The following is a 56,364-nucleotide window of genomic DNA, read 5'->3' as shown; positions in this document are numbered from 1 at the left end:
CCATTTCGGCGGGCCTGGATTATCCCGGCGTTGGCCCCGAGCACTCGCTGTGGAAAGACGTCGGCCGGGTCAACTACGTGGCTGCGAACGACAAAGAAGTGCTGGAAGCGTTCCGCGAGCTGACCCACATGGAGGGCATCATGCCCGCGCTGGAATCGGCCCATGCGTTGGCCCATGCCAAGGTGCTGGCGCCCACCATGCGCCCAGACCAGCATATCGTGGTGAATCTCTCGGGTCGCGGTGATAAAGACATCATGACCGTGGCGAAAATCGACGGCATCGAGTTTTAAGGGCGAGCATGAATCGTATTGACCAGCGTTTTGCAGAGTTGAAACAGCAGGGCCGTAAAGCCCTCATTCCCTACATCACCGCAGGCGACCCTGCACCGCAATACACCGTGGGCTTCATGCATGCCCTGGTGGAAGCAGGGGCCGATGTGATCGAGCTGGGCGTGCCGTTTTCCGACCCCATGGCCGATGGGCCAGTGATTCAGAAAGCCTGCGAGCGGGCGCTCAAACAGGGCACTCGCTTGGTGGACCTGCTGGAGATGGTGGCCGAGTTTCGTCAAACCGATACCACGACCCCCATCGTCTTGATGGGGTATCTGAATCCCATCGAGCGCATCGGTTATGACGTGTTTGCTGACAAAGCGGCAAGCGTCGGTGTGGATGGCGTCCTGGTGGTGGATATGCCGCCCGAAGAGGCCGACGAGTTCGGCCCGCTGTTGAAAGCACGTGACTTGGCGGCGATTTTCTTGGTTGCGCCTACCACTTCCCATGCCCGTGCCGCTACAATATGCGCCCACGGTGAGGGCTACCTTTATTATGTTTCGCTGAAAGGCGTCACCGGTGCGGCTACGTTGAACGCTGAAGACGTGGCCGAGCACCTTGCACCATTGCGCGATATGACCGATCTACCGCTTTGCGTCGGGTTTGGTATTCGCGATGGTGTGACGGCTGCCGAAGTGGCAAAAGTCGCCGACGGCGTCATCGTAGGCAGTGCATTGGTAAACCGTATTGCCGATAGCGTCGATGCGCCTGAAACGATTGCCGGGCAATTGAAAAGCGTGCTAGCAGACATGCGCACCGCCATGGACGCCTAAGCGCGTTCCTCATCGTCTACACTGAATCGATTGACGACACTCATCAGGCTTGGCGTGGCCAAGCCTTGACGTACACGGAAGCCTTTTTGATATGAGCTGGTTAGACAAGATCGTGCCCTCCATGGGGCGTATCCAGCGTAAAGACCGTCGTGCCAGCGTGCCCGACGGCCTCTGGCGTAAATGTCCCAAGTGTGAAGCGGTTCTCTACCTACCTGAGCTAGAGAAGCATCACAGCGTCTGCCCCAAGTGTGAGCACCACCTACGCTTGACGGCACGCAAACGCTTGGACTGGTTCCTGGATAAACAGGGGCGCGAAGAGATCGCGGCAGAGATCGAGCCGAACGACCGCCTGAAATTCCGCGATTCCAAGAAGTACAAAGACCGTCTGACCGCTGCGCAAAAAGAGACCGGCGAGAAAGATGCGCTGGTCGCGATGCGCGGCGAGCTGGAAGGTTTGCCGATCGTTGCCGTGGCATTCGAGTTCACTTTCATGGGCGGCTCCATGGGTGCCGTAGTGGGCGAGAAATTCGTTCGCGCGGCGACCATCGCCCTCGAAGAGGGCATTCCACTGGTCTGCTTTGCCGCATCGGGCGGTGCACGGATGCAAGAAGCGTTGTTCTCGCTGATGCAGATGGCAAAAACGTCGGCAGCCCTCGAGAAGCTCAAGCAGGCGGGCGTTCCCTATATTTCGGTATTGACCGATCCTGTATTTGGCGGCGTATCGGCCTCTTTGGCGATGCTGGGCGACTTGAACATCGCCGAGCCGAATGCACTGATCGGTTTTGCGGGCCCCCGAGTGATCGAACAGACCGTACGAGAGACGTTGCCGGAAGGCTTCCAGCGCAGCGAATTCTTGCTGGAGCACGGTACGGTCGACATGATCGTTCACCGCCACGACATGCGCGCACGGGTAGGCGGCGTACTGCGTAAGCTCACGCATCAAAGCGCTCGCCCGGTAAACGATGAATCGTCAGACGCCGAGGTGGTAGAGCCGGTCGTGAATGAAGAGCAGTTGGCCGATGCCGCTGAAGCACCTGCCAAAAGCACGGGTAATGCAGAGGCGCGTCCTGCATCGAGCGATGACGCGTCACGCAATGCCTAATACGTTAGCGGAGTGGCTTGATTACCTGGAATCCCTGCATCCCGTTGGGATCGATATGGGGCTTGAGCGGGTGTCGCTGGTCGCCGAACGTATGGGGCTGTTGGATTGCCCCATCGCCAAGCGAACCATCACCGTGGCAGGCACCAACGGCAAGGGGTCGACGCTGGCCATGATCGATGCGCTGGCACGTGGACACGGCTTGCGTACGGGTACTTATACCTCTCCCCATCTATTACGTTACAACGAGCGCGTGACCGTCGACGGTCGTGAAGCCAGCGATAAACGCTTGGTCGAGGGTTTTCAGCAGGTTGAAGCCGCGCGTCTTCAAGCGCCTGCCGTCAGCCTGACCTATTTCGAAGCTGGCACGCTTTGCGCGCTATGGTGTTTGGCACAGGCCGATTTGGACTTGGCCGTGCTGGAAGTTGGCTTGGGTGGACGTTTGGATGCGGTGAACATCATCGATGCAGACGTGGCAATCGTTACGACCATTGCGCTGGATCACGCCAACTTTCTCGGCACGGATATCGAGCAAATTGGCCGCGAAAAGGCCGGGATCTTTCGGCCGCTCAAACCCGCAGTGCTGGGTAGTCAGTCTCTGCCCGCAAGCGTGCTCGACTCGGCGATTGCCATCGCTGCTCAAAGCTACGTATTAGGGGCGGCGTTTAGCCATAGCGCAGGTGACGTTGCTGGGGCGCCCTGGTGTTGGCACGGTTTGGCCACCGATGGTGGGACGCTTTCGTTGGACGGTCTGCCGGATCCTGGGCTTCCGATCGACAATGCAGCCACGGCACTGCAGGCGTTGACACTGGCGGGGGTCACGCTGCACGTCGATACCGTACGCAAAGCGCTCCGGACGGTCACGCTGTCTGGGCGGATGCAGTGGGTAGGGCAGTGGTGTTTGGATGTGGGCCATAATCCTCACGCCGCTCAGTACGTTGCTCGCCGCTTACCGTCACCCCCTAAGCGCGGCCGCCAGTGGGCCCTGATTGGCATGCTGAACGATAAGGATGCCGACGGGGTCATCCAAGCGCTGTTACCCCGAGTGACCGATTGGGTGTGTGTGACTCTTGCCGGGGAGCGTGGCCGCACGGCGGCGGAGTTAGCCGAACGTATTACGTCGCTGGGCGGACACGTGTATGATTGCGCCGACTCCCCCGCGGCGGGAGCTGCCAAGCTTGCCAAGCAGCTCGCCCCAGAAGACCGCGTGCTAGCCACTGGCTCTTTCTTCACGGTGGCTGAGTTATTGGCCATGCCGCTGCCGCAAGCCATGCTGTCAGCGCGTTAAGCTCGATGGAGAGGGATATGAAATACGGTAAAACGGAACGCATTAGTGGCATCGTGATACTGCTGGCGCTACTGGCGATTGTCGTCCCTTGGTTGATGAGTGACCCTGCCCCTCGGGAAGAGCGCCCTCAGCCGACCTTCGTCATCGAGCAGCCCGTGGACGTCGCTCGCCAAGAGGTACCCGCACCACAAATGCCCGAATCCATCGCGACGCCCGCTCCCTCCGAACCCGTTGAAACGGATGAAGCGCTCGAAGAGCCCATTGACGAGATGCCTCGTGCACCGCAAACCGATCAAGTCGTTCGCGCCGAAACCTCGTCGACGAATCCGGGGACGTCCGAACCGGCGTCCTCTTCATCAGCGCCAGAACCAGCCTCTCCACCGCAAGAGGATCCGATCGCCGCTTTGGTGGCTGCCAACGAGAGCCGAAATAGCAGCAACGGTAACACCCGTAGCGCTTCTTCGGGCCCGGCTGCCCAGCAGCAGGGTGAGTGGGCCGTTCAGGTGGGTAGTTTTGGTGATACCGCGAACGCGCAACGTATTAGTGATCAGCTCAGTGGGGAAGGCTTTCGTGTCTTTCAGCGCGCGCGTGACAATAACCTGACCACGGTTCTCGTTGGTCCTTACGCCACCTCCGAAGATGGTGAAGAAGCCATGGCGCTCATCAAGCAGCGAATCAATGTTCAAGGTTTGCTCGTGCGAGTAAGAGATTGACCATGGCTTTGACTTGGATCGATGCTCTGTTTCTAGCGGTTCTTGCGCTATCCATGCTGGCGGGGTTCGTGCGTGGCTTCGTACGTGAATCGTTGGGTTTGGCGGCCTGGGTAGTGGCGCTGATGGTGGCGCGCGTGCTGGCTGAGCCGGTGGCCGAGCTAATGAGCGGCTTTATCGATAGTTTCGATGCCCGTTTAGTGTTGGCGTTCGTGCTGGTGATTTTTGCCGTCATCCTATTATGTGGCATCGTCATCCGCGTGGTGCACGCGGCCGTCGAGTGGGTAGGCATGGGCCTACTGAATCGTTTTGCAGGGGCCGCGTTCGGTGTCGCCCGAGGGGCAGTGATTCTGCTGGTGGCCACCGTGTTGATCACGTTGACGCCCCTGGCAGAGTTACAGGCGTGGCAGCAGGCTTCGTTGAGGCCCACGTTCGTCGAGCTGCGCGATTGGGCGGTCAGTCAGCTCGACCAGTGGGAGCGCGAACTGCCCACGCCTCCCGAGTCGCTGCGCGATATTTCGCTACCCGAGCTGCGTCGCCCGCAGCCAACGCTCCCGTCAACCGGATCGGCGGACGAAGACTCGGGCGCGCTGTAAAGGGTGTTTGAATTCTCTTCACTGGTGCCCTGGGCGGTGCCAGTGTTTATCCGTTAGATGAACGTCGGGCTTGCGTCCGTAAGCCATGGTATCAAAGCGAGGTAACAGGAATGTGCGGTATAGTGGGCCTTCTGGCCAAGCAGGCGGTAAATCAGGGAATCTACGATGCCCTGACCGTACTTCAGCATCGGGGCCAGGACGCTGCCGGCATGATGACTTGGAGCGAGGGACGCTTCTTACTGCGCAAGAGTAACGGCTTAGTTCGTGACGTTTTCCATACCCGCCACATGGCACGCCTAAAGGGTAATCTGGGCATTGGTCACGTCCGTTATCCCACGGCTGGCTCTTCTAGCGAGGCCGAATCGCAGCCTTTCTACGTTAACTCCCCCTACGGTATCGCGCTTGCGCACAACGGTAACCTGACCAACTCCGAGCAGTTGAAGCAGGAGCTGTTTTCGACCGATCTTCGCCACATCAACACCAGCTCCGACTCCGAGGTGCTGCTGAACGTGTTTGCCCATGAGCTGGGCAAACAGGGCTTGCATCTAGAAGCAGAAGACATTTTCGATGCCGTCCGTAGAGTGCACCGGCGCTGCAAAGGCGGCTACGCGGCGGTCGCGATCATCAATGGCTTTGGCATGGTGGCGTTTCGCGACCCCCACGGCATTCGTCCGGTCGTCTTCGGTACCCGTCAAAATGCCGATGGCCAGGAGGTGATGATTGCCTCTGAATCCGTGGCGTTGGACGTTGGCGGCTTCGAGCTCGAGCGCGATCTGGCTCCTGGTGAGGCGATTTTCGTCGATATGCAAGGCCAGGTGCACACTCAGGTTTGCGCGGATCGCCCTCAGCTTCGCTCGTGCATTTTCGAACACGTCTACCTCGCGCGCCCCGACTCGATTCTGGACGGCGCCTACGTGTATGGCACACGCATGCAGATGGGGCGCAAGCTGGGCGACCGCATTCTGAACGAATGGCCGGACCACGATATCGACGTGGTCATCCCGATTCCCGATACCTCGCGGACCTCGGCACTCGAAATGGCGCAGCATCTCGGCGTGACCTACCGCGAAGGTTTCATGAAAAACCGCTATATTGGCCGTACCTTCATCATGCCGGGGCAGACCCAGCGCAAGAAGTCGGTGCGCCAAAAATTGAACGCGATCGATGTAGAGTTCAAAGGCAAGAACGTACTGCTGGTTGACGACTCCATCGTTCGGGGCACCACCTGTAAACAGATCATTCAGATGGCTCGCGATGCCGGGGCCCGCAAGGTCTACTTTGCCTCGGCAGCGCCGCCCGTGCGCTACCCCAACGTCTATGGGATCGATATGCCGGCGGCCACCGAGCTCATCGCCCACGGGCGTACCGAGGACGAAGTCGGCCAGTTGATTGGTGCGGACCGCATTTTCTATCAAGATCTGGAAGATTTGAAAGACGCCTGCCGTGAAGTGAATCCTGATATGGAAGCCTTCGACTGCTCGGTGTTCGATGGTAACTACGTGACCGGCGACATCGACGATGCCTATCTGGCCGTTTTGGAGGCGAGCCGGAATGATGCGGCGAAAGATCAGAGCGCGGGTGACCACGCGCTGGTCGATATGCATAATCAAGACGATGATCTGGACGATTGAGCGTGATGCTCTGCGGTGACGAGGTCATCGTAGGCATTCGGTTTGGTTGATGTGCACACGATGTGTGCAGCGTTACGATACAGCGGTTGGAATAAGGGGCTCTGCCATGCACGACGATAGCCACCAAGATGAGTGGTCGCTCGAAACGCTCGCTATTCGCGCGGGGCATCACCGTACGTTCGAGCAAGAACACGCTGAGCCGATATTCCCGACGTCGAGCTTCGTGTATGAGAGCGCGGCCGAGGCAGCACGCAAGTTTGGTGGCAAAGAGCCCGGTAATGTGTATTCGCGCTTCACCAATCCGACCGTTCACACCTTCGAGCGCCGGTTAGCGGCGCTCGAGGGCGGCGAGCGCTGTGTGGCCACCAGCTCGGGAATGTCGGCGATTCTCTCGACGGCGTTGGCGCTGCTATCGGCGGGGGATGAAATCGTTGCATCCCGCTCGCTGTTTGGCTCAACGGTCAGTCTGTTCGATAAATATTTGGGCAAGTTCGGTATCACCACCCGCTATGTCGAGCTGTCCAATTTGGCCGCTTGGGAAGCGGCGATCAGCCCCGCGACCAAGCTGATGTTTGCCGAAACGCCCTCCAATCCACTTTCCGAAGTGGCCGATATTCCGGCCCTGGCAGCGCTTGCCAAGCGCAGCGGTGCGCTGTTGGCTATCGATAACTGCTTTTTGACGCCCGCGTTGCAAAAGCCCATCGCGCTAGGCGCCGATTTGGTCATTCACTCCGCGACCAAGTACTTGGACGGACAAGGCCGCGCAGTCGGTGGTGCGGTCGTGGGGAAGCATGACGTATTGGAAGAGATCTTTGGCGTCGTGCGCACCTGCGGGCCGTGCATGAGCCCGTTCAACGCGTGGATATTCACAAAGGGATTGGAAACACTCTCGCTGCGCATGAAGGCACACTGCGACAATGCCCTGACGCTGGCGCGTTGGCTCGACCAGCACCCGGCGGTGAATCGCGTTTATTACAGCGGTTTGGAAGCCCACCCGCAGCATGCGCTGGCGAAACAGCAGCAGCAAGGTTTTGGTGCAGTGCTCGGCTTTGAAGTGAAGGGAGGGCAAGAGGGGGCGTGGCAGGTCATCGATGCCACGCGTATGCTCTCCATCACGGGTAATCTGGGGGATGTGAAAACCACTATCACTCACCCAGCGACCACGACCCATGGCCGTCTCTCCGAGGCACAAAAAGAGGCCGCTGGCATCGCGCCTGGGCTGATCCGTGTCGCGGTAGGGCTAGAAAGCCAAGAGGACATACAGCGCGATTTGGCGCGTGGCTTGGATGCGCTAGTAGCTCGCTAAGTCCATGACCTCGTAAGCTCACAAAAAACCCACCGTTAGGTGGGTTTTTTTGTTGCTCTAACGATCGTTGCGCGCAGGCTTATGAGGCATTGCGGTGCGGCAAGTCAGATTGCGCGATTTGGCTGTCGCGGTCGTTGGAGGCATGCGCTTCCGAGCTGGGCTCAGCCACGCGATTCTTGGCAGCGTCACCGTTCACGAGCGTCAAGTCTGCAGGCGTCATGTTAACGCTCTCGACACTGTAATTAGCCGAAGAGCTGGCGTGGACGATTTCGTTAAGCTCTGCGGAGCCTTGCTCGGCGAACGCGGCGGTGGACGACAATGCAACGGCGATGGCGGAAATAAGGGTCAATTTTTTCATCTGTCATACTCTCTATGGATAATAAAGTCGTTTTGGTCGCTGTGACGTTGTGCGTCAGGACGTGCACTAATAATAAGCGCACTAAACAAATAGTAAAATTGATTAAAATTGCAGGATTTGTTCGAATTTTTAAACTTTCGTCTAACGTGTTCGGTTGGGGTATGTCGCTGGCTGCGCATGACTAGAGGGCGAGATCATTAGCGGCGTAAGCAATGGTTTTTACGAACGAAGTATTCTGCTTTTTTCAGCAGAGTTTTTAGCGGTGAAACGGTATGCTCTTAACACATAAGATAAGAGCGACATGCGAGCAGTTTTACACGGGGAATCAAGGATGTTGCGGAACACGCGCAGCGGTTGGGGTGTCATTAGTATTCTTTTTCACTGGTTGAGCGCCCTGGCGATCGTAGGGTTGTTCATTTTAGGGTGGTGGATGACGGGATTGGGTTACTACGATCCCTGGTATAACCAAGCTCCCTGGATTCATCGTTCGATAGGTATTTTGCTACTTCTGGCTACCGCTGGACGGCTGGTATGGCGCTGTATACAGCCGACCCCTGCAGCAGAAGGGAATCGCCTCGAGCGAATGGCTGCGCACCTTGGCCATATAGCGCTCTACGTGCTGTTATTACTGGTGTTGACTAGCGGCTATTTGATTTCCACCGCTAACGGCCGTGGAATCAGTGTGTTTGGTTGGTTTGAAGTACCTGCGGTGCTGTATGACTTGCCCAACCAAGCAAGTCTGGCGGGAGACGTACATTGGTACAGCGCGCTGGCATTAATGGTGTTGGCTGGCGGCCACGCCCTGATAGCGTTGATACATCACTACCGCTATCGCCATGCAACGCTAAAACGAATGATGAGCCCGCGCTACAGCAAGACGAATTTGTGATGGGATGACCATTTTTTTGAACGCTGTTGGAGTTCTAACGTGGCTCCGATAGTGCCCACAAGGAAAGAGAGGAGATGGACGTTATGATGAAGAAAAGCGTAATGGCAGCAGCGGTAGCGGCAGCAGCACTGGTTCCACTGAGCCAAGCGCAGGCCGCCGATTATCAAATTGACACCGAAGGCCAGCACGCCTTTGTACAATTTAAAATCAACCACCTGGGTTTCTCCTACATTCTGGGTAGTTTTGAAGAGTTCGATGGTCAGTTCTCCTATGACGCCGACGATCTAGCATCCTCCTCCGTCGAGATGGAAGTGCAGGTAAACAGCCTGAACAGTAACCATGCCGAACGCGACCGCCATATTCTAAGCGGTGACTTCCTCAACGCCAGCGAATATCCCACGGCGACCTTCACATCGACCGGCTTCGAACCCACCGGTGACAACGAGGGTGTCGTCACCGGTGAGCTGACACTGCACGGCGAGACGCAAGAGATCGAAATGCCGGTCACGCTGATGGGAGAAGGTGAAGACCCCTGGGGTAACTACCGCGCAGGCTTCGAGGGTAGCACCATGCTGACCCTGGGCGATTTCGGCATCGACATGAGCGATTTCCCGGAAGCCATGCATGACGTCGAACTTTATGTAACGTTCGAAGGTATTCGCCAGTAAGCGATACCGTTCAAGAACGCCGCCACCCTTGCGGGTGGTGGCGTTTTTTGCGTTTAGCCTTTCCATTTTCTGACATTTAGGAGTCCGTTTTTGGCAGCAGTGATGCAACAACGCGAGTTGGCGATAACCCTATGGCGGCAGACCTGGCCAATGGCCATTGGGGTGCTGGCGCTATTGGGTTTTCAGCTTGTGGATAGTGCGTTCATCGCACGCCTGGGCACTGCGCCGCTGGCGGCGCAATCGTTTACCTTTCCGCTTTCGTTTCTGATCATTGGTATTCAGGTGGGCATGGGCATTGCCATTGCCGCGCTGATCTCTAGAGCATTGGGTGCTGAGCAACAGGCGAGAGCCAAGCGGCTCTCCTGCCTAGTGCTGATGGCTGGAGGGGGCGTGATTGCGCTACTTGCTCTGATACTGTGGTGGCTGGAAGTGCCGCTGTTTCGAATGCTGGGGGCAGATGACACGGCATTGAGCTACATTCGGGCCTACTGGGGGCCTCAGCTTTTGGCGGCTTGGTTAGGAGCCGTGCTTTATTTCATGTACAGCGTCTTTCGCGCCCATGGCGATACCCGTATGCCTGGGAAAATGATGGTCATCAGTAGTCTCATCAATCTAGCACTGGACCCACTGTTCATTTTTGGGGTGGGCCGTTGGGAAGGCTGGGGACTACCAGGAGCAGCGTGGGCGACCGCCGTGGCGTTTTCGGTTGGGCTGCTGCTGACGGGACGCAAATTGCATCGACGCCAGTGGGCCACGACCGACGCCATTGGCACGGAGGCGGCACACTCCTGGCGGCCTTTCATTGGCATTGCGGCGCCGGCCATGGTCAGCCAGTTGATGCCACCTTTGGCCGCCATGCTGGCCATTGCCGCGGTAGCGGGCCTAGGGGATACCCAAGTGGCGGCATGGGGGCTGGCGAGCCGTCTGGAAACGCTGTCGCTGATGGTCATACTGGCCATGACGATGTCGCTGCCTCCTTGGTTGGGGCGCTGCTACGGTGCGGGCGACTGGGGGCAAATCCAGCGGCTGCTGCGTTTGGCGTTGAAAGTGGCCGTAGTGTGGCAATTGAGCCTGGGCACACTGCTCGCGCTGGCATCGCCATGGGTAGCGATGGCCCTAGCGGGAACGCCCGAGGTACAAAACGAGCTGGCGCTACTGATTCGTTTTCTGCTGCCCAGCTACGCGGCACTAGGGGTGTGCATGCTGGTGGTGTCGGCGGGTAACGCGCTGGGTTGGCCGCTACGGGCCATGCTGCTGTCGAGCGCGCGGCTGTTCATCTGCTACTTGCCCTGTTTATGGTTGGGGGCACAGCTATTTGGCTGGACGGGCCTAGCCGCGGGGGCAGCCATCGGCAATTTGCTGGCTGGGTTGACGGCATGGGTGGTGTTGAAACGTATTCTCTCCCGCCCGCACCGGCAGGCGGGAGCCTCGCAATGAATCAACGCTTATCAGGGGCTTCTTGGAACGAGAAGTAGACGAACAGTAAGGCCATCGCCAAATAGCCCATGACGAACTCCGGTGCGGCGTTGAAGGCGAGCTTGGGCGCATGCATCAAACCGACGAACGAGAAGCCTGCGGCAATGACGGCAAAGGCTGCTGCTCGGCGAAACTGATGGTCGATCACCGAGACGGTCATGGCACCTAAGAAGATGGCCATGAACATGGCACCTTGGCCCATGACGACGATGGCACTGGAAATGTCGCTTACCACCTCGCCCGCCCCTCGGTTGAAACGGGTCATGACGTAGTTGGCAAAGTAGGGCAGCATGGCCAGCGCAATGGCCGGGTAGTAGCGCGTGTCGTTGGCTTGGAACGCCGTTGCGATCATCGACATGCCGACGAACACTAAAATCGGCGCAACGACAGAGACGGGAATGATCGCAGCCAGCGCGGCGATGAGGCCGAACATGGTCGCCAGCGCGTAAACCGCCCCGTTGAGCAGGCTGTAGCCGCGCCCTGCGCCCATCCATTTCGCACCTACCGTGGCAATATAAACCGTCGTTGGGAACACGCCACCAAATAGTGCCCCGATCATGGTACCTGCACCATCCACTGCCTGGCACTCGCGCACGTCATACTTGTCGCCAGCGGCCTCCATGGCTTCGACATTGTTCATCGTCTCTATGGCGTTATAGAGCGTGATGGGCAGTACCACGGTCAGCACGGCCAGCATGCCGGTGAACAGAAGGCCCAGCCCCTCGAACCAAGCGAGGTTGGGGAGTAGCGGGTAAAAGCCGAGATGCGTGAACGCATCGCTGAAGCGCTCGCTACCCGCATCGCCAATCAGGTAGGCCATGACGGTGCCCACCACGATAGCGAACAGCGATGTCGGTAGTTTGAAGGGCATGCTAACGCGGGCCACCAAGCCAACGATGATGATCCCCAGCACCAGCAGGCCAATGACCGGCATCTCCAAGGTTTTGAACAGCATTTCACCGGCAATGAAGGTCAGCGCTACGCCCGCTACGGCCCCCAGCATGGCGGCTCGGGGTAGGTGGTACTGCGCCCAACGGCCAATGATACTAATCACCGCTTCTATCGCGCCGCTGATGAAGCACGCGGCAACCGCTACTTTCCAGGCCAGTTCGGCATCGCCGGTGAGCTGTTTGGCAGGCAATAGAACGCCAAACAGGAAGACGAACATGACGGGGGTCGAAATGCCGTAGGAGAGGGCAGTAACGTCGCTACGGTTCTCTTTTCGTGCGAGCCTGGCGGCGCTCCAGGCGTAGTAAAAGTTACCGACCATGACTGCGACGGCGGCGCCGGGTAGCACCTGGCCATACACGATCGACGTGGGAAACCCCATGCCTAACATCGTAATCGCGATGATGACGAAGTTAGCGATATTGTTCTGAAAGAGCGCAAAGAATGCGTCGGTATCTTCCTTTTTGTACCACGGGTAATGAGTGCCAGCAGCCGCCATGTGATGCCTCTTGGTTATGGTGTGTTGTATACAAGGCTACGCTGAGTGTGCCGAAAGTTTGACTGATCGGTCAAGCGCTGCGTTGTATCGGACGCCGCGCGGGCGCCCCAGGCTCTGGCGGCGAAAGCGCAATTGTACACAACCTTGGCCAAGGGGTTGATAACCTTATGGCTTTTCTTGTGAGTGACCAACGAAAACGCCCAGGCGATGGCCTGGGCGTTGTGGTGGTATGCGGTGGATTAGTCGTTGACTGCCGCGATCGCTTTGGCGAGGTAGGGGAGATTCTCGTGTGAGAATCCCGCGACGTTGGCACGACCAGAGCGAACCATGTAAATGCCGAACTCGTCACGCAAACGGTCGACCTGTTCCGGTGTCAGGCCAGTGTAAGAGAACATGCCGCGCTGCTCGGCCACACAGGCGTACTTTTCATCTAAGCCGTAAGGCTTCAAAGCCTCGACGAAGTCGCGGCGCAGTGTGTTGATGCGGTCGCGCATTTCGGTCAGCTCTTCACGCCACAGGGCGGAAAGCTCGGTATCGTGCAAAATCTCGCTGACGATCGCGCCACCGTGAGCGGGCGGGTTGGAGTAGTTCTCACGCGCCACGATAGCCACCTGGGAACGCACGTTTTCCATTTGCTCGGCGTCTTTAGCGATTAGAATCAAGCAGCCGGTACGCTCGCAGTAAATACCGAAGTTTTTGGAGCAGGAACTGGTGATGATCACCTCATCCAGATGCTCGGCCAACAGACGAACGCCGTAAGCGTCTTCGTCCAAGCCTTCCCCGAAACCTTGGTAAGCGAAGTCGATCAACGGCAGCAGCTGGCGCTCCTTCAGTACGGTCAGAACCTCTTGCCACTGCGACTGGGAAAGGTCGAAGCCGGTGGGGTTGTGGCAGCAGGCGTGCAGTACGACGACATCACCCTCAGGGATTTTCTTAAGCGCGGCTAGCATGCCGTTGAAATCCAGCCGGTTATCCGCGTCGACATAAGGGTATTTGTGCAGCTCGATCCCCGCTGACGTAAAAATGCCGTGGTGATTCGGCCAAGTCGGATCGCTTACCCAGATGCCTTTGCCCGGCAGTTGACTGGCGACGAAGTCGGCCGCGAGACGCAGCGCACCGGTACCACCTGGCGACTGAGTAGCGCTGGCACGGTTGGCTTTGAGTACCGGTGAGTCCGAGCCCAGCACCAACGGCAGCACGGCTTCACCATAAGCGGGAGCGCCGTGCGAGCCAATGTAGGTCTTGGTGGATTCATTCTTGAGCAGGCGAGCTTCCGCTTCCTTGACGGCGCGCATGACCGGCGTGTTGCCAGCGGCGTCGCGATATACGCCAACACCCAGATCGACTTTCTGCGGGTTGGTATCTTTTTTGAAAGCTTCGATCAGCCCGAGAATGGCGTCTCCAGGGACTCGCTCAATTTGCTCAAACATTTATTCGGCTACCTCGTCGGTTCTGGCGGCAAGAATGAAGTCGTTAAGATGCAGGCCGTTTATTTCATGGGACCACCAAGTGACAGTGGTTTTGCCCCATTCGGTGATCAAAACAGGGTGGTGACCCGCCTGCTCTGCGACATCGCCAACACGTTGGCTAAATGCTAGCGCGTCGGCAAAGTTACGAAACGTGAATTGTCTCGATAGCTTCATGATGCCATCGTGTTCGATAATCTGCCACTCTGGAAGTGCCTTGAGATGCGCTTGGCATGCCTCATGAGAGAGTGGCATGGCGTTTCCGCTGCAAGGTTCGCACTGTGATTTTGCTAGCGATGTCATGGGAATGCCTCCTGTTGAAGTCGTCTCTTCAGGGTAGAAGGCATACGCAGTCGCGACCAACCTCTTTGGCGCTGTAGAGAGCCCGGTCGGCCCGATCGATCAAAGTGACCAAAGGCTCCCCGCAGTGATACTCCGCCACGCCAATACTCAATGTGACGCTGCCCTGCCCGATACCAAAATCGTGATCGGCGATGGTTTGGCGTAAGCGGTCCGCAAGCTTATGGCATTGCTGCAGCGAGGTGAGCGGCAGCACTACCATAAACTCTTCTCCTCCTAGCCGGGCGAGCATGTCTTCGCAGCGCAGTAGTGACTGGGCCATCATCGCCAACTGTTTCAGGACGTTGTCGCCCTGCAGATGCCCCCAGCGGTCATTGAGCTGTTTGAAATGGTCGATATCGATCATCATGATCGATAGCGGCGTGCCGTGGCGGGCGCTCATCGAAGCTAAGTGGGTGAGCTGTCCCATCAATTTGCGCCGATTGGGCAGGTTGGTGAGCGGGTCGGTATCGCAGAGCTTACGTAGCCGCTGCTCTTCGACGACTTGGTCGGTGATGTCCATCATTAGCCCATTCCATCGCACTCCTGATGCGATGGGCTCAGGGTTGGCACTTACCGCAATCCAGTGCGGCTTCTCTTCAGGGAAGGGAAGCCGAAAACGCGTATTGAGCGGGAGCATCCAGCGCGCGGAGCGCTCGATGGCCGACATCACTTTGGGATGGTCGTGGCCGGTGAGTTGCTCCAGCAGCAGGCTGGCATCTTCGGCGAGCTGCTGTTTGTCGACATAGGCTAACGCCATCCCACCCCCCTCAAGATAGGGAAAGTTCATATGGCCGCTATGGGAGCGGTAGAACTGAAAAATGACCCCAGGAATACGGGATACGAGACTATCGGCACTGGCGGGTATGTCGATAGACGGTGCGGCTAGGTCATTCACGGGCATGCGTGAATCTCCGGTTTTTATGCCTGTTGTAAGTTAGCCGTGAAGGTTAGCGGTAAAAACGTAAACAATATGTAAGCCATTGCTGACAATTTAGCGGTTTTTAATACTTTTTGGTCATTAAAACTGATATTTATATTCCATTTGTATGGATGTGACGCGAAAATAAGGGTTCTGCGTAAGCGTGGTCTTGTTCATTCTTTTCTAAAATATCATTAGATTCAAAATTTCACGGGTGATGGCTTTGAATACGCAACGATCAAATGGGGCTCTTCCCGAGGCTGACGTGCTTGAGTCCGCGCAACGGCAGATTGGGCGCGTCAGTCTGATTGGCGCAGGGCCCGGCGACCCAGATTTATTGACGTTGAAAGCCTACAAGCGGCTACTGAGCGCCCAGGTAGTGCTGTATGACCGTTTGGTAAGCGATGAAATTTTGGCGCTGTTACCCGCCGAAGCGGAGCGTTATTACGTGGGTAAGGCTCGCTCCTCCCACAGCGTACCGCAGGGGGAAATCAACCAATCGTTGGTGACTTGGGCTCGACAGGGCAAGCAGGTGATTCGCCTAAAAGGGGGGGATCCGTTCATTTTTGGGCGTGGGGGCGAGGAGCTTGAAACACTGGTGGCAGCGGGTATCCCTGTGGAAGTGGTTCCAGGTATCACGGCGGCGTCCGGCTGCGCTGCGTATGCAGGTATTCCGCTGACCCACCGTGATCACGCGCAGTCTGTCCGCTTCGTGACGGGGCATTTACAGGAAGGAGAGTTTTCGCTGGATTGGGCGACGCTGGCGCAGCCGGGCCAGACGCTGGTGTTTTACATGGGATTAAGCAACTTAGCTTCCATTTGCAACGCCCTGACGGCTCACGGCCTGCCCCCTACCACGCCGCTGGCGTTGATCGAACAAGGCACGACCCAGCAGCAGCGAACCCATGTGGGAACATTGACGTCTTTGCCAGATAGCTTTCAGCGTGGGGAGATCCAACCGCCGGCGTTGCTGATCATTGGTAGCGTCGTCTCTCTTCATCAGACGCTTTCGTGGTTTGAGCGCCACCATGGTGTATCGGCTGGGTTTTCCCAGGGAAAGCATCACCGTTTGACGAGGGGATAGACGATTGAGCGCTTCGTCGGGTGGCGTTATGACCTGCGCTGTGTATGCTAGTAACGAATAGATTCATAAAGCCACGACCTGATCACCATCTTGCTACCTGTCACTAACGCTGCTGATATAAGCAGCCAAGCGAAAAGAGGGACGCAGCATGTCAGAAGCCAATCACTCCGATTCGAACACGCCTGCTCACAAGCCGGATATGAAAACGCTTTTCCAGGATAACCGTGTGAAGGGTATCGCTGGGATTGCTGCCATTGCCGTGATTTGGGCCATCATGGCGCAATCCAATTCAGGCACCCATCAAGAGCGCGTCGAGACCTTGGAAGGTCAACTGGCGAGTGTCGAGCAAGAAAATACGGAGCTAAGCCAGCGCCTATCGGAAGTCGAACAGGCGGAAGCTGACTTGACCGCTATGCGCGATGAAATGGCGTCGTTGGAGCAGCAGCAGGCAGACGCAGCGGCTAGTCTTGAGTCGGCTCAAGAAGATGTCAGCGGTGTCGAGACCCGTTTGCAAGAGTTAGAGAGCCAGCGCGAGACGCTACAACAGGAAGTCTCGGCACTGGAGGAGCAGCTTGCTAGCGCCGAGAGCGAGCTGCAGAGCTTACGTGAAGAGCGTGATCAAGTCGTTAGTGAGCGTGACGAAGCACAGTCTTCTCTGCAGCAGGTAGAAGAGGCGCGACAAAGTGCGGAAGAGGCGCGTCAGCAGGCTGAGTCTGCCCGGCAGCAAGCAGAAGAGCAGCGCCAACAAGCCGTGGAGGACTTGAGTGCCGCGGAGAGCGAACTTAGTGAACTCGACAGTCAGGTAAGCGATGCCAACGACCGTTTGGCTACGCTCGAAGAGGAAATAGCCACCCAGGAGAGCGAGCTGCAATCCCTCCAAGAAGAGCGCGATAGCGTGATGCGCGAGCGGGATTCGCTGCAGTCTGAGGTGGATTCACTTACCCAACTGCGTGAAGAAGAGCAGCAAAGCCTCGAACAGGTGCGCACCGAAATGGATGACCTCATGGTGGCCCTGGACATCGGCCGCGATGAAGTCGCGAAGGTCGAAAACGATATCGAAGCCCGTCAAGAGCAGCTCGCGCGTCTGGAAACGCAGCTCAGCGAGTGGCGAGACGAGCTGTCGACACTCGATGAGCGCCTCCATGTCGATGACCCAGCCTCGGGGGACGTGCCAAACCTCACGGGCGAGCAGCAAGCTCAGCAAGATGGGGAAGATAGCGCTAGTGGGGCAGAAGGAGAAAACGCTCAGGCGGATGAAGCAGAGAGCCAGCAGAGCGGAAGCTAAGTCGTTAAACCAAAAAATCATTCCTCTGACGCAAGCGGATGCGGGGGTTCCCCGCATCCGCTTCTGTTTGTTGGTTTAGAAATAGGGCGCTGAGGAGTATCATTCACGCCATGTTCACAATCAACAACCCTTGGGAGTGCCATTGATGGATGGTGTAAAGCATATTGTGGCAGTGGCATCCGGCAAAGGTGGCGTTGGTAAGTCCACCGTAACGGTCAACTTAGCGCTGGCGCTATCTGCCCAGGGCTACCGCGTTGGCGTATTGGATGCCGATATTTATGGCCCTAGCCAAGCGCAAATGTTGGGCGTGGAAGAGGGGGTACGTCCCCAGGCGGCGGCAGACAATAAGTTTCTGCCCTTGGAGGCTCACGGCATACAAGCGATGTCGATGGCGTTCATGGTCAACACCCGCGACGCGATGGTATGGCGCGGGCCGATGGTGGTGGGGGCGTTTCAGCAAATGCTCACCCAAACCCAGTGGGATAACCTGGATTTCCTGTTGATCGATATGCCGCCCGGCACGGGAGACATCCAACTGACATTGGCGCAGAAAGTGCCGGTATCCGGCGCCGTCATCGTCACGACGCCTCAGGACATCGCGCTGCTGGATGCCCGTAAAGGCATCGAGATGTTCCGCAAAGTCAACGTGCCGGTGCTGGGCGTGGTGGAGAATATGAGCCTCTACCACTGCGAGAAGTGTGGCCATGAAGCGGCGATTTTCGGCACTGGAGGCGGTGACCGTATCGCTGACGAATACGACACGACCGTGTTGGGCCGTTTGCCGCTGACGCTATCGATTCGCGAATTGGCAGATTCCGGGCGGCCCAGCGTGGTGTCCGAGCCCGATGGCGCTGTGAGTCGCATCTTTGCCGAGATTGCCAGCCAAGTGGCGCAGTCCGTCAGCGCTAGCCAAAGCGACGGCCCTACGATTTCTTTTAGCGAGTGATGAAGTAACCGATGAGCATTAAATCAGACAAATGGATTCGCCGAATGGCGCAAAGCGATGCCATGATCGAGCCGTTCGAGGCAGAGCAGGTGCGCTATGTGAACGACCAGCGGGTGATCTCCTATGGTACCTCCAGCTACGGTTACGACGTGCGCTGTGCCGATGAGTTCAAGGTGTTTACCAATATCCATTCGGCCATCGTCGACCCCAAAGCGTTCGATGACAAAAGCTTTGTCGACGTGAAGGGCGACGTTTGCATCATCCCGCCGAACTCGTTCGCCCTAGCGCGGACGGTTGAGTACTTTCGCATTCCGCGCAATGTGCTGACCATTTGTCTGGGTAAATCCACCTATGCACGTTGCGGCATCATCGTCAATGTGACGCCGCTGGAGCCCGAGTGGGAGGGGCACGTGACGCTGGAGTTCTCCAACACCACGAATCTACCCGCAAAAATCTATGCCCATGAAGGGGTCGCTCAGATGCTGTTCCTGGAGTCTGATGAGGTGTGCGAGATCTCTTATAAAGATCGGGGGGGTAAGTACATGGGGCAGCGTGGCGTGACACTACCGCGTACCTGACACACCATTTTTCTCCTGCTACAAAAAGCCTTGCCGCATCACTGTGGCAAGGCTTTTTTGGCACTGACAATGGAAACTTAGGCGTTGCCGCTTTCTTCGTCCAGCTCTTCGGCAGCATCGGCATGGGAGAGGCGCATGCCATACGGCGGAAGCGGGTGGCCGTCCATCGTGGCCCCGTCGGCAGCGTACTGTAGGCGTCCCTCAAGAAACCACTGCACCGCAATGGGGAAGATCAGATGCTCCCGGGCGTGCACCTTCTCCTTAAGGGTCTCGACGGTGTCGTCGGCGCTTACCTGTAGCTCGGCTTGTAGAACGACCGGCCCCCCATCCAGCTCTTCGGTAACGAAGTGGACGCTACAGCCATGATGAGAAACGCCGTCAGCCAGTGCGCGCGCGTGGGTATTCAAACCCTGATACGCGGGCAGTAGGGAGGGATGGATGTTGAGCATCCGTCCGAGAAAACGCTGTACGAAACGTGGCGTGAGAATGCGCATGAAGCCAGCAAGGACGATGACATCCGGCTCATGGCGTTCGATCACTTTGATCAGTGCGCCATCGTAAGCATCACGACTATCGTACTCGCGATGCGGTAGCGCGACTGCTTCGATACCGGCTTCATGGGCGCGTTTCAACCCGTAGGCATCGGGTTCATTGGAAATGACGGCGACAATTTCACCGCCCAACCTGTCGTGCTGCTGGGCCTCGATGAGTGCCTGAAGATTGCTGCCACTGCCAGAAATCAGTACTACCACTCGGCGAGCGCCCATGGGCTCAGGCGTCATGCCGTTGAGGGTGTCGCTGCTGTCGTCCGTACTATTCATTCCTGCGAACCTGCTTGACCGCGCTCGAGCACTACCGCCTCTTTCTGGCGCTGAACGATCTGGCCGATCGTGTAGACAGTCTCGCCCTGTGCTTCCAGATGCGCTTTGGCGTTGGCAGCTTGTTCGGCGGGAACGACCACGACCATACCAATTCCGCAGTTCAGGACACGGTGCATTTCAGTCTCGTTGACGTTGCCCTTGGCCTGAAGCCAGTTGAATACCTCTGGCCGCTGCCAGCTAGTGAGATCGATGCGTGCGGCCAGGGTGTCTGGCAATACACGGGGAATGTTCTCCAGCAGGCCGCCGCCAGTGATATGAGAAAGCGCATGAACCGGGATGTCGGTGCCCCGCATCATCGATAGCAGTGACTTCACGTAGATACGCGTGGGTGCCATCAGTGCATCGCCCAGCGGCTGGCCATCGATGCTCTCCTCCAAGGAAGCATTGCTGACTTCTAGGATTTTGCGGATCAACGAATAGCCGTTGGAGTGTGGACCAGAAGACGCCAAGCCAAGCAGCACATCACCTTCAGCCACGTTGCTGCCGTCGAGAATCTCGGACTTCTCCACGACGCCCACGCAGAAACCGGCCAAGTCGTAATCGCTGCCTTCGTACATGCCCGGCATTTCAGCCGTTTCACCGCCGACCAGTGCGCAGCCGGCCAGCTCGCAGCCAGCGCCGATACCGGTCACGACATCGGCAGCGATGTCGACATCCAATTTGCCTGTGGCATAGTAATCGAGGAATAGCAGCGGCTCGGCACCGGCGACGATCAGGTCATTGACACACATGGCTACCAGGTCGATGCCAATGGTGTCATGCTTGCCAAGATCCATGGCCAGGCGCAGCTTGGTGCCGACACCGTCGGTGCCGGAGACGAGCACCGGCTGCCGATAGCCAGCAGGTAGCTCGCACAGGGCACCAAAACCGCCAAGACCACCCATCACTTCAGGGCGTGACGTGCGCTTGGCAACGTGCTTGATGCGATCGACAAGAGCGTTGCCGGCATCGATATCGACACCTGCGTCTTTGTAGCTCAGAGAGGGCGTAGCCTGGGAGGAAGAAGTCTCGGTCATGACAGGTCCTGTGAAGCCTATGCAATGCTGCAGTGCGATTGTGCTGGCAAATAGCCAGTGCCGGAGCAATAACGGTGGGCGATTGTATCACCCAGCGACGTAAGTCGCATCGATGTGGCGCGTTATCAGGTGCGTCGCGAGCAACTTTTGTTACTATTCGAGCACTACCGCTGACCGTATATCCAGGAAGGAGCAGGGAATGAGGCATTCATGGTGGGGGATCGCGCTGGTCGTTGCGCTGGTGGGAACGGTGTATTTTCTCGATGCCGTTCTGATGCCCTTTATCGCAGGGTTGATTTTGGCCTACTTGGCTGACCCGTTGACGGATTTCTTTCAGCGTTTGGGCATGCGGCGAGTCTGGGCAGTGAGCAGCGTTTTTTTGGTGCTGATGCTCGTACTGGCGGTGAGCCTGCTGGTCCTCATTCCACTCGTCGTTCAGCAGATCAAGCAGTTAGGGGAAGCGTTGCCGGGCGTACTCAGTTGGGTAGAGGGCGTGCTGGCGCCTCAAGTTCAGGAGTGGACAGGGTACGATCTTGCCACCGAGCTTAGCAATGTGCGCGAGACTCTCATCGACAACTGGCGGGATGCGGGTAGTTACGTGGCTCAAGCATTGGGCCATATCGGTCGTTCGGGCATGGCGTTCGTCTCTTGGGTGACGTATGTCGCGCTCATTCCGGTGGTGACGTTTTACCTGCTGCTGGATTGGGACCGAATGCTCGACAACCTGGGAAATTTGGTGCCTAGGCAGTGGGCAGACGATACGTTTCGTTTAGCGCGCCGCTGCGATGAGGTGTTGGCTTCGTTTTTGCGCGGCCAGCTGCTCGTCATGCTGTGCTTGGGCATTATTTACGCTGCTGGATTGACGCTGTTAGGGCTGAATTTCGGGTTGCTGATTGGCGCGCTTTCTGGGCTCGTTAGCATCGTTCCCTTTTTGGGCTTCATCGTCGGTCTAGCGATCGCGTTGGTAGTGGCGCTGTTTCAGTTCGATACCTGGTGGGCGGTGCTCGGCGTCATCGTTGTCTTTGGTTTGGGTCAAGTCGCCGAAAGCGTCGTGCTGCAACCGAAGCTATTAGGCGATAAGATTGGTTTGCACCCGGTGGCGGTCATTTTTGCGGTGCTCGCGGGCGGGCATTTGTTCGGACTCACGGGCGTGCTATTGGCGCTACCCGCAGCGGCGGTGATCATGGTGCTGCTGCGCGAGGTGAAAGATCGCTATAAAAACAGTGCACTCTATGACGCACAGCTAGACGCTCCAGAACAGCACAAACAGCATGAAGCGCTGCAGGGCGACGACAATAGGGAGTCATCATGAGCCGATTACCGGCACAGCTGCCGCTTGGGGTGGGGCTGCGCGACGATGCGACGTTCGATAACTATTATGCTTCTCGCGCCAATGCGTCGTTGGTCGACCACCTTGCTCATCAGCTAACGCCTGGCTCAGAGCCGTTTCTCTATGTGTGGGGTGCCCCAGGCAGCGGCCGTAGTCACTTACTGCAAGCCGCCTGCCATGCGGCTTCCGACCAAGACAAGCGTGCCCTCTATTTGCCACTTGCGGACCTAGGCCATTTTCCACCGCTCATGTTGGAGGATATCGAGCGGCTCGATCTGGTAGCCATCGATGATTTGGAATACGTCATTGGGCGCAAACGCTGGGAAGAGGCGTTATTTCACGCGTTCAATCGTTTGCGGGACGCGGGCAAAGCGTTGTTGATCGCGGCCAACAAGCCGCCGCGCCATTTGGAGGTAGTGCTGCCGGATTTGGCGTCTCGACTAGCCTGGGGAGTCACCTTCCATCTTCACCCGTTGGACGATAATGACCGTTTGGCGGCGCTAAAGCTACGTGCCCAGGTCCGTGGTATGCAGTTGCCCGATGACGTAGGGCGCTACATCATGCACCGTGGGCCGAGGGAGTTGGGCGAGCTCTGTCGAGCTCTGGACACCTTGGATCAGGCATCATTATCAGCAAAGCGGAAATTAACGATCCCTTTCGTAAAGTCGGCGCTCGATTGGTAAAACGCCCCTGCCAGTGGGCTGGCAGGGGCGTGACGAGACTGATCAAATGATCAACGCAGAATGCGTTAGGCAGTCTTGCTCATTTTAGTCGCGGCCGCTTGTGCCTGCTTCACATTCTCTTCCGTCAATTTCTGACTCTTCTGCAAGAAATCCTGCTGTAATGATACGACCTTGTCGGTATCGCCTTTGACACGCTCGGCCAGTTCTTTAGCCACTTTCTGCTGACCTTCCATGTAGCTACGCAGGCCGTCGACATCTTTGACACTCATCAGCTGACGCATTTGCGCGATGCCGGTGTCGACATACGCTTTGTTGGCGTCTAGCTGAGCGTTTATCAGCTTTTCAGAGTAGTCGATGCTCAGGCTCATGTAGGCACGTGCCGGTGCCATGAACAGGTTGTCGAACTGCTGGGTCATTTCGTTGGTATTGAACGTACGCATCATTAACTCTCCTATGCCATTACGAGCGTCTGGGGCTGCTAAGCTGAGCCCAGGACGATTCATTGATCAGCGTCGGCGGGTTAGATCGCGCACCGTCACTGATGGGTTATCTTGCATTGCAGCATAGCAAGTGTTTTTGTGCAGCGCAACATCACGGGCGCAATGAATTTTTGACCGCGCGTGCCGCGCTGATATGGGCAAACGGTTGAACGAACAGTGGGTTTACCAAGAGGGGGCGCGAACACTAGTCTAAAAGCTACAGAGAATCGTTATCACATGGCGGTGTGGGTAGTCCGTGTCGCCGATGACTCACAAGGAGTGCAACATGGAAACACGTATCGAGCGGGATAGTATGGGCGAGTTGAAGGTTCCAGCCACGGCGCTTTATGGGGCACAAACGCAGCGTGCTATCAATAATTTTCCCGTGTCGGGCACGCCGATGCCGGAGGCCTTCGTTCATGCGGTTGCTCGTATTAAGCTGGCAGCGGCGCGCAGTAATCATCAGTTAGGGTTATTGGATGCCGAGCGTGCCCAGGCGATCGAAAAAGCCGCACAATCGGTGATCGATGGCCAGCATGATGAGCATTTTCCCATCGACGTTTTCCAAACGGGGTCGGGTACGTCGACCAATATGAATGTGAACGAGGTGTTAGCGACGTTGGCCAGTCGAGAGGGCATCGATGTCACGCCTAACGATCACGTCAATATGGGGCAATCCAGTAACGATGTCATTCCCACGGCGATCCACCTGTCAGCGGCTATTGCGGTGAACGAGTCACTACGCCCTGCGTTAACCGAACTCAAGGCAACGATCGACCGCCGTGCCAATGAGTTGAGTCATATCGTCAAAACCGGCCGTACCCACTTGATGGACGCCATGCCGCTTCGCATGGATCAAGAGCTAGGCGCGTGGTCTAGCCAGGTGGGTCAAGCCATCGAGCGGTTCGATAGTGCCATGACGCGACTATGCCGCCTTGCCCAGGGTGGCACCGCTGTAGGCACGGGTATCAATGCGCCGGAGGGATTTGCTGACTTGATGGCCAAAGACCTAAGCCAGCAAACAGGTCTCTCATTTGTACCTAACGATAGTTTCTTTGCCAGCTTGGCATCGCAAGATGCCGCGGTAGAGCTTTCCGGTCAGTTGAAGGGGTTGGCATGCGTCGTAATGAAGATCGCCAACGATCTGCGCTGGATGAACTCTGGGCCGCTAGCGGGGCTGGGTGAAATCGAATTGGAAGCATTGCAGCCGGGAAGTTCGATCATGCCCGGCAAGGTCAATCCCGTCATCCCTGAGTCGGCGGCGCAAGCGGCCGCTCAAGTGATTGGATTGGATGCTGCTATTACGGTGGCCGGACAAAGCGGCAATTTTCAGCTCAACGTCATGTTGCCACTCGTGGCCTCGAACCTGTTGACCTCGATTACATTGATGAGCAGTACCGCCACCTTGCTGGGTGAGCGCGCCATCGCCACCTTCACAGTCCGTGAAGACAATCTCCAAGGCCCGCTGGCGCGTAACCCCATCCTCGTCACCGCGCTCAACAGTGTGATTGGCTACAACGCGGCCGCTGCGATTGCCAAAAAGGCTTACCAAGCGGGGAGGCCCATCATCGATGTGGCGGAAGAAGAGACGGAGTTGGATCGAGCTACGTTGGAGCGGCTGCTCGATCCTACGGTACTGACGAAGGGCGGGGTGCCAGAGTAGCGAAGCGCCTTGACGCAGGGCAAGGCGGCTACGTCTTTTGGCGTTCCGTTTTGCCCTTTTGAATGGTCTCGCTGGCTTCTTGGCGCTCCTCTTGACTCGCTTCTGGATTGTCATGCTCATCTTGCCGTGAGGGGCGATAACAGAGCGTCGCGAGGATCGGGAAGTGGTCGGATCCGAAGGCGTCCAAGCGCTGCATACTGTCTAGCGTGAAGTGCTCACTGACGAATACGTGATCTAGTGGCCAGCGCAGAAACGGATAGTTTGCATGAAACGTGCTAAACATTCCTCGCCCGCGGCGCGGGTCGAGCATGCCACTGATCCGGCAAAACCGACGTGTCGTGCGTGACCAAGCGACGTCGTTGAGATCGCCCGCAACGAGCGTAGGCGATGGGTTCTGGTGAATTTCCTTGCCTACCAAGAGTAGCTCGGCGTCTCGCCAAAGCGATTTTTCACTCTCGCTGGGGGCGGGAGGGCGTGGATGCAGCGCATAGAAACGGATCTGATCGCCGCTCGCTAGGGTGACATAGGTATGGATAGAGGGGATGTCATCCTGAATCAACCATTTTACTTCCGTCTCGCTGAGCGTCAGTCGAGAGTACAAGTGCATGCCGTAAAGGTTGTCGAGGGGAATTTTTACGCTGTTTGGCCAGGCTTTTGAGAGAGCAGTATCCAACTGACGCTGCCACCACTGGTCGGATTCCAGCGTCAACACCATATCGGGCTGGTGCTGCTCTATCATGCTGATCAGCTTATCCGCTTGACGGTTTGGTGTGAGCACGTTAGCGATCAGTAACGTGATTTTCTGCTCATCCGGCGCCTTGCGGGTCGATTGAACCTGTACGGGCCAAAGTCGTGTCCAGGGAAAGATGTAGCGCAGTTGGAGCATGCAGGTGAGTAGCGACAACCCTATCGTGGCAGTCTGCCATCGGCTGGGGGGCAAGAGGAGTGCGCCAACGGCGGCGCAGAGCCCAGCGAGCACCGCGATTTGTAGTCGTGGAAACTCGAAACTTCGCACCCACCACCAACGTAGCCTTATTCGCGCGATGAGGGTGGATAATAGTAGTAAACCGGCGATGCATCCTAGCAAAGGCCCTAACAAAACCTATCTCCTTATCCGTAAGCGATCATGATTGATCTATGTGCAGCTTAGCCGGTAGGTTTGATAAGTGTCGATGTAATTTGCGGGAGCGGGTAGGGTAAGGCACTAAAGTAGGCAAAGGCGCAAAAATGACTTGCAATTCAGCCATGAAGCCGTAGAATACGCATCCGTTGCACAGCAGGACCATAGCTCAGTTGGTTAGAGCGCCACGTTGACATCGTGGAGGTCGGCGGTTCAAATCCGCCTGGTCCTACCAAATCTATCCGTGCACATTTCTAGGACCATAGCTCAGTTGGTTAGAGCGCCACGTTGACATCGTGGAGGTCGGCGGTTCAAATCCGCCTGGTCCTACCAGATAGTCACAAAAAAGCCCTGCTCATCGAGCGGGGCTTTTTTGTGTGCGCCTGTTTTATCGTTTGGCGTCTTGCATCATACGAAGCGAGGAAGGTCTGTTTGCCGTATGAAAGTCGCCACCAGCGCCTCGATGCCCGCCTGATCTTCTTGGCTAAAGCGCGCGTGCTGCGGGCTGTCGATATCCAGTACACCCCATACGACACCATCGCTCACGATAGGAACGACCAGCTCGGAACGTGAATCGGCGTCGCAGGCGATGTGGTCGGCCACCGCGTGTACGTCATCGACACGTTGCGTTGCCTGTTCACGGGCCGCTGCTCCACAAACACCTTTGCTAAATGGAATGGGGTGGCAGGCGGGTTTGCCCTGAAACGGCCCGAGGCACAGCAGTTGCGGTTCGCGCTGCAGATAAAAGCCAACCCAGTTTAGCGTCTCTAGCGCTTGCTGAATGAAAGCGCAGGTTTGGGCGCTGTTGGTCAGCCAGTCGCGAGTGTCTAACAAAGCTTCTAGCTGACGGTTGAGTAGGGTGTAATCGGTGGTCGACATACCATTTCCTTGATGAAAAACGCATCAGGCCAGCCTTTCGGCTGGCCTGATAATGAATCATGAACGGGTGAGAGTTACTCGTCAGTCCAGCCTGGTACCGCCGCACCTTTGAACAGCTCGTCGGCTTTCTCGATCACTTCCTCACGCTGATAGGCGTCGACCAACTGGCGAATTTCTTCGCGATCTTCATCGCCACCGCGAACCGCAATCAGGTTGACGTAGGGAGACTCAGGGCCTTCCTTGATCAGCGCATCGTCCAGGCTCAGGCCAGCCGGCTGGGCGAAGGTGTTGTTGATGAAAGCCATGTCGACATCCGGCAGGACACGGGGCAACTGCGCTGCTTCGATTTCACGGAAGCGGAAGCCGCGCGGATTTTCTGCGATATCGATCGGCGTGGCTTCCAGGAAGGTCGGATCGTTGAGCGTGATCAAACCTTCGTTATGCATCAAAATGAGCGCACGCCCTTCGTTGGAAGGGTCGTTGGGTAGCGCGATTTGGGCACCGTCCGGCAGCTCATCGATGCTGTCGTACTTTTCAGAATACGCGCCGATGGGGTACACGAAGGTGTAACCAGCAATGGCAAAATCGTAGCCACGGTCATTGACCATCGCCTGCATGTAGGGCTCGTGCTGGTAGGCGTTGGCATCCAGGCTGCCATCGGCCAGCGCCGCGTTCGGTGTGACGTAGTCGGTGAACTCGATGATTTCGACGTTCAGGTCGTACTCTTCTTTGGCAATGCGCGCGGCCACTTCCATGACTTCGGTTTCGGGGCCGGCGACGGTGCCCATTTTGATGGTACGGGTTTCCGCATTGGCCACGTTGATGGCCAGAGCCAGTGCGGTCAGGCTGCCGATAATGACTTTTTGCATGGCATTACTCCAGTGTCGTTGTGCATCGTGTTGCAATGATGCGGGAATAAGAAACGCAAGTCTAATGCGTTTTTGTTATATTTAGCTATGCCAATGAAAGAGGCTGGCTATGACTATTTACGGTCGCTTTTGCGCACCAAGTAGTCGCCCAGGCTTTGAAACCCTTGTACCAGTACGACTAGGATCACCACGGTGATCAGCATGATCGTGGGGTTGAAGCGGTTGTAGCCGTAGCGAATGCCTAGGTCGCCTAGTCCGCCGCCGCCCACGGCGCCCGCCATGGCCGAGTAACTCACTAAGGTGACCAGCGTGATGGTGAGGCCCGTGATGATGCCGCCGCGCGCTTCGGGAATCAGTACCTTGGTAATGATTTGCCAAGGTGTTGCCCCCATGGCTTGCGCAGACTCGATCAGTCCCGGAGAGATCTCATTCAGCGCGCCCTCGATAAGGCGGGCCACGAAGGGAATAGCGGCAATCGTCAGCGGTACCGACGCGGCATTGATGCCGATGGAAGTGCCCACCAACATGCGAGTGAAGGGAATGATGGCGACCATCAAAATGATGAACGGAATCGAACGCCCGATGTTGGTGATGATGCCCAGTGCCTGGTTGAGAATGGGCATCGCCATGATTTGCCGCGGGCGGGTCACGTAAAGCATGACGCCCAGGGGCAGGCCCAATAGGGTGGCAATCACACCCGATACGGCCACCATGTAAAGGGTATCCAGCGTGGCCTGTAAAATGAGATCAAACATTGCGCTGGACATGACCAAGTACCTCCACCTGTAGTTGATGCGCTTCTAAATAGGACATGGCTTGTTGGGTTTGCTCATGGCTGCCCAGTAGCTCGGCAATCATTAGGCCCAGCGTGCGGTCTTGTATGGACTCGACTTTGGCCTGCAGGATGCTGACGTCCACGCTGCACTCCCGCGCCAGACGAGAAATGAGCGGTGTTGAAACGGCGTCACCCGAGAACGTTAGCCGCACCACCGGGTGCGTGTGTTCATTAGGGCGCTCTTCCAGGCGCTCCAGTAGCTCTTTCGGGGGGCTGAGTTGTAAGAAGTCGTTCAAAAAGTCGCGACCAAGCTGCGTTGCAGGCGCGGTAAAGAAGTCGCCCACTTCCGCGTCCTCTACCAGCTTGCCATCAGAGATCAGGCTGACCCGGTGGCAGATCGATTTCACCACTTCCATTTCGTGGGTAATGAGCAGGATGGTGATGCCCAGTTGGTGATTGATGTCGCGCAGCAGCTCGAGAATCGAGCTAGTGGTCTGTGGGTCCAGCGCCGAGGTCGCTTCATCGCACAGCAGCACATGCGGTTTGCTGGCAAGGGCGCGGGCAATGGCAACACGCTGTTTCTGGCCGCCGGAGAGCTGGGCGGGGTACTGCTTCGCTTTATCGGCAAGGCCGACCATCTCGAGCAGCGGAAGAACGCGGTTTTTGATCGCGCTGCGCTTTTCACCCATCAGTTCCAAGGGGAGGGCGACATTATCAAAAACGGTGCGTGTGGTGAGTAGGTTGAAGTGTTGAAAAATCATGCCGATACGATGACGAGCATGATTCAGTTCGCTGCGGCTCAGCCCGGTCATCTCTTGCCCATCCACGACCACGCTGCCGCTCGTGGGGCGCTCGAGTAGATTGACGCAGCGGATGAGGGTGGATTTGCCAGCGCCGGAAAGGCCAATGACACCGTGAATCGTGCCTTTGGGGATCGTTAAATCGACGTTTTGAAGGGCATGCACGGCACCATCGCCGCTGCCATAAGTTTTACTAACGTTGCTAAGTTCAATCATAGCGTCTGCCTTAATGGTAGGCCGAAGACGGAGTGCGAGGGGGCAAGCGTAGGGCGGGGAACAAAAAAAGGCCACCCTTGCGGGTGGCCATCAACGCTGGACACACCCTTTTAGCTGCACTTCACCCCGCCAAAGGCCAGGTGGACGCCCGCAATCTGGGTACAAATCGGCGTCATTACATTTGCGGCGAAAGTCTAAAGAGCGATGGGGGCGTTGTCAACGGAAAGCGTTCTATTTCATGTTTTTAAGTTTTTAAACAGATCTATTTTCTTTTTTTGGTTGTTTTTTTGGGTTTTTATTGCTGTTGAGTAAAGGTATGGCGGGGTGTTAGCAGCAAAAAAACATGATCGATCAAGCGTGGGTGCTGCCTGGCTGCACAAGGTTGGGTCATTAGTAGTAAGCTTACGCAAGTTTTTATGGCCTATGCCACCCTGCTCACCTGTAAAGAAAGGAAGGGATCATGTTCACGGGTATCGTTCAAGGTACTGCTGAGATTGTCGAAGTGCGCGAGCTAGAGGAGTTCCGCACCCATGTGGTTGCCTTGTCAGAAGAGCTTAGGAGCGGTTTGGAAATTGGCGCGTCCGTCGCGCATAACGGTGTGTGCCTGACGGTGACGGCCATCGAGGGCGAGCGTGTCAGTTTCGACCTGATGCGAGAAACGCTGCGACTGACCAATCTTGGTGCAATTACCCCGGGGCAATGCGTCAACATAGAGCGTGCGGCCCGCTTCGGTGATGAGATTGGCGGTCACTCTATGTCCGGTCACATCATTTGTATGGCGCAGATCGTCGCCATCGAAGAGGCGCCCAATAATCGCCGTATCTGGTTCGCACTACCGGAAAAGGCCGCTAAATTCGTTTTTGAGAAAGGCTACATTGGCGTTGACGGCATCAGCCTCACCGTGGGTGCCGTGCGGCCATCGGCGGATGGGGCGGGGGTCGAGTTCAGTGTTAATCTGATCCCCGAGACACTATCCCGTACGGTATTGGGCAGCCGCTCGATGGGCGATTGGGTCAATATCGAGATCGATCCGCAAACACAGGTCATCGTGGAAACGGTGGAGCGGGTATTGGCGAGCCGGTCCTTTTAGCAATTTGAGGGTATTGCTTTGGGCTTTTGTTGACCGATCGGTTAGCTGATGGCCTAAAGTTTGCTAAACAGTAAGTGAGGGAACGTGCCCTCGATCAACGGCTGCATGTACGGCACTCGCATCACGCGGTGCCTTTCGGTAGTATGTGCGGCTTTTCTCGCACCAAGGGACGCATTCGGCGTAAGCGCGAAGGATAAAAACTACATGAAACTTCTGGACAACTACTTCAAGCTCACAGAGCAGAAGACCAACCTCAAGACGGAAGTGATCGCAGGGGTCACGACGTTCTTAACCATGGCCTACATCATTTTCGTCAACCCGAGCATTCTGTCGGAAGCGGGGATGGATTATGGCGCTGTCTTTGTAGCAACCTGTCTAGCGGCGGCCATCGGCTGTTTCGTGATGGGCCTGTGGGCTAACTACCCCATTGCTCAAGCGCCGGGCATGGGGTTGAACGCCTTCTTCACCTACGGTGTGGTGCTGGGCATGGGGTATACCTGGGAAGCGGCGCTAGGGGCCGTCTTCTTCTCGGGTTTGACGTTCTTCCTGCTGAGTATTTTCAAAATTCGCGAGTGGATCATCAACTCCATTCCGCTCTCGTTGCGCCTGGGGATTGCCGCCGGTATCGGTTTGTTCCTTGCGATGATTGCCCTCAAGAATGCGGGTATCGTGGTCGCTAATCCGGCTACGTTCGTGTCGCTCGGCGACTTGTCAGAGCCAGCGCCGCTGTATGCCTTGCTGGGCTTTTTCGTGATTACTGCCTTGGCCTATTTGCGCGTCACGGGCGCGGTCATGATCGGGATCATCGGGGTGACCGTGCTGGCCATGGTGCTGGGGCATAACCAGTATGGCGGCATCATGTCCATGCCGCCTTCCATTGCGCCGACGTTCATGGCCATGGACCTGATGGGGGCGCTGGATGTCGCCATGCTCAGCGTCATTTTCGCGTTCCTATTCGTCGATTTGTTCGATACGTCCGGCACGCTGGTGGGGGTTGCTCACCGTGGCAAGCTACTGGATGAAAACGGTAAGCTGCCACGTATCGGGCGTGCCATGATGGCCGATAGTACTGCGTCGATGGCCGGTGCAGCGCTGGGTACCTCCACCACCACCAGCTACATCGAGTCCACGGCGGGCATCGTCTCCGGTGGGCGTACTGGGTTGACGGCGGTCGTGGTCGGCCTACTGTTTTTGATCAGCCTGTTTTTCGCGCCGCTGGCTGGCTCTATCCCCGCCTATGCGACAGCCGGTGCGCTTCTTTATGTCGCTGTGCTGATGGCGGGAAGCTTGGCGCATGCGAATTGGGAAGATCCCACCGACGCGGCCCCGGTCCTGATCGCGGCGATTGCCATGCCGCTGACCTTCTCCATTGCGGAAGGTATTGCCCTGGGTTTCATCAGCTACGTGGCGATCAAAACGCTGTCGGGCCGCTTCGCGGATCTCAACCCGGCGGTGGTGGTGTTGGCGCTGCTATTTGCAGCAAAGTTTCTATTCATGGGCTAACTGCTCAATCTTCGACTAATCAATGAGAGACGCGATGAGCATCTACGGCGATTACATTAAGTCCGTTATTCGCACGGTTCCTGACTGGCCAGAGCAGGGGGTGAATTTTCGTGATATTACCCCCTTGCTGCAAAACAGCGCTGCTTTTCGTAAGCTGATCGACAGTTTCGTGCACCGCTACCAGGAAATGAATCTGGATGCCATCGCGGCCATCGACGCCCGTGGCTTCATTATTGGTGCACCGCTGGCGTACGAGCTGGGCTGCAGCTTCGTTCCCGTGCGTAAGAAGGGCAAACTGCCGTTCAAAACCATTAGTGAAACCTACACGCTGGAGTATGGCCATTCGGAAGTCGAGCTCCATGCCGATGCGTTTCAGGAAGGGGATCGGATTTTGCTCATGGATGATCTGATCGCGACGGGGGGAACGATGCTGGCAGCGGCTAACTTGATTCAGCGCTGCGGTGGCCACGTCGTGGAGACGGCAACGATTATCGATCTACCCGAATTGGGTGGTTCTCAGAAGATTCGCGATGCGGGCTACAGCGTCTTCGCGGTCTGTTCCTTCAACGAAGACGAGTAACGTCCCATGAGCAGCGAACGCTATCATCAACACTTCACCGTCTCTTGGGACCAAATTCATCGCGACGTGCGCCAGCTCTGCCATCTGCTCATCGAGCGAGACTTCAAAGGCATCGTAGCGATTACCCGTGGCGGCTTGATTCCGGCGGCGCTGATTGCCCGCGAGCTGAACATTCGCCTGATCGATACCGTGTGCATCAAGAGCTACGATCACATGGAGCAGGGCGGGTTGGATATCATGAAAGGGGTCGACCATGATGGCGATGGCTGGCTGTTGGTCGACGATCTCGTCGATACCGGTAAAACGGCCCGTGCCGTGCGTGAAATGTTGCCTAAAGCACATTTTGTCACGATTTACGCCAAACCAGAGGGACGCCCTTTGGTGGATCAATATCTGACAGAAGTGGCTCAACAGTGCTGGATCCAATTCCCTTGGGATATGGGCATTGCCTACGTCGAGCCACTCGCCGATCAAATGAAGAAGTGATATGGCTAACCCGTTACCCGATGATTGGAGCCATTGGCTAGGGCAGGAGTTTCAGGCGGAATACATGTCCGCTTTGAAGGCGTTTTTGGCCGACGAAAAGGCGGCCAAGAAAGTTATCTATCCGCATTCGTCGAATTGGTTTCGTGCCTTTGAATTAACGCCTCTCGCGTCGGTAAAGGTTGTGATTTTGGGTCAAGACCCTTACCACGGGCCTAATCAAGCGCACGGGCTTTGCTTTTCGGTGCAGCCGGGTGTCCCGGTGCCCCCATCGCTTGTCAACATCTACAAGGAGTTGGCGAGTGACGTTGGCTTTACGCCGGTGCAGCACGGTTTTTTGGAGGCGTGGGCCAAGCAGGGGGTATTGCTATTGAACACGGCGCTGACGGTCGAGCAGGGCAATGCCGCGTCGCATCGTGGTAAAGGCTGGGAGCTCTTCACCGATCAAGCTATTGAGACCGTCAGTCGTCATGCCGAGCCCAGCGTATTTCTTCTTTGGGGGAGTCACGCGCGGCAGAAAAAGGCGCTGATCGATACCTCTCGCCATTTGGTGCTGGAATCACCGCATCCTTCCCCACTGTCGGCGCACCGTGGCTTTTTTGGCAATCGTCATTTTTCCAAAGCTAACCAGTTCTTGGAAGCGCAGGGGCGCTCGCCCATTGATTGGCAATTACCGGAAACCCCTTAACCTCATGGTCAGTTGCGGGTAGAATGTCGCGCAATTTGTAAGCATGTCGATGGTGGCTCAGCAGGCTGCCATCTTGAATCCCCTGCAGTGAGGAAGTCCCATGAGTGTCTACGCCATTAACCATCCGCTTGTTCAACATAAGCTGGGACTAATGCGCGAAGCTGATTTGAGCACTAAAAGCTTTCGTGAACTGGCAGGTGAAGTGGCTAAACTCCTGACCTACGAAGCGACCAAGGGTCTGGAGCTCGAAGATCATGAGATTCAAGGCTGGAACGGTGAGCCTATAGCGACACGTCGCTTGAAAGGCAAAAAGGTGACCATCGTTCCGATTCTGCGGGCGGGCTTAGGTATGTTGGAAGGCGTGACAGACCTTATTCCTAGCGCGCGGGTCAGTGTCGTTGGCCTGTATCGCGATGAAGAGACGCTGCAGCCGGTGCCGTATTTTGCAAAATTCGCCAACGACATCGAAGAGCGTATGGCGATTGTGATCGACCCGATGCTGGCAACCGGTGGTTCGATGGTGGCTACGTTGGACATGCTGCGTGAGCGTGGCTGTGAACACATGAAAGTCATCGTATTGGTGGCTGCCCCTGAAGGGATTAAACGGGTGCAAGATGCGTATCCCGATGTAGAAATTTACACTGCCTCGGTGGATGACCGACTCGATGAGAATGGCTACATCGTCCCCGGCTTGGGAGATGCCGGCGACAAAATTTTCGGAACGCGCTGAGCGCTCCGTCTCAAAACGCCCCTTACGCTTTGCGTTAGGGGCATTTTTTTGCCTCCGTGACTTGGCTATGTACGAACACTATCTGCGCTAGCCGCCATTTCGTACAAAACCTAATAACAGACCCTAGGAGTGGTGTGATGATAACGAGTGCGATACAAGAGTCTTGGCCAAAAATGTTACTGACCGGCGCGCAGATGCTGTTCGTGGCCTTTGGTGCATTGGTACTGGTTCCGCTATTGACTGGGTTAGATCCCAGCGTGGCGCTGTTTACAGCCGGACTCGGTACGCTGGTCTTTCATGGCGTCACCAAGCAGAGCGTGCCGGTATTTCTGGCCTCCTCGTTTGCCTTCATCGCGCCCATTCAGGGCTCTGTCGCCAGCTTCGGCGTGTCGGCGACGCTGGGTGGGTTGATGGCGGCCGGGTTGGTGTACGTGGTGATTTCTCAGGCGGTACGGCTGAAAGGGACGGCTTGGCTGCACCGGCTGTTGCCCGCCGTGGTGGTCGGTCCCGTCATCATGGTGATTGGTTTGGCGCTCGCCCCGGTCGCCGTCAGCATGGCAACCGGCGAGACCAGCGACTCCATTGGCTACGGCCAAGCGATATTTCTTTCCATGGCAAGTCTGTTGGTGACCCTGGTGCTCGCAGTATTTGGCCGCGGCCTGTTGCGTTTGGTGCCCATCATGGGCGGTATTGCAACGGGCTACGCGCTGGCGCTCATCATGGGAGTGGTTGACTTTACGCCGGTGCGCGATGCGGCTTGGCTGTCGTTACCCAACTTTACGGCGCCTAGTTTCCATTGGGCGGCCATCCTGTTCATGATTCCGGTCGCGATTGCGCCTGCCGTCGAGCATATTGGTGACATGGTGGCGATTGGTTCGGTCACGCGTACCAACTATCTGGAAAAGCCTGGCTTGCATCGCACGCTACTGGGCGATGGTTTGGCCACCACCGTCGCTGCGCTGTTTGGTGGGCCGCCTAACACGACTTACTCAGAAGTCACCGGTGCCGTGACGCTGACCAAGGCCTTCAATCCGATGTACATGGTGGTGGCGGCGGTCATCGCTATCGTTTTGGCCTTTGTCGGCAAGCTTGGTGCGCTATTGCAAACCATCCCTGGGCCAGTCATGGGGGGCATCATGACGCTTCTGTTTGGCTCGATTGCCGTGGTCGGTATGAATACTCTCGTGCGGGCAGGGCAGTCGTTGACGGCGGCGCGTAACTTGGTGGTGGTGTCGCTGATCTTGGTGTTTGGCATCGGCGGTATGCAATTTGGTGGCGGGCAGTTCACGCTACAGGGCGTAAGTTTGGCCGCTCTGGTCGGCATTGCGTTAAACTGGTTGCTACCAGCAGAAAAAGAGGGTGAGTGAGTCGTGACAGACAGGATGCGTTATGAGTGAGGCGCTACGCTGCCCGTTTCCGGTTCTGGGGGTGGCTGCCTGGAGTGGTACCGGTAAAACCACGCTGTTAGAGAAATTGTTGCCGCTTCTGCGCGGCATGGGAGTGTCGGTGGCGGTTATCAAACATGCGCACCATCATTTCGACGTGGACCAGCCGGGTAAGGACAGCTACAGGTTACGCAGCTCGGGGGCAGCGCCCATGTTGATTGCGTCGCGCCATCGCTATGCGCTGATGCAAGAGACGCCGGGGCAAGAGGAGCCCGACTTGGCCCATTTGCTGGCATTAATGGCTCCCCATTCGCCTGATTTGGTGATTGTGGAAGGCTTCAAAGCTTGGCCGATACCGAAGTTGGCGCTCTATCGAGAGGGAATTGGAGACCCGGCGATTCTTTCCGACCCTTGGGTGCAGGCCGCTGCGTTGACCGGCGAGCCTCCTGTGAAGCTTGCGTCTTCGGTCACGCGTTTGGATTTGAATCGCTGTGACGCGATCGCCCGCTGGGTCAGTGACTGGGCCGACCAACAGCGGCGCAACTTGGCTTGATGATAAAAGGTGACACCATGCAGTTAACCCACCTGAACGCGCACGGCGAAGCCAATATGGTCGACGTCGGCGATAAGCAAGAGACACGTCGAGAGGCCGTCGCCTCGGGGCGTATCGTCATGCAGCCTGCTACCTTGAAGTTGCTGAGCGACGGCGCGTTGCCCAAAGGCGATGTGCTGGCCACGGCGCGTATTGCAGGGATCCAAGCGGCTAAACGCACCCACGAGCTCATTCCTCTGTGCCACTCGCTGGCACTTTCTAAAGTCGCGGTAGAGTTCGATATCGATCACGATCAGGGGTGGGTGAGTGTGACCGCCATGTGCCGTTTGAATGGCCGTACCGGGGTCGAGATGGAGGCGCTGACCGCCGTATCGGTCGCCTGTCTGACGCTTTACGATATGTGTAAAGCGGTCGACAAGGCAATGCGTATCGAAGCGGTACACCTGGATAGCAAGCAGGGCGGACAGCGCGGCGATTATCGCCGTGAAATGGCGGCGCCCATCGTCACTGGTGAAGGTGCTGCGGGCGAGGTGAGCCTCGGCGAGCGCTGTGTCTCACCCTGTGTGCGGGTCAAGTTTTTGGCCGAGCTGCGCGAGCGCGTTGGAGAGAGTGATTTGGCCATTGGGTTGGACAAATTGCCAAGCCGTGATGTGGCTGGGCTAAAAGCCGCGCTCAAAGCTCAAGATGCGCGCTTCTCAGTGCTGGCAGACCGTCGAACGCTGTGCGCGATTAACCAGGTGATGGCCAACGACAGCGCACGCATTACCGATGAAGACGAAGTGGCCTTTTTCCCCCCGGTGACCGGAGGCTGAGCCGTGTCCGTTAACGAACAGAAAGCACCCGACATAGGGGTAGTCGTGCAGTCTGCTCCGTTCTCCATGGCCTACGGTTATGAAAGCGCGTTGCGCCAGCGTACCGACATTGGCGCGATCGTCACCTTTACGGGGCTGGTGCGAGATTTCAACGAAACGCCCGACGTCATCGGTTTGACCCTGGAACACTACCCAGGCATGACCGAGCGCACCTTGGCACGTATTGCAGAGCAAGCGTGTCAGCGGTGGTCATTGCAAGCGGTGAGGGTCATTCATCGCGTGGGAGATTTGTTGCCGGGGGACCCCATTGTCAGGGTGCTGGTTGCCAGTGCACACCGCCGAGATGCCTTCGAGGCCTGCGATTTCATCATGGACTACTTGAAGACCCAGGCACCTTTCTGGAAAAAAGAGCACTCTAGACAGGGAGCATACTGGGTGAAAGAGCGCGACACCGATCAGCAAGACGCTGCTCGGTGGTAGTGCTCAAGGCTCGTCGTTCAATTCCTCGATGGTTGGCATCTCGGCGGCCATGATCTGCAGGTGCACCTCGGGCATATGCTGCAAGTGATTCGCCAACCAGTGTACCAACCGAGGCTGTAGCGCATGGCGTAAATCGGCTAGCGTATCTGCGGTGATCTCATCGAGCTGCTCGTCCAGCCACTCGCTAAAGCTGTCTTCATCCATGGGGCTGGCCCCGCTAGCATCCAGCATCAAGCGTCCAATGCGGCACCAGCCCGTCTCGGTGGCCGCTACCGGCAAAGCCAAAAAAAGGCTGCCGCGACGTGCCGAGGAGTGGCCCGTATCCAAGCCAGGATGAGCGACTACGCTATTTTGATTGACGATGCAGGGAGGCTGAGGATAGCGCGTCTCGCAGCGTAACCCTTGCTGGTCGAGCACTAGCATGTCGCCATTCACAGGCGTCAGCGGTGCTTGAATGCCCAGCTCTTCGGCAAGCGCTTGATGCGCCGCTTGATGGCGAGCCTCGCCATGCACCGGTAGCAGCATTTTGGGTCTGACCCACTGATAGAGCTTTCTAAGCTCTTCCTGGGCAGGGTGTCCGGTAGCGTGAAGCTCGGGATGGTTCGTTTCATCGAACAGCGTGACATCGAGTTGCAACAAACGCTTTTTAAGCTGCTCGATGGGGCGCTCATTGCCTGGAATGGCTTTGGCAGAAAAAATCACGCTATCGCCCGGTTCTAAATCGACAAAGGGGTGGCGACGCTGGGCCAATCGTTGCAAGGCGGCGCGAGGCTCGCCCTGGCTACCGGTGGCAATGATCACGACCTCTTCAGGGGGGAGGTAGCCCAGGTCATGGGCGGGCACCAGGGGCGGGAAGTCGTCCAAATAGCCCAGGCCTCTGGCCACACTCACCATCCGCTCCATCGAGCGGCCCATCAGGCTAACCCGGCGTCCACTCGCCTGGGCTGCCAAACCAATGGCCAATACCCGCGCTAGGTTGCTGGCAAAGCAAGACACGACCACCCTGCCTGTGCAAGCGCTCAGCGTGTTCGCCAACGCCTTGGCAACGTCCCCTTCGCTGGCGGACTGTCCCGGCATGGGCGCGTTGGTTGAATCCCCTACCAGCAAATCGACCGGTGCCAGTGCTCTGAATTGAGCCGCATTGACCGGTGAGCCAATGAGCGGGGTTGGGTCCAGTTTCCAATCACCCGTGTGGAGAATGCGGTAATCCCCCGCTTGCATCATGATGGCGCAGCTCTCGGGGATGGAGTGGGTAACGCTGAGATAGCGAAGGGTGAAGGGGCTACTCTCTACTGCCTCCCCCGGTTCGATGGTCTGGATCGCTGCGCTACTGAGCTGATGTTCGGCAAACTTGTAGCGCAAGAGTCCCGCTGCGAGTGGGGTGGCAAAAATCGGGCAGCCCCATTTGGGCCAAAGCCACGCCACGGCGCCGATGTGGTCTTCATGGCCGTGGGTAATGAACAGGGCTTTGGGGGTGATCTTGAGCGCTTCCAGGGTTTCCGTGTTGGGGACTTGAAGCGGAGAATTCGGCAGGTCTTGGCGAATCATCATGCCGCAATCAACGGCGATCCACTGATCGTCATACCCATACAGCGTGAGGTTCATTCCAATTTCGCCACAGCCACCAAGCGGTAGCAGGCGCAGGGGCGGGCGGCGACGGGGACGAAGTTGAACGCGTGATGGATGCATCAGTTATGAAAAGCCTAGAAAGTAATGTCTTAACTATACGGGATGCGGGGGGCGGGTAACAATCATCGCGGCACCAGACCGCGGTGCTTCCTTATCTTGCTTACGTTACACTAATGCGGCTAAAGCGTTTATCTGCCGTTAGGCAGGTGCTTGGCGAGCGTGCCGTTAAATACGTTAAGAGTGTCTGTGATGTCTCATTATTACCGTTTAGTTGTTTCCTGCCCCGATCAGGTGGGCATTGTGGCGCGTGTCTCAAGCTTTATTGCTCAGCAGGGTGGTTCCATTACCGAAGCAAGCCAGCACTCTGATTTAGAGACTGGTCGCTTTTTCATGCGCTATGAAATTCTGGCGGACTCACTGGGTATGTCGGCGGAAGCGTTGCGCACGGCGTTCGAGCCCGTCGCCGCCGAATTCGATATGCAGTGGTCGTTGGTAGATACGCAAAAGCGTCGCCGTGTGGTGCTCATGGTGTCTAGAGAGTCTCACTGCTTGGTCGACTTGCTGTATCGCTGGCAAGCAGGCGAGCTGGATTGCGATATCGTGGGCGTCATTTCTAACCATGACGATATGCGTTCACTCACGGAGTGGTACGGTATTCCCTATCATCACGTACCGGTCGATCCTACCAACAAGCAGCGGGCATTCGATCAAGTGCAAGAGCAGATAGATGCGGCCCGCGCCGACTGTGTGGTGCTGGCGCGCTACATGCAAATACTGCCGCCTTCCCTTTGCGAACGCTATGCGGGCCGAGTCATCAATATCCACCACAGTTTCCTGCCGTCGTTCGCGGGTGCCAAGCCGTATCATCAAGCTTATGAGCGCGGTGTGAAGCTGATCGGTGCGACCTGCCATTACGTCACCGAAGAGCTGGACGCGGGCCCGATCATCGAGCAGGACATACATCGGGTCAGCCATTGCCACACGCCGACCGATCTCGTTCGCTTCGGTCGCGACGTTGAAAAAGCGGTGTTGGCGCGTGGTTTACGCTGGCACTTGGAAGATCGTGTGCTCATTCACGGCAATAAAACGGTCGTCTTTAGTTAATCTACCGGGGGCGCTATGTCGTTTGCACAGAGCGTATTGGCACCATGGGCGCTGGTGATGACGTGGTTGTTGTCATTGGGCATGGTGGGCTGGTGCATTTGGCTGCGCCCTTGGCAACCGTTGCTCGAAGATACCGCGCTCCAACATCGATGGTTGGCCGCGACGCTTGTCGTCATGCTGTTTTGGCAGCTTCGCGCTCAAGCAGTGGATTGGTTGACGCTTCACCTAGTATTTACGGTGTTAATGACGCTGGTCTTTAAAATGCCGTTAGCGCTGCTGAGCAACGTAATGATCAACGCTGCCATGGTAGCGATTGGACGTAACGAGTGGAACCTTCTTGGGGCGAACGTACTGGTGACTGGCATCGTGCCTGCTATGGTGACAGGCATCGTGTGGCGTCTGGTGGATCGCCGCCTGCCGGATAATTTGATGGTGTTCTTATTCGCCTGCGGATTTTTCGGCGCAGCGCTGTCGACGTTAGGTGGCGGGCTTGTCGCGGTGGCGCTCATCATATTGGCGGGCACGGATCCTGAGGCCGTATATCTCGCTCAAGAGTATGCCCGCTTTTTACCGCTGCTGATGCCGTCGGAAGCCTTCATCACCGGGATGCTGCTCAGCATCTTGCTAGTCTACCACCCAAGTTGGGTGGCCACCTTCAATGACCACCGTTACATCGACTCACAGTAAATACACTTCGTGTGCCGGGTCTGACCACGGCCTCAGCTCAGCCGAGCGCTTGTCCGTTTCCGCCCCGAATAACGCCGACGCCGACACCCTCGATATCCAGTTGTTGGGTGCGCAGATCGATCTCGATCGGTGGGAAGTCGGCATTCTCGGCGATCAACGTGACTTGATGGCCCTGGCGTTTAAAACGCTTGACCGTCACTTCGTCTTCTAACCGTGCTACGACGATCTGGCCATCGCGTACGCGATCAGTGCGATGAACGGCCAGAAGATCGCCTTCCAAAATGCCGACATCTTTCATGGAGAGGCCGCGTACACGTAATAGGTAATCGGCTTTGGGCGTAAAATACTCGGCTGGAAGCGGGCAGTAGCGGTCTATGTGTTCGGCAGCCAAGATTGGACTACCGGCGGCAACTTCGCCAATCACGGGTAGCCCATTGGGTACAGGCTCGGAGGCGGCCGTTGTCGTTGCTGGCACTTCGCTAGGTTCCAGCACCTCCTGGTTCGGTAGCCGAATTCCCCGCGACGTATTTCGAATGATGCGTATGGCGCCTTTACGCTCGAGCGCACGCAAATGCTCCTCGGCAGCATTTGGAGAGCGGAACCCCAGCGCCTTGGCGATTTCAGCGCGCGTTGGCGGGTACCCCAGGTCACCCATGGTTTTGACGATGAAATCAAATACGTGCTGCTGACGTGCTGTGAGTGGACGAGACATACCAAACTCCAAAACAGTGAAAAGACAGTAGCTACATGTCGGCTTAATCAGTATGTGTTTAAGTATACAGTATGTTGCTCTGTCCAGTACATGGTCCATGACAAACGCCAGTACATAGCGAGCTCTTTGAAAGCTAGGTAAAGAAGGCGCCGCCCATGGACCGTTGGCGAACTGGATAAGTGATTGAGCCTGTCAAACATATGTCATAGTATGCAGCGTTGTTTAAAACACCTGTTTTTTGGAGGGCGAGATGGCCCAATCAGATACGGTAACGCGTATATTGGACACGGCAGAGGTGCTATTTGCAGAGCGAGGCTTTGCCGAGACGTCGCTGCGCAATATCACCAGCAAGGCACGCGTCAATTTGGCGGCCGTCAACTACCACTTTGGTTCCAAAAAAGCACTGATTCAAGCGGTGTTCGCTCGCTATCTCGATCCGTTTTCGGCACGTTTTCATACGGCACTGGATGAACTCGAGACGCGCCATCAAGGTCAACCGATTCCTTTGGAAGTGCTGCTTGAGACCATGGCGACCACGGTGTTGGCCGTCCCGGCAGAACGCAATAGCCTGAAAGTGTTCATGAGGCTCCTGGGTCTGGCGTATAGCCAGGCTCAGGGGCATTTAAGGCGTTATATTCAGCAGCAATATGGCGACGTGTTTACGCGCTTCACCGAGCTGGTGCGCCAAGCGACCCCAGACCTGCCGGACGCTGAGCGTTTCTGGCGGCTACACTTTATGTTGGGAACGGTGATATTCACGCTGTCAGGCTTGGATGCGCTGCGTGATATCGCCGCCAAGGATTACCAAGAACAGGTCACGGTGCGAGATCTGGTACGACGCCTGCGGCCCGTCGTGGTCGCCGCCATGAATGCGCCGTTGCCCGCCGCGGTTGAAGAGGGTCACCATGGAAACGCCCAAGCTAGCTGAGCTGCCGCCTACACACGGTGGTTGGATAGAGATCGATACCCAGCGTCAGAGACTCTGCTGGTGGCAAGGTAACGATATTCAGCATGAGTGTACGATTTCGACGGGGCTGGCAGGCGTTGGGCAGGAAGAGGGCAGCGGTCAAACGCCGCTTGGCTGGCACTACGTTCGCGCATCGATTGGCCAAGGCTGCCCCGATAACGCGGTATTTCAGGGGCGCCGTTGGACGGGCGAAGTCTATTCGCCAACTCTCGCGGCCAGCTTCCCCAAGCGTGACTGGATCCTGACGCGGATACTTTGGCTATGCGGTTTGGAGCGCGGCGTGAATCGCGGGGGAAACGTCGATTCCCAGCGGCGCTACATATACTTGCATGGCACCCCAGAGGATCAGCCCATGGGCACGCCAGCCTCACACGGTTGTATACGCGTGCGCAATCACGATTTACATTTCCTATTCGATCACGCCCAGCCCGGTACGCCGGTTTGGCTGCATTAAGCCCACCCACAGGACGTCGCGCCAGAATTTTGACACGCCAAGCGGTTAGTCTAGAATGGCGCCCTTTTTGTTGGACTCACCATCATGACGCAACCCATTGGCCCGGTCATGCTCGACCTTGAAGGGCCACAGTTAACCAACGCTGACAAGCGCCTGCTAAAAGATCCTGCCGTAGGCGGTGTGATTTTGTTTGCTCGTAACGTCGAAGACGCGTATCAGGTTCGCAAGCTGTGCGACAGTATTCGTCGTGTGAGAGGCGATTTGCTACTGGGGATCGACCAAGAGGGGGGGCGTGTCCAGCGAATCAAGCAGGGCGTTACCCGGCTACCCGCTATGGCGCGTCTGGGTGAGCTGTTCGCCAGCGACCCGGTCGCGGGTGTGAGTTTTGCCAAAGATACCGGCTGGCTGTTGGGCATGGAGATGGCCGCCTGCGGATTGGATATCAGCTTCGCCCCCGTATTGGACGTTGAGAGTGGCGTGTCCAGCGTGATTGGTGAGCGCAGCTTTAGCAGTGACCCTATTCACGTAGCCAAACTTGGCCATGCGTTTATCGAGGGCTTGCACGAGGCTGGCATGGCCGCTGTGGGTAAACACTTTCCCGGGCATGGGGGCGTGGCGGCAGACTCCCACGTGGCGCTACCCGTCGATGACCGGCCGCTAGCCGAATTGAAAGCGCGCGATCTTGTGCCGTTTCGTGAACTTGCGGGCGTTTTAAACGGCGTCATGCCAGCCCATGTCATTTATTCGGCGTTCGATAAACGTCCCGCTGGGTTTTCGCCAACGTGGCTGGGCATGCTACGCGAATCGCTGGGTTTCAAAGGGTGTATTTTCTCGGATGATTTGAGCATGACCGGGGCGCATGAAGCCGGTGGACCCACGGAGCGCGCCAAGGCAGCTTTGACGGCTGGCTGCGACATGCTGCTGATATGTAACGATCGTGCCGCTGCTCTTGAGGTCGTCCACGCCTGTGAAGGGGTATCGAACAAACGCCCTGCCAAACTGCGTTATGGCCGTGCGAGACCTGATATCGATGCCCTGGCTGCCCTTGGGCGCTGGCGGCGCACTCATGCCAAGCTAGAAGCATTGGCGAATTAATTTTATACCGTTATCTGTTAAGACGTCTTTATGGAGATGGAGCATGTCCAAGTTGGATAAAGAAGCGCTTGAATCGTTGGATTCCATGCGTGAGTTGATGGATAACGCGGATTGCCTGATATCACAGGAGCAGGTAGAGCGAGCGTTGGATCGCATGGCCGAAGAGATCACGCGTGACTTGGGCGACAAGCTGCCGGTGTTTTACTGTGTCATGAACGGTGGTCTCATTACCACGGGCCACTTGTTGACACGTCTAGGCTTTCCATTGGAAGTGGACTATCTACACGCCACTCGTTATCGCAACGAGTTGCGCGGCGGTGAGCTTTTTTGGCGCGTTTCTCCGGAGGTGCCGATGGCGGGGCGTCACGTCGTCATCGTCGATGATATTCTCGATGAAGGCGCGACACTGGCCGCTATTCTCGAATACTGCAAAGAGGCACAGGCCGCCAGTGTCACGACCGCGGTATTAGTCGATAAACAGCATGACCGTAAAGCAGTGCCGGGACTGAAAGCCGACTACTGCAGTTTGGAGGTGGCCGACCGCTACGTTTTCGGTTTTGGTATGGATTACAAAGGCTATTGGCGTAATGCCCCTGGGATTTTTGCGCCTAAGGGCATGTAATCACATCCGCGCCTAGCGAGGAGAGAAACGCCTTGCTAGGCCGGTCTCCGCAATCATTCGCGTTGAAATCTCCTCCACGGAAAACCGCGTCGTATCGATGAACGGAATGTGCATGGTTCGATACAGCGATTCTGCCTGCTCTACTTCCTGCAAACACTGATCCATTGAGCTGTAGCGGCTGTTGGGCCGTCGCTCGTTACGAATGGCCGATAGCCGACGGGCATCGATGGTCAAACCAAACAGTTTGTGTCGATGAGGAGCTAAGGCTTTGGGGAGCTTGAGGTGACCGTCTTCGTCGAGGTCGTCCTCGGTCAGCGGATAGTTGGCGGCGCGAATGCCGAACTGAAGCGCTAGGTATAGCGACGTCGGGGTTTTGCCGCAGCGAGACACCCCGACCAAAATGATGTCGGCTTTGTCGTATTGATGGGTGCGTGCGCCATCATCGTTATCGAGCGCAAAGTGTACCGAGTGGATACGGTCCATATAGACGTCGTCGCTGCCAATGGAGTGAGTGCGCCCGACGCTATACGATGAGTGGGTTTCCAACTCCTGCTCCAGCGGCTCCAGGAACGTCGAAAAAATATCGACCTTGAAGCCCGACGCCTGGCGAATGACGTTACGGATGTTTTGATCCACGATGGTATCGATGATGATTGGCCGATGACCATCGCGGATAGCGGTGGACTCGATGACCTCCGCCAGCGCTTGGGCTTTTTCCACGGTATCGATATAAGGTTTAGTCAGCATGTTGATCTCGACATCGCTGAACTGGGCCAGCAAGCTGCGACCCAAACTCTCTGCGGTAATGCCTGTACCATCGGAAATGAAAAAGGCCGTTCGTTTCATAAACTGTTCCGCCAGCTAGAGATGCGTTAAGCGTCTATTGTGGGCTGCCTCTTCCATCAGCACAATGCTTCTTGCCACTACATAAAACAGCCATATTCGATCGTTGTTGTAAAAATCCTCCACTCCCTTCGCTGTTAGACCAATGGCGAATAGGGCCCCGCAATGCTAGGGTGTCAGCGTCTAACAGTGTCGCCCTGATGGGTTGCAACAGAGTCTGAGAGCGAGGGGGTTGCGTGGAAGAGTACATTCTGTGGTTCGATCAGCTAGGTATGGCAGACGTCGAACGCGTGGGTGGTAAAAATGCCTCGCTAGGCGAAATGATTTCCAACTTGTCGGGTGTTGGCGTCACGGTGCCCGGCGGTTTTGCGACCACGGCCCACGCATATCGTGAGTTTCTGTCCCATGAAGGCTTGAACGACCGCATCAATGACACGCTCGCTCGCCTAGACGTCGACGACGTCAAAGCGTTGGCTGAAGCTGGTAAAACGATCCGCCAATGGATCATCGAGACACCGCTGCCCCCCGCTTTCGAAAAATCCCTGCGTGATGCCTATGAGCAACTCCAGGCGCAGCATCCTAACCTAAAAGTGGCCGTGCGCAGCTCTGCCACGGCTGAAGATCTGCCCGATGCCTCCTTTGCAGGGCAGCAGGAAACCTTCTTGAACATCGAGGGTTTTGCCAACATCAAGCACGCCGTGCATGAAGTGTTTGCCTCGCTCTTCAATGATCGCGCAATCTCTTACCGCGTGCACCGTGGCTATGCCCACGAAAACGTGGCCCTGTCAGCGGGCGTCCAAAAGATGGTGCGTTCCGAAACGGGTGCTTCCGGGGTGATGTTCACGCTCGATACGGAGTCGGGCTACCGTGATGCCGTGTTCGTCACGGCCTCATGGGGGCTGGGCGAAACCGTGGTGCAGGGAGCCGTCAATCCTGACGAGTTCTATGTTCACAAGCCCACCCTGGCTGCCGGCCGTCCGGCGGTGTTGCGCCGTACGTTAGGGTCCAAGTTGATCAAGATGGTTTACGGCCAAGATGCCAGTGCCGGTAAGTCCGTCGAAACTGTCGATGTGCCCTTTAAAGACCGCGGTCGCTTTTGTATTGATGATGAGCAGGTCATGGATCTGGCGCGCCAGGCCGTGATCATCGAGCAGCACTACCAACGCCCCATGGATATCGAGTGGGCACTGGACGGTGACGACGGCAAGCTCTACATCGTGCAAGCACGTCCTGAAACCGTGGTGTCTCAGCAAGAGGGTGGCAAGCTCGAGCGCTTTCAACTGCGTGAGAAAGGCCGCACCCTGATTACTGGTCGTGCCATCGGTCAGCGTATCGGGCGAGGGGCGGTCAAGATCGTTCTTAGCCCTGACGAAATGGACAAAATTCAGGAAGGCGACATTCTAGTGACCGACATGACGGACCCTGATTGGGAGCCGATCATGAAGCGCGCATCGGCCATCGTGACCAACCGCGGCGGCCGTACCTGCCACGCGGCGATCATCGCGCGTGAGCTGGGCATTCCGGCCGTGGTGGGCTGTGGCGACGCTACCACGCAGCTGCAGGAAGGCATCGACGTGACGGTTTCCTGTGCGGAGGGTGATACTGGCCACGTTTATGAAGGGCTATTGGCTTTTGATTGTAATGTGTCCAGCGTCGATTCGATGCCGGAAATCCCGTTCAAAATCATGATGAACGTGGGTAATCCGGATCGTGCGTTTGGCTTTGCCAGTCTGCCTCATGCCGGTGTCGGCTTGGCGCGTCTGGAGTTCATCATCAACCGCATGATTGGCGTGCATCCGAAAGCGCTGCTCGAGTACGATACGCTGCCTGCGGATCTTCAGCAGGTCATCGATCTACGTACTGCTGGCTATGCCGATCCGGTGAGCTTCTACGTCGATAAGCTGGTGGAGGGAATTTCCACGCTAGCTGCCGCTTTTCATCCGCAGCGCGTGATCGTTCGGTTGTCGGATTTTAAGTCCAACGAGTATGAAAACCTGATAGGCGGTAAGCTCTACGAGCCCGGTGAAGAGAACCCCATGCTGGGTTTCCGTGGGGCTTCTCGCTATATCTCCGAGGCATTTCGTCCTTGTTTCGAGCTCGAATGTCGCGCGCTGAAACGTGTGCGTGACGACATGGGGCTGACCAACGTCGAAATCATGGTGCCGTTCGTCCGTACCACGGATGAAGCGCGTGAAGTGGTCGATCTGCTAGCGGCTAACGGTTTGCAGCGTGGCGGTGATGAGCACCCTGATGGTTTGAAGGTCATCATGATGTGTGAATTGCCCGCCAACGCGCTATTGGCGGACGAGTTCCTCGAGTATTTCGATGGCTTCTCCATTGGCTCGAATGACCTTACCCAGTTAACGCTGGGCTTGGATCGGGATTCAGGCATCGTGGCGCACTTGTTCGACGAGCGTAACCCTGCAGTGAAAAAGCTGCTCGCCATGGCGATCAAAGCTTGTAAGGAGAAAGGAAAGTACGTGGGTATCTGTGGCCAAGGGCCGTCTGACCACCCAGATCTTGCCAAGTGGTTGATGGAGCAGGGGATCGATTCGGTGTCGCTCAACCCTGACGCCGTGCTCGAAACGTGGTTCATGCTAGCGGGGGAAACCATCGCCTAAGCTTGCGATCTTGAAATTAGCCTGCTTGCTATTTTACGCCCGGCCATTGTGCCGGGCGTCCTCGTTTTATAGGCTAAGCTGTTGTTTGAAGGTCAACCGGGCGCTTTCGTCTGGGTGGCTAACGTCTGCGCAAAGGTTCAAGGAGAAAAGCGATGCGTCCAACAAGGGCTCTCTCACTCACTGGTTTACTGCTGGTGCCTATGGTGAGTTGGGGGTTTAGCTACGAAACCCCTTCTATTACCCCAGAAGTTGGATCGGGTTTCGAAGAGAAACCTGGCTGGGCAGCCGAGACCTTTGCCGTGGCCGCTGCCAACCCGTTGGCCACCGATGCAGGCTACCAAGTGCTCAAGGCGGGAGGGAATGCCATTGATGCGGCAGTCGCCGTGCAAATGGTACTGACGCTGGTCGAGCCGCAGTCCAGCGGTATCGGCGGCGGGGCGTTTCTAATGCACTTTGACGGGGCGGATGTGCAAGCTTATGACGGGCGTGAAACGGCCCCTGCCACGGTGACAGGCGAACTGTTCATGGAAAATGGTGAGCCGTTACCCTTCATGGGCGCCGTTGCCAGTGGTCTCTCCGTGGGAGTGCCGGGTACCGTCCGCATGCTGGAGCAGGCCCACGCTGAGCACGGTCAGCTTCCTTGGCGAGAGCTTTTTACACCCGCCATCACGTTGGCAGAGGAGGGGTTTGCCGTCAGTCAGCGACTGCATACCAGTCTTGCCAACGACGAGGCCTTGCGACAGAACGAGCGTGCTCGGGCATTTTATTACACCGCCGAGGGCGAACCGCTTGAAGTCGGCACCTCCCTGAAAAATCCTGCGTTGGCGGCCATTTTGCGCCGTATCGCGGATGAGGGAAGCGCCGCATTCTATGAGGGAGCGGTCGCGGAGGATTTGGTAGCGCAAGTGCAGTCACACCCCCTGCGGCCCGGTACCATGACGCTGGAGGATATCAGCGGTTATCAGTCGTTAGCGCGTGAGCCGCTGTGTACGCCCTGGCAGCAGTGGGAAGTATGTGGTTTTCCTCCGCCCTCATCTGGTCATCTTACCGTCATGCAGATTCTGGGCATGATGGATCAGCAGCCGCTGCTCGAAGCGCCGTTGGAGGATGGCGTGTCCAGCAGTGGTTGGTTGCATCAGTTCTTGGAAGCTTCTCGACTCGCCTTTGCTGACCGTGGACGTTACATCGCCGATCCTGATTTCGTCGACGCGCCGGGCGGTGACTGGTCACTGATGTTGGCACCCGATTATCTGGACAAGCGCAGCCAATTGATTGGCGACGAGAGCATGGGTGAGAGCGCCGAGCCGGGCAACCCAGGGGAACTGGCCGTCAGCTTTGCCAGCCAGCCGGAACAGCCTGAGTACGGTACGAGTCATATCAGTATCGTCGATGCCGACCGCAATGCGATTGCCATGACGACCACCATCGAGCAGGCCTTTGGATCGCGGCTGTTAGCGGACGGCGGCACCGATTTGCCGGGCGGCTACTTGCTCAACAATGAGCTGACGGATTTCTCTTTTACCCCAGAAATCGATGGTCAGCCGGTGGCCAACCGTGTCGAGCCAGGTAAACGTCCTCGCTCAAGCATGAGTCCTACGCTGGTCTTCGATCAAGAAAGCGGCGAGTTAGTGGCGAGCCTGGGGTCTCCCGGTGGCGCGGCCATCATTCATTATACCGCGCGCACCCTGGCGGCCATGCGTGATTGGGGGCTGAACGCTCAAGAAGCGCTCAATCTACCTCATGCCATCACGCTGGGTGGTGATGTCTATCTAGAGGAGGGGCGTTTTCCAGATTCGACCATCGAAGCGTTGCGCGAACGTGGTCACACCGTCAGCGAACGTGAGCTGACAAGCGGCCTGCAAGCGATTCGGCGCTTGGAGGATGGCACTCTATTTGGCGGAGCCGATCCTCGCCGTGAAGGCGTTGTCATGGGCGAGTGAACCCGATTCACTGGCGTAGCCAGTTGCGAAGTTTGACCAGCATGAGGCCGCCGTCGCTCAGAGATCGGCGGTCTTCTATTAGCTCACGAAGCCGGTCAGGGTAGTCGGTAATGATCGCATCGACACCCAAATCGATGAGTGTCGACATTCTCGCTCGATCATTGACCGTCCAAGCATGGATCTCATACCCAAAGCTTGCCGCCAAGCTGACCTCTTGACCCGTTATACGATTATGGCGCAAGCCCAGGGCGTCAAATTGGCGGCGATCCAGGGTGCCTGGCAATATCAGTTGCGCCAGCAGCGTAACCCTTAGTTCGGGAGCCCTTGCTTTGATGTAACGCACCAGATCAGGCGACATGGTCGCGATGCGCATCTCCATCAGCGCGTTGGGAAAGCCACAAGCGGTCATGCCGCTCAGGGCGCTTTGCTGCGTGGCCCAACAGCGATAGCGCAGATCGCTCTCTTCTTGGAGAGCATCGATGACGGCTTGAGCAAGCATCTGCTCTTGGCCCGGTAACGCTTTCATGTCGATCATTAGTGACGCCCGTCCGCGCACGATGCCAAGAGCGTCATCCAGCCCCGAGATGCGCTCGTTTTGAAAAGCATCGCCAAACCAACTGCCGACATCGAATTCGCTCAGTTCACGACGAGTCAGATCGCCGAATTCCCTTGGGTCGCCAGTAAGGCGGGCGAGCGTTCGATCGTGATAGAGCATGACCTGCTGGTCGGCGCTCAAACGTACATCGAGTTCAACGGCGTCGGCGCCATCTTCTAGTGCTTGTGATACGGCGGCCAGGGTGTTTTCCGGTGCTACCATGGAGCTACCCCGATGGGCGATGATGGTGACGTTGTCGCGAATGTCAAAGCTGTTGAGAATCCACCACGCCTGCAGGCCAGCGAGAAGCAGCACACAGAGCTCCAGCGCCCAGGCCATGCGACCCGTATGGGCATTGGATGATGGCGGTGCCGGACGTGTTTTGTGATGGGCGAGTTGCATATACAGACACGCCGACAGCAAGGCATTGGTGGTAATCCCCAAAAACGTCATGGCCAGAGTGATGAGCACATAGCCGGTCAAGTAGACCAGCATGGCCGGTATCAACAGGGCATTGTGTTCCGGCAGCCACCACAGTAGCGGGGTGACCACGCTGTCAAATAGCCAAGTAGTGAGGATCGGCAAGCTAATGATGATGGCCAGCAGGATGAGGACGGCTGCGCCAATCGAGCGATGCCAGCCGCGGGTCAAATGCACGCTGTGTTTTAGCGCCTGGAGAGGCGAGTAGGCTTCTAATGCCACGAGCGGCAGCGCCAGTAGCCAGCGCAGGTAAAGCCAAGCGGCTAGCAGCATCCATAGCAGAACGATGGGTAGCGCACAGGCCAGAAAATACCACAGAACGGGGGGGCGAATGCGCTGCAGGTAATAAGGGTCGAGGCCGCTTAGCCAAAGATCGTAGAGCCATGTGAGCGCTACCATGAAGGGGGCCAGAAGTAGGAGATGACTTCCGACTTGTAAAACGACCAGCACGGCTAGCGCCGGCAGACGTCGCGTGCCTAACCACAGTGCCTCCAGGGCCAGTCGGTAGTGATGGTCTTTCGGCCTGACAGCGACATGTAACATACCCGCTTGCTGCCAGTAGATAAGTAAAAACGTCAGGCCGAAGCCGACGAGCATGACCAGTAACCCCAGTGGGCTGAACAGCAGCGCGAGTAGGGCGTCTGTGGTCACCACCGTGCGGTTTAGCTGTGCTAGAAAACGCTGCGACAGCCAGGCAACCGTAGGCAGCAGCAGAGCGGATGCCAGTAAGGTAAACAGTAGGTGATAAGCAATCAGTGGTCGAAGGTGGTCTCGCAGGGTACGAAGAAGGGCGTGGCCTAATAGAGTGAGCGGCTGCATGGTCACGAAAGTGTCAAAGTAAAGCTTCAGGGTGGCACTCTCTGCCACCCCTGGCAAGTATGCTAAGAGAGTTTGAGCGGCTGTTCGGCGATGATGATGCCGTTGTTGTCAGCATAAAGCCACTGACCAACCCTAAGCGTAACGCCTGCAAAGGTCACGGCAAGGTCACGCTGGCCCTCACCGCGCTTGTCACTTTTGCGGGGGTGACTGCCGAGGGCTTGGATACCTAAAGGCAGTGTCGCAAGAATATCGACATCTCGTACACAGCCGTACATGACGACTCCCGCCCAGCCGTTTTGTGCGGCTTTCTCTGCCAACATATCGCCTAACATGGCACAGCGATGCGATCCACCCGCATCGACCACCAGGACGGCCCCTTCGCCTGGTTCCGCCACGGCTTGTTTAACCAGCGAATTATCTTCGAAGCATTTCACGGTGCGAATGGGGCCATAAAAATTGTCGACACCGCCAAAGTTAGCGAAGAGAGGCTCTAGTACCTCTACCTCGGGATAGGCATCGCATAGATCGGGGGTGATCACTGCGCTTGTCGTTGTCATGGGTAACTCCTTGATTGAATGTGCCATAAAAAAACGCCCCTACCATCGAAGGAAGGGGCGTTCTGTCATCGACTCAGCGAGGGATTAGCCTGGCTGCGATGTTGCGAGCATCGGCGATGGGTCGGTGCCACGGGCTATCAGGCCTCTTGGGCGACCGGTATCACGTTCGAGGCAATCTTTTGATACTCCTCGATTTCGTGGAAGTTCATGTAACGATAGATCTCGCCTGCCAGGGCGTCAAACTCGCCCATGTAACGCAGATACTCATCAACGGTGGGCAGACGACCTTCTACAGCGGCAACCGCTGCCAGCTCTGCTGAGGCGAGGTAGACATTGGCACCATCGCCTAGACGGTTCGGGAAGTTACGTGTAGACGTGGACACGACGGTGCTTTTCGCGGCAACGCGTGCCTGGTTACCCATACACAGAGAGCATCCCGGCATTTCCATGCGAGCGCCTGCACGGCCATAGATGCCGTAGTAACCCTCTTCGGTCAGCTGATGCTGATCCATTTTGGTCGGCGGTGCGAGCCACAGACGGGTTTTCAGGCTGCCCGCAGGCTGTTTTTCGAGTAGCTTACCGGCCGCGCGGAAATGACCGATATTGGTCATGCACGAACCGATGAACACCTCGTCGATTTTCTCACCAGCCACGTCGGACAGAAGACGCGCATCATCCGGGTCGTTCGGTGCACATAAAACCGGCTCTTTGATGTCAGAGAGATCGATTTCGATGACTTCGGCGTACTCGGCGTCTTTGTCGGCGCGCATTAGGCTCGGATTGGCCAGCCACGCTTCCATGCCTTCGATACGACGGCTGATGGTGCGCTCGTCGCCGTAGCCATTAGCAATCATCCACTTGAGCAGCGTGATGTTGGATTTCAGGTACTCCGTCACGCTCTCTTCAGACAGCGTGATGGTACAGCCAGCGGCGCTGCGCTCGGCGGAGGCATCGGAGAGTTCGAATGCCTGCTCGACGGTGAGGTCTTCCAGGCCTTCGATTTCCAGTACGCGGCCCGAGAAGGCGTTTTTCTTACCGGATTTCTCGACGGTCAGTAGGCCTTGTTTGATGGCGTACAACGGGATGGCGTGAACCAAGTCGCGCAGCGTGACACCCGGCTGGCGCTTGCCTTTGAAACGCACCAAAACGGATTCCGGCATATCCAGCGGCATCACGCCCGTGGCCGCCGCAAACGCGACCAAGCCCGAACCGGCGGGGAAGGAAATGCCCAGCGGGAAGCGGGTGTGCGAGTCACCGCCGGTGCCCACGGTATCCGGCAGCAGCATGCGGTTTAGCCAGCTGTGGATAATGCCGTCACCCGGGCGCAGCGAAACGCCGCCTCGGTTCATGATGAAGTCCGGCAGGGTGTGGTGAGTGTCTACGTCAACCGGTTTCGGATAAGCCGCCGTGTGGCAGAAGGACTGCATGACTAGATCGGCTTGGAAACCAAGACAAGCAAGATCTTTCAGCTCGTCGCGGGTCATCGGGCCCGTGGTGTCCTGGGAGCCTACGGTGGTCATCTTCGGTTCGCAGTACATGCCGGGACGAACGCCGTCCATGCCGCAAGCCTTACCCACCATTTTCTGCGCTAGCGTAAAGCCTTTGCCGGTATCGGCCGGCTGATCGGGCAGTCGGAAAACGTCTGAAGGCGCCAAGCCTAGCGACTCGCGCGCTTTACCGGTCAGGCCCCGGCCGATGATCAGTGGAATACGGCCACCTGCGCGAACTTCGTCGAGAATGAGCTGGGTTTTCAGCTCGAAGGTGGTCAGCACGTCATCGGTACCGTGTTTGCACACCTTGCCTTCATAGGGGTAAACGTCGATGACGTCGCCCATTTCCAGTTTGGAAACGTCCATTTCTACGGGCAGCGCACCGGAGTCTTCCATGGTGTTGAAGAAGATAGGCGCAATTTTGCCACCGAAGCAGAAACCACCGGCGCGCTTGTTCGGGACATAAGGAATGTCGTCACCGAAGAACCACAGCACGGAGTTGGTAGCAGACTTACGCGAAGAGCCGGTGCCGACGACGTCGCCGACATAGGCCACTGGGAAACCTTTGGCTTTGACGTCTTCGATCTGCTTGAGCGGGCCCGTGGAGCCCGGTACTTCAGGCTCGATGCCTTCGCGCTCGTTTTTGAGCATGGCGTTGGCATGCAGCGGAATATCGGGGCGTGACCATGCATCCGGGGCGGGGGAGAGGTCATCGGTGTTGGTTTCACCGGGTACCTTGAAGACGGTCAGGGTGATTTTCTCTTCTAGCGCGGGCTTGGAGAGGAACCATTCGGCATCGGCCCAGGATTGAATCACGTCTTTGGCAACGACGTTGCCTTTCTTGGCACGCTCTTCCACATCGTGGAAGGCATCGAACATTAGCAGGGTGTGCTTCAGCTGTTCACCTGCTTCACGGGCTAGCTCTTCATTATCAAGTAGCTCTACCATCGAAACGATGTTGTAGCCGCCTTGCATGGTGCCGAGCAGTTTGACCGCGTGAATTTTATCGATCAGCGGAGAGGTCGCTTCCCCTTTGGCAATGGCCGTCAAGAAGCCAGCTTTGACGTAGGCGGCTTCGTCGACACCGGGAGGAACGCGATTGGTGATTAAGTCGAGAATGAATTCCTCTTCACCGGCCGGGGGCGCTTTGAGTAATTCGATCAAGGCCGCGACTTGCTCGGCGGTCAGGGGCTTGGGGGGGACGCCCTCTGCGGCGCGTTCCTCGACATGTTGGCGGTAAGCTTCAAGCACGTTGGGGCCCTCTCATCTTCTTGGTAGTGATGACTCAGTGGTGCCGAACGACTGCTAGCACGGTGGGTGAGGCGTTCGGACACGTGACAGACGCTTGACAAACAGCGCCTGGTGGATGAGCGCGATTCTACGGGAAACTGTCGACAATGTTAAGAAGCCAAGCTAACCCGGATTTCTCATAGCACCTCAGCAAGTATCTTACCCAAGACGTAATGCTACTAAAAACCTATTGGCACGGTTTAAACTGCCTACTTTTTAACCACTTCCCGTCGTTCAGACACACTTCCCCCTTC

The 56,364-nt window shown here is 57.0% G+C and carries 55 protein-coding genes and 2 tRNA genes (1 of these 57 only partly in view); 38 read left to right on the top strand and 19 right to left on the bottom strand.

The window, feature by feature from the left end; translation table 11 throughout:
- The 8 genes from trpB to MHM37_RS14195 all read left to right on the top strand — a co-directional run.
- Positions 1-290, top strand: partial view of a tryptophan synthase subunit beta gene (gene trpB / locus MHM37_RS14230; protein WP_219863551.1) — the 3' portion only. Its footprint begins 949 nt before the window's first position; the window shows 290 of its 1,239 coding nt (coding positions 950-1,239); its start codon lies beyond the left edge, outside the window; it ends in the stop codon at positions 288-290.
- A gap of 8 nt (positions 291-298) precedes the next feature.
- Positions 299-1,102: a tryptophan synthase subunit alpha gene (gene trpA, locus MHM37_RS14225; protein ID WP_139528083.1), complete on the top strand. Its 804-nt coding sequence runs from the start codon at positions 299-301 to the stop codon at positions 1,100-1,102.
- A gap of 91 nt (positions 1,103-1,193) precedes the next feature.
- Positions 1,194-2,204 (top strand): acetyl-CoA carboxylase, carboxyltransferase subunit beta, encoded by a 1,011-nt coding sequence (gene accD / locus MHM37_RS14220; RefSeq protein WP_139528082.1) that lies wholly within the window; start codon positions 1,194-1,196, stop codon positions 2,202-2,204.
- The gene (gene folC / locus MHM37_RS14215; protein WP_239297095.1) at positions 2,197-3,489 is read left to right on the top strand and encodes a bifunctional tetrahydrofolate synthase/dihydrofolate synthase; all 1,293 of its coding nucleotides are present in this window, start codon (positions 2,197-2,199) and stop codon (positions 3,487-3,489) included. The genes accD and folC overlap by 8 nt, the downstream gene beginning before the upstream one ends.
- Before the next feature lie 17 nt (positions 3,490-3,506).
- Positions 3,507-4,202, top strand: a complete 696-nt coding sequence (locus tag MHM37_RS14210) for an SPOR domain-containing protein (RefSeq protein WP_139528080.1) — start codon at positions 3,507-3,509, stop codon at positions 4,200-4,202.
- A gap of 2 nt (positions 4,203-4,204) precedes the next feature.
- Positions 4,205-4,795, top strand: coding sequence for a CvpA family protein (locus MHM37_RS14205; protein ID WP_139528079.1), 591 nt, complete (start codon positions 4,205-4,207; stop codon positions 4,793-4,795).
- A gap of 110 nt (positions 4,796-4,905) precedes the next feature.
- Complete coding sequence (gene purF / locus MHM37_RS14200) at positions 4,906-6,426, top strand: amidophosphoribosyltransferase (RefSeq protein ID WP_139528078.1); 1,521 nt, start codon at positions 4,906-4,908, stop codon at positions 6,424-6,426.
- Positions 6,427-6,532: 106 nt separating this feature from the next.
- Positions 6,533-7,732 carry an O-succinylhomoserine sulfhydrylase gene (locus MHM37_RS14195; RefSeq protein WP_239297096.1) on the top strand — a complete coding sequence of 400 codons (1,200 nt, stop codon included), beginning with the start codon at positions 6,533-6,535 and terminating at the stop codon, positions 7,730-7,732.
- Between the two features lie 79 nt (positions 7,733-7,811).
- On the opposite strand, the gene MHM37_RS14190 is transcribed toward MHM37_RS14195, so the two are convergent.
- Positions 7,812-8,090, bottom strand: coding sequence for a hypothetical protein (locus MHM37_RS14190; RefSeq protein ID WP_139528076.1), 279 nt, complete (start codon positions 8,088-8,090; stop codon positions 7,812-7,814).
- Between the two features lie 331 nt (positions 8,091-8,421).
- Between MHM37_RS14190 and MHM37_RS14185 the strand changes: the two genes are divergently transcribed.
- From MHM37_RS14185 to MHM37_RS14175, 3 genes are all read left to right on the top strand, one after another.
- Positions 8,422-8,979, top strand: coding sequence for a cytochrome b (locus MHM37_RS14185; protein ID WP_139528075.1), 558 nt, complete (start codon positions 8,422-8,424; stop codon positions 8,977-8,979).
- A gap of 83 nt (positions 8,980-9,062) precedes the next feature.
- Complete coding sequence (locus MHM37_RS14180) at positions 9,063-9,647, top strand: YceI family protein (RefSeq protein WP_153843897.1); 585 nt, start codon at positions 9,063-9,065, stop codon at positions 9,645-9,647.
- A 102-nt stretch (positions 9,648-9,749) separates the two neighbouring features.
- Positions 9,750-11,084 (top strand): MATE family efflux transporter, encoded by a 1,335-nt coding sequence (locus MHM37_RS14175; protein ID WP_239379731.1) that lies wholly within the window; start codon positions 9,750-9,752, stop codon positions 11,082-11,084.
- 1 nt (position 11,085) lies between these two features.
- On the opposite strand, the gene MHM37_RS14170 is transcribed toward MHM37_RS14175, so the two are convergent.
- The 4 genes from MHM37_RS14170 to MHM37_RS14155 form a co-directional block, all read right to left on the bottom strand.
- Positions 11,086-12,570 carry an NCS2 family permease gene (locus MHM37_RS14170; protein WP_239297098.1) on the bottom strand — a complete coding sequence of 495 codons (1,485 nt, stop codon included), beginning with the start codon at positions 12,568-12,570 and terminating at the stop codon, positions 11,086-11,088.
- A gap of 239 nt (positions 12,571-12,809) precedes the next feature.
- Positions 12,810-14,000 (bottom strand): amino acid aminotransferase, encoded by a 1,191-nt coding sequence (locus MHM37_RS14165; RefSeq protein ID WP_139528071.1) that lies wholly within the window; start codon positions 13,998-14,000, stop codon positions 12,810-12,812.
- Positions 14,001-14,339 carry a 4a-hydroxytetrahydrobiopterin dehydratase gene (locus tag MHM37_RS14160; protein ID WP_239297099.1) on the bottom strand — a complete coding sequence of 113 codons (339 nt, stop codon included), beginning with the start codon at positions 14,337-14,339 and terminating at the stop codon, positions 14,001-14,003.
- A gap of 28 nt (positions 14,340-14,367) precedes the next feature.
- Positions 14,368-15,279, bottom strand: a complete 912-nt coding sequence (locus MHM37_RS14155) for a GGDEF domain-containing protein (RefSeq protein WP_153843893.1) — start codon at positions 15,277-15,279, stop codon at positions 14,368-14,370.
- 283 nt (positions 15,280-15,562) lie between these two features.
- Here MHM37_RS14155 and cobA point away from each other — a divergent pair, with 283 nt between their 5' ends.
- From cobA to dcd, 4 genes are all read left to right on the top strand, one after another.
- Positions 15,563-16,381 carry a uroporphyrinogen-III C-methyltransferase gene (gene cobA, locus MHM37_RS14150; protein WP_239297100.1) on the top strand — a complete coding sequence of 273 codons (819 nt, stop codon included), beginning with the start codon at positions 15,563-15,565 and terminating at the stop codon, positions 16,379-16,381.
- Positions 16,382-16,529: 148 nt separating this feature from the next.
- Entirely contained in the window at positions 16,530-17,666 is a 1,137-nt protein-coding gene (locus MHM37_RS14145) for a kinesin (RefSeq protein ID WP_153843891.1), read from the top strand.
- Between the two features lie 145 nt (positions 17,667-17,811).
- Complete coding sequence (gene apbC / locus MHM37_RS14140; RefSeq protein ID WP_139528067.1) at positions 17,812-18,612, top strand: iron-sulfur cluster carrier protein ApbC; 801 nt, start codon at positions 17,812-17,814, stop codon at positions 18,610-18,612.
- Positions 18,613-18,623: 11 nt separating this feature from the next.
- Entirely contained in the window at positions 18,624-19,190 is a 567-nt protein-coding gene (gene dcd, locus MHM37_RS14135) for a dCTP deaminase (protein WP_153843890.1), read from the top strand.
- A 77-nt stretch (positions 19,191-19,267) separates the two neighbouring features.
- Here the strand turns inward: dcd and purN are convergent, their stop codons facing one another.
- Together purN and purM are read right to left on the bottom strand one after the other, a co-directional pair.
- Positions 19,268-20,011: a phosphoribosylglycinamide formyltransferase gene (purN, locus tag MHM37_RS14130; protein WP_139528065.1), complete on the bottom strand. Its 744-nt coding sequence runs from the start codon at positions 20,009-20,011 to the stop codon at positions 19,268-19,270.
- Positions 20,008-21,087 carry a phosphoribosylformylglycinamidine cyclo-ligase gene (purM, locus tag MHM37_RS14125; RefSeq protein WP_139528064.1) on the bottom strand — a complete coding sequence of 360 codons (1,080 nt, stop codon included), beginning with the start codon at positions 21,085-21,087 and terminating at the stop codon, positions 20,008-20,010. Before purM ends, purN begins: the two co-directional genes overlap by 4 nt.
- 199 nt (positions 21,088-21,286) lie before the next feature.
- Here purM and MHM37_RS14120 point away from each other — a divergent pair, with 199 nt between their 5' ends.
- Positions 21,287-22,399 carry an AI-2E family transporter gene (locus tag MHM37_RS14120; RefSeq protein ID WP_139528063.1) on the top strand — a complete coding sequence of 371 codons (1,113 nt, stop codon included), beginning with the start codon at positions 21,287-21,289 and terminating at the stop codon, positions 22,397-22,399.
- Positions 22,396-23,100, top strand: coding sequence for a DnaA regulatory inactivator Hda (hda, locus tag MHM37_RS14115; protein ID WP_139528062.1), 705 nt, complete (start codon positions 22,396-22,398; stop codon positions 23,098-23,100). The genes MHM37_RS14120 and hda overlap by 4 nt, the downstream gene beginning before the upstream one ends.
- A gap of 65 nt (positions 23,101-23,165) precedes the next feature.
- Here the strand turns inward: hda and MHM37_RS14110 are convergent, their stop codons facing one another.
- Entirely contained in the window at positions 23,166-23,540 is a 375-nt protein-coding gene (locus MHM37_RS14110; protein ID WP_239297108.1) for a phasin family protein, read from the bottom strand.
- 325 nt (positions 23,541-23,865) lie between these two features.
- Here MHM37_RS14110 and MHM37_RS14105 point away from each other — a divergent pair, with 325 nt between their 5' ends.
- Positions 23,866-25,242, top strand: coding sequence for a class II fumarate hydratase (locus tag MHM37_RS14105; protein WP_239297102.1), 1,377 nt, complete (start codon positions 23,866-23,868; stop codon positions 25,240-25,242).
- 28 nt (positions 25,243-25,270) lie between these two features.
- Here MHM37_RS14105 and MHM37_RS14100 read toward each other — a convergent pair whose 3' ends face one another.
- Positions 25,271-26,341: an endonuclease/exonuclease/phosphatase family protein gene (locus tag MHM37_RS14100; RefSeq protein ID WP_139528060.1), complete on the bottom strand. Its 1,071-nt coding sequence runs from the start codon at positions 26,339-26,341 to the stop codon at positions 25,271-25,273.
- 179 nt (positions 26,342-26,520) lie between these two features.
- Here MHM37_RS14100 and MHM37_RS14095 point away from each other — a divergent pair.
- A tRNA-Val gene (locus MHM37_RS14095) sits at positions 26,521-26,597 on the top strand.
- 21 nt (positions 26,598-26,618) lie between these two features.
- Positions 26,619-26,695 (top strand) — tRNA-Val (locus MHM37_RS14090).
- Between the two features lie 75 nt (positions 26,696-26,770).
- Here MHM37_RS14090 and MHM37_RS14085 read toward each other — a convergent pair.
- The 4 genes from MHM37_RS14085 to MHM37_RS14070 all read right to left on the bottom strand — a co-directional run bounded on the left by MHM37_RS14085 (position 26,771) and on the right by MHM37_RS14070 (position 29,901).
- Positions 26,771-27,241, bottom strand: a complete 471-nt coding sequence (locus MHM37_RS14085) for a GAF domain-containing protein (protein WP_239297103.1) — start codon at positions 27,239-27,241, stop codon at positions 26,771-26,773.
- Between the two features lie 74 nt (positions 27,242-27,315).
- Positions 27,316-28,110: a MetQ/NlpA family ABC transporter substrate-binding protein gene (locus MHM37_RS14080; RefSeq protein WP_139528058.1), complete on the bottom strand. Its 795-nt coding sequence runs from the start codon at positions 28,108-28,110 to the stop codon at positions 27,316-27,318.
- Positions 28,111-28,223: 113 nt separating this feature from the next.
- A complete protein-coding gene (locus MHM37_RS14075) occupies positions 28,224-28,877 on the bottom strand; it encodes a methionine ABC transporter permease (protein ID WP_153843887.1) in 654 nt (217 codons plus the stop codon).
- Positions 28,858-29,901, bottom strand: a complete 1,044-nt coding sequence (locus MHM37_RS14070; protein WP_153843886.1) for a methionine ABC transporter ATP-binding protein — start codon at positions 29,899-29,901, stop codon at positions 28,858-28,860. Before MHM37_RS14070 ends, MHM37_RS14075 begins: the two co-directional genes overlap by 20 nt.
- A 460-nt stretch (positions 29,902-30,361) precedes the next feature.
- Here MHM37_RS14070 and MHM37_RS14065 point away from each other — a divergent pair, with 460 nt between their 5' ends.
- From MHM37_RS14065 to moaE, 10 genes are all read left to right on the top strand, one after another.
- Positions 30,362-30,991, top strand: a complete 630-nt coding sequence (locus MHM37_RS14065) for a riboflavin synthase subunit alpha (RefSeq protein ID WP_153843885.1) — start codon at positions 30,362-30,364, stop codon at positions 30,989-30,991.
- A gap of 204 nt (positions 30,992-31,195) precedes the next feature.
- Positions 31,196-32,494 (top strand): NCS2 family permease, encoded by a 1,299-nt coding sequence (locus MHM37_RS14060; RefSeq protein WP_139528054.1) that lies wholly within the window; start codon positions 31,196-31,198, stop codon positions 32,492-32,494.
- Between the two features lie 34 nt (positions 32,495-32,528).
- Positions 32,529-33,074, top strand: a complete 546-nt coding sequence (locus MHM37_RS14055) for an adenine phosphoribosyltransferase (protein ID WP_139528053.1) — start codon at positions 32,529-32,531, stop codon at positions 33,072-33,074.
- 6 nt (positions 33,075-33,080) lie between these two features.
- A complete protein-coding gene (gpt, locus tag MHM37_RS14050) occupies positions 33,081-33,560 on the top strand; it encodes a xanthine phosphoribosyltransferase (protein WP_139528052.1) in 480 nt (159 codons plus the stop codon).
- A 1-nt stretch (position 33,561) separates the two neighbouring features.
- Complete coding sequence (gene ung, locus MHM37_RS14045; protein WP_153843884.1) at positions 33,562-34,245, top strand: uracil-DNA glycosylase; 684 nt, start codon at positions 33,562-33,564, stop codon at positions 34,243-34,245.
- Between the two features lie 100 nt (positions 34,246-34,345).
- Positions 34,346-34,975 carry a uracil phosphoribosyltransferase gene (gene upp, locus MHM37_RS14040; RefSeq protein WP_044628300.1) on the top strand — a complete coding sequence of 210 codons (630 nt, stop codon included), beginning with the start codon at positions 34,346-34,348 and terminating at the stop codon, positions 34,973-34,975.
- A 137-nt stretch (positions 34,976-35,112) separates the two neighbouring features.
- Positions 35,113-36,342, top strand: a complete 1,230-nt coding sequence (locus MHM37_RS14035; protein WP_239297104.1) for a uracil-xanthine permease family protein — start codon at positions 35,113-35,115, stop codon at positions 36,340-36,342.
- Positions 36,343-36,364: 22 nt separating this feature from the next.
- Positions 36,365-36,913: a molybdopterin-guanine dinucleotide biosynthesis protein B gene (mobB, locus tag MHM37_RS14030; protein WP_153843883.1), complete on the top strand. Its 549-nt coding sequence runs from the start codon at positions 36,365-36,367 to the stop codon at positions 36,911-36,913.
- A 17-nt stretch (positions 36,914-36,930) separates the two neighbouring features.
- Complete coding sequence (gene moaC / locus MHM37_RS14025; protein ID WP_153843882.1) at positions 36,931-37,725, top strand: cyclic pyranopterin monophosphate synthase MoaC; 795 nt, start codon at positions 36,931-36,933, stop codon at positions 37,723-37,725.
- A gap of 3 nt (positions 37,726-37,728) precedes the next feature.
- Complete coding sequence (gene moaE / locus MHM37_RS14020; RefSeq protein ID WP_255303967.1) at positions 37,729-38,205, top strand: molybdopterin synthase catalytic subunit MoaE; 477 nt, start codon at positions 37,729-37,731, stop codon at positions 38,203-38,205.
- 3 nt (positions 38,206-38,208) lie between these two features.
- Here moaE and MHM37_RS14015 read toward each other — a convergent pair whose 3' ends face one another.
- Complete coding sequence (locus tag MHM37_RS14015) at positions 38,209-39,810, bottom strand: ribonuclease J (RefSeq protein ID WP_139528216.1); 1,602 nt, start codon at positions 39,808-39,810, stop codon at positions 38,209-38,211.
- A gap of 273 nt (positions 39,811-40,083) precedes the next feature.
- Here MHM37_RS14015 and purU point away from each other — a divergent pair, with 273 nt between their 5' ends.
- Both purU and MHM37_RS14005 read left to right on the top strand, forming a co-directional pair.
- Entirely contained in the window at positions 40,084-40,938 is an 855-nt protein-coding gene (gene purU, locus MHM37_RS14010) for a formyltetrahydrofolate deformylase (RefSeq protein ID WP_139528047.1), read from the top strand.
- A 15-nt stretch (positions 40,939-40,953) separates the two neighbouring features.
- A complete protein-coding gene (locus MHM37_RS14005; RefSeq protein WP_153843881.1) occupies positions 40,954-41,625 on the top strand; it encodes an energy-coupling factor ABC transporter permease in 672 nt (223 codons plus the stop codon).
- A gap of 37 nt (positions 41,626-41,662) precedes the next feature.
- On the opposite strand, the gene lexA is transcribed toward MHM37_RS14005, so the two are convergent.
- Positions 41,663-42,337: a transcriptional repressor LexA gene (lexA, locus tag MHM37_RS14000; RefSeq protein ID WP_139528045.1), complete on the bottom strand. Its 675-nt coding sequence runs from the start codon at positions 42,335-42,337 to the stop codon at positions 41,663-41,665.
- Between the two features lie 250 nt (positions 42,338-42,587).
- Between lexA and MHM37_RS13995 the strand changes: the two genes are divergently transcribed.
- From MHM37_RS13995 to MHM37_RS13980, 4 genes are all read left to right on the top strand, one after another.
- The gene (locus MHM37_RS13995) at positions 42,588-43,265 is read left to right on the top strand and encodes a TetR/AcrR family transcriptional regulator (RefSeq protein ID WP_139528044.1); all 678 of its coding nucleotides are present in this window, start codon (positions 42,588-42,590) and stop codon (positions 43,263-43,265) included.
- Positions 43,243-43,758: a L,D-transpeptidase gene (locus MHM37_RS13990; RefSeq protein WP_139528043.1), complete on the top strand. Its 516-nt coding sequence runs from the start codon at positions 43,243-43,245 to the stop codon at positions 43,756-43,758. Before MHM37_RS13995 ends, MHM37_RS13990 begins: the two co-directional genes overlap by 23 nt.
- Positions 43,759-43,842: 84 nt before the next feature.
- A complete protein-coding gene (nagZ, locus tag MHM37_RS13985) occupies positions 43,843-44,853 on the top strand; it encodes a beta-N-acetylhexosaminidase (RefSeq protein WP_239297106.1) in 1,011 nt (336 codons plus the stop codon).
- Positions 44,854-44,896: 43 nt separating this feature from the next.
- Positions 44,897-45,475, top strand: coding sequence for a hypoxanthine-guanine phosphoribosyltransferase (locus MHM37_RS13980; protein ID WP_139528041.1), 579 nt, complete (start codon positions 44,897-44,899; stop codon positions 45,473-45,475).
- Between the two features lie 12 nt (positions 45,476-45,487).
- Here the strand turns inward: MHM37_RS13980 and MHM37_RS13975 are convergent, their stop codons facing one another.
- Positions 45,488-46,321 carry a pyruvate, water dikinase regulatory protein gene (locus tag MHM37_RS13975; protein WP_139528040.1) on the bottom strand — a complete coding sequence of 278 codons (834 nt, stop codon included), beginning with the start codon at positions 46,319-46,321 and terminating at the stop codon, positions 45,488-45,490.
- Between the two features lie 233 nt (positions 46,322-46,554).
- On the opposite strand from MHM37_RS13975, the gene ppsA reads away from it, so the two are divergent.
- Both ppsA and ggt read left to right on the top strand, forming a co-directional pair.
- Entirely contained in the window at positions 46,555-48,939 is a 2,385-nt protein-coding gene (ppsA, locus tag MHM37_RS13970) for a phosphoenolpyruvate synthase (protein ID WP_153843879.1), read from the top strand.
- Between the two features lie 152 nt (positions 48,940-49,091).
- Positions 49,092-50,879 carry a gamma-glutamyltransferase gene (ggt, locus tag MHM37_RS13965; protein ID WP_239297107.1) on the top strand — a complete coding sequence of 596 codons (1,788 nt, stop codon included), beginning with the start codon at positions 49,092-49,094 and terminating at the stop codon, positions 50,877-50,879.
- A gap of 7 nt (positions 50,880-50,886) precedes the next feature.
- On the opposite strand, the gene MHM37_RS13960 is transcribed toward ggt, so the two are convergent.
- The 3 genes from MHM37_RS13960 to acnB form a co-directional block, all read right to left on the bottom strand.
- A complete protein-coding gene (locus tag MHM37_RS13960) occupies positions 50,887-52,773 on the bottom strand; it encodes a glycerophosphodiester phosphodiesterase family protein (protein ID WP_231125663.1) in 1,887 nt (628 codons plus the stop codon).
- A 62-nt stretch (positions 52,774-52,835) separates the two neighbouring features.
- On the bottom strand, positions 52,836-53,330 hold the full coding sequence (gene rraA, locus MHM37_RS13955) for a ribonuclease E activity regulator RraA (RefSeq protein WP_153843876.1): 495 nt from the start codon (positions 53,328-53,330) through the stop codon (positions 52,836-52,838).
- Between the two features lie 137 nt (positions 53,331-53,467).
- Positions 53,468-56,071, bottom strand: a complete 2,604-nt coding sequence (gene acnB, locus MHM37_RS13950; protein ID WP_153843875.1) for a bifunctional aconitate hydratase 2/2-methylisocitrate dehydratase — start codon at positions 56,069-56,071, stop codon at positions 53,468-53,470.
- Between the last annotated feature and the right edge of the window lie 293 nt (positions 56,072-56,364).

The sequence above is a fragment of the Halomonas sp. MMH1-48 genome, from assembly GCF_022348105.1.
GTDB classification, from domain to species: Bacteria; Pseudomonadota; Gammaproteobacteria; order Pseudomonadales; family Halomonadaceae; genus Vreelandella; species Vreelandella piezotolerans.
The sequence above is the reverse complement of the archived record's forward strand: the minus strand, read 5'-3'. Positions and strand labels throughout refer to the sequence as shown.

What these genes read in the sequence shown, in the direction of transcription:
- MHM37_RS14145 (WP_153843891.1), top strand. Translation starts at nt 16,530, where the DNA reads ATGTCAGAAGCCAATCACTCCGATTCGAACACGCCTGCTCACAAGCCG.
- MHM37_RS13980 (WP_139528041.1), top strand. Translation starts at nt 44,897, where the DNA reads ATGTCCAAGTTGGATAAAGAAGCGCTTGAATCGTTGGATTCCATGCGT.
- purU (WP_139528047.1), top strand. Translation starts at nt 40,084, where the DNA reads ATGTCTCATTATTACCGTTTAGTTGTTTCCTGCCCCGATCAGGTGGGC.
- lexA (WP_139528045.1), bottom strand. Translation starts at nt 42,337, where the DNA reads ATGTCTCGTCCACTCACAGCACGTCAGCAGCACGTATTTGATTTCATC.
- MHM37_RS14080 (WP_139528058.1), bottom strand. Translation starts at nt 28,110, where the DNA reads ATGCAAAAAGTCATTATCGGCAGCCTGACCGCACTGGCTCTGGCCATC.
- nagZ (WP_239297106.1), top strand. Translation starts at nt 43,843, where the DNA reads ATGACGCAACCCATTGGCCCGGTCATGCTCGACCTTGAAGGGCCACAG.
- MHM37_RS14155 (WP_153843893.1), bottom strand. Translation starts at nt 15,279, where the DNA reads ATGCCCGTGAATGACCTAGCCGCACCGTCTATCGACATACCCGCCAGT.
- MHM37_RS14180 (WP_153843897.1), top strand. Translation starts at nt 9,063, where the DNA reads ATGATGAAGAAAAGCGTAATGGCAGCAGCGGTAGCGGCAGCAGCACTG.
- trpA (WP_139528083.1), top strand. Translation starts at nt 299, where the DNA reads ATGAATCGTATTGACCAGCGTTTTGCAGAGTTGAAACAGCAGGGCCGT.
- MHM37_RS14075 (WP_153843887.1), bottom strand. Translation starts at nt 28,877, where the DNA reads ATGTCCAGCGCAATGTTTGATCTCATTTTACAGGCCACGCTGGATACC.
- MHM37_RS14160 (WP_239297099.1), bottom strand. Translation starts at nt 14,339, where the DNA reads ATGACATCGCTAGCAAAATCACAGTGCGAACCTTGCAGCGGAAACGCC.
- dcd (WP_153843890.1), top strand. Translation starts at nt 18,624, where the DNA reads ATGAGCATTAAATCAGACAAATGGATTCGCCGAATGGCGCAAAGCGAT.
- MHM37_RS14060 (WP_139528054.1), top strand. Translation starts at nt 31,196, where the DNA reads ATGAAACTTCTGGACAACTACTTCAAGCTCACAGAGCAGAAGACCAAC.
- MHM37_RS13960 (WP_231125663.1), bottom strand. Translation starts at nt 52,773, where the DNA reads ATGCAGCCGCTCACTCTATTAGGCCACGCCCTTCTTCGTACCCTGCGA.
- purN (WP_139528065.1), bottom strand. Translation starts at nt 20,011, where the DNA reads ATGAATAGTACGGACGACAGCAGCGACACCCTCAACGGCATGACGCCT.
- purF (WP_139528078.1), top strand. Translation starts at nt 4,906, where the DNA reads ATGTGCGGTATAGTGGGCCTTCTGGCCAAGCAGGCGGTAAATCAGGGA.
- ggt (WP_239297107.1), top strand. Translation starts at nt 49,092, where the DNA reads ATGCGTCCAACAAGGGCTCTCTCACTCACTGGTTTACTGCTGGTGCCT.
- MHM37_RS14005 (WP_153843881.1), top strand. Translation starts at nt 40,954, where the DNA reads ATGTCGTTTGCACAGAGCGTATTGGCACCATGGGCGCTGGTGATGACG.
- MHM37_RS14105 (WP_239297102.1), top strand. Translation starts at nt 23,866, where the DNA reads ATGGAAACACGTATCGAGCGGGATAGTATGGGCGAGTTGAAGGTTCCA.
- MHM37_RS14175 (WP_239379731.1), top strand. Translation starts at nt 9,750, where the DNA reads ATGCAACAACGCGAGTTGGCGATAACCCTATGGCGGCAGACCTGGCCA.
- MHM37_RS14110 (WP_239297108.1), bottom strand. Translation starts at nt 23,540, where the DNA reads ATGCGTACGTTCAATACCAACGAAATGACCCAGCAGTTCGACAACCTG.
- MHM37_RS14035 (WP_239297104.1), top strand. Translation starts at nt 35,113, where the DNA reads ATGATAACGAGTGCGATACAAGAGTCTTGGCCAAAAATGTTACTGACC.
- MHM37_RS13975 (WP_139528040.1), bottom strand. Translation starts at nt 46,321, where the DNA reads ATGAAACGAACGGCCTTTTTCATTTCCGATGGTACAGGCATTACCGCA.
- gpt (WP_139528052.1), top strand. Translation starts at nt 33,081, where the DNA reads ATGAGCAGCGAACGCTATCATCAACACTTCACCGTCTCTTGGGACCAA.
- rraA (WP_153843876.1), bottom strand. Translation starts at nt 53,330, where the DNA reads ATGACAACGACAAGCGCAGTGATCACCCCCGATCTATGCGATGCCTAT.
- MHM37_RS14195 (WP_239297096.1), top strand. Translation starts at nt 6,533, where the DNA reads ATGCACGACGATAGCCACCAAGATGAGTGGTCGCTCGAAACGCTCGCT.
- folC (WP_239297095.1), top strand. Translation starts at nt 2,197, where the DNA reads ATGCCTAATACGTTAGCGGAGTGGCTTGATTACCTGGAATCCCTGCAT.
- MHM37_RS14165 (WP_139528071.1), bottom strand. Translation starts at nt 14,000, where the DNA reads ATGTTTGAGCAAATTGAGCGAGTCCCTGGAGACGCCATTCTCGGGCTG.
- MHM37_RS14055 (WP_139528053.1), top strand. Translation starts at nt 32,529, where the DNA reads ATGAGCATCTACGGCGATTACATTAAGTCCGTTATTCGCACGGTTCCT.
- MHM37_RS14185 (WP_139528075.1), top strand. Translation starts at nt 8,422, where the DNA reads ATGTTGCGGAACACGCGCAGCGGTTGGGGTGTCATTAGTATTCTTTTT.
- ung (WP_153843884.1), top strand. Translation starts at nt 33,562, where the DNA reads ATGGCTAACCCGTTACCCGATGATTGGAGCCATTGGCTAGGGCAGGAG.
- hda (WP_139528062.1), top strand. Translation starts at nt 22,396, where the DNA reads ATGAGCCGATTACCGGCACAGCTGCCGCTTGGGGTGGGGCTGCGCGAC.
- moaC (WP_153843882.1), top strand. Translation starts at nt 36,931, where the DNA reads ATGCAGTTAACCCACCTGAACGCGCACGGCGAAGCCAATATGGTCGAC.
- MHM37_RS13995 (WP_139528044.1), top strand. Translation starts at nt 42,588, where the DNA reads ATGGCCCAATCAGATACGGTAACGCGTATATTGGACACGGCAGAGGTG.
- MHM37_RS14085 (WP_239297103.1), bottom strand. Translation starts at nt 27,241, where the DNA reads ATGTCGACCACCGATTACACCCTACTCAACCGTCAGCTAGAAGCTTTG.
- upp (WP_044628300.1), top strand. Translation starts at nt 34,346, where the DNA reads ATGAGTGTCTACGCCATTAACCATCCGCTTGTTCAACATAAGCTGGGA.
- MHM37_RS13990 (WP_139528043.1), top strand. Translation starts at nt 43,243, where the DNA reads ATGGAAACGCCCAAGCTAGCTGAGCTGCCGCCTACACACGGTGGTTGG.
- accD (WP_139528082.1), top strand. Translation starts at nt 1,194, where the DNA reads ATGAGCTGGTTAGACAAGATCGTGCCCTCCATGGGGCGTATCCAGCGT.
- MHM37_RS14210 (WP_139528080.1), top strand. Translation starts at nt 3,507, where the DNA reads ATGAAATACGGTAAAACGGAACGCATTAGTGGCATCGTGATACTGCTG.
- MHM37_RS14015 (WP_139528216.1), bottom strand. Translation starts at nt 39,810, where the DNA reads ATGAACCTCACGCTGTATGGGTATGACGATCAGTGGATCGCCGTTGAT.
- MHM37_RS14205 (WP_139528079.1), top strand. Translation starts at nt 4,205, where the DNA reads ATGGCTTTGACTTGGATCGATGCTCTGTTTCTAGCGGTTCTTGCGCTA.
- MHM37_RS14120 (WP_139528063.1), top strand. Translation starts at nt 21,287, where the DNA reads ATGAGGCATTCATGGTGGGGGATCGCGCTGGTCGTTGCGCTGGTGGGA.
- MHM37_RS14065 (WP_153843885.1), top strand. Translation starts at nt 30,362, where the DNA reads ATGTTCACGGGTATCGTTCAAGGTACTGCTGAGATTGTCGAAGTGCGC.
- MHM37_RS14170 (WP_239297098.1), bottom strand. Translation starts at nt 12,570, where the DNA reads ATGGCGGCTGCTGGCACTCATTACCCGTGGTACAAAAAGGAAGATACC.
- purM (WP_139528064.1), bottom strand. Translation starts at nt 21,087, where the DNA reads ATGACCGAGACTTCTTCCTCCCAGGCTACGCCCTCTCTGAGCTACAAA.
- mobB (WP_153843883.1), top strand. Translation starts at nt 36,365, where the DNA reads ATGAGTGAGGCGCTACGCTGCCCGTTTCCGGTTCTGGGGGTGGCTGCC.
- MHM37_RS14190 (WP_139528076.1), bottom strand. Translation starts at nt 8,090, where the DNA reads ATGAAAAAATTGACCCTTATTTCCGCCATCGCCGTTGCATTGTCGTCC.
- apbC (WP_139528067.1), top strand. Translation starts at nt 17,812, where the DNA reads ATGGATGGTGTAAAGCATATTGTGGCAGTGGCATCCGGCAAAGGTGGC.
- MHM37_RS14070 (WP_153843886.1), bottom strand. Translation starts at nt 29,901, where the DNA reads ATGATTGAACTTAGCAACGTTAGTAAAACTTATGGCAGCGGCGATGGT.